Here is a 55,314-nt window from a genome sequence, read left to right on the forward strand (position 1 = left end):
GATATCCAAGGCGTGTTGCCCGGTGGAAGTCGTACGGCCCGCACGGGCTTCGTGCACCGACGATTTCCGGCCGATGTTGATGGCTCCCCGCGTGGGTCGAGCCGCCGGGGACGTCTCCGCTCAGGACTCAACTACGCCTGGACACAGGGGTGTTGGGTGCTGCCGACCACACGCCGGGACGACCGTCGAACTCGTTCCGAAAATCATGGATTCGAACGCATATGCATCGCGCAGAGGGGCACCCGCGCATCCGACGCACAAGACCACACATGACCGCAGGGTCGAATTCCGGACCCACGCCAGGGAAGGTTCCTATGCCTGCCGCTGACAGCAGGAGCAGCGACAGAAAAGAGGGCGAACGCGCCTCAGCCGCTGTCGCGATTCGGAAAGCAGGGCAGCAGCTCTCCGAACTCCTCGGAATGGTGCCCGACTCGATCTCGGCCCTGAAGCCCAACGACGACGGATGGGCCGTGGACGTCGAGGTCGTGGAAATCGAGCGCATCCCCGAGACCACGAGTGTGATGGCCACCTACCGCGTTCTGCTCGATCCCGGTGGCGAACTTCTGGGATATGAGCGCGTACGGCGATACGCGCGCGGTCAGACCGACAGCGAAAGGCGCCGCGGCTAGGCGGACACCGCCCGAGGATCGCTCCGAGCTGAAGCCCACAACGAAAGGAACAACCGTGACCGTCATGCAGCAATCCCGTCCCACCCCGGCCACGAGCGGGGGCGGGGGCGGCACATCCGGCCTGTACGACGTCCTGGAACTCATCCTCGACCGCGGCCTCGTCATCGACGCGTTCGTCCGGGTCTCCCTCGTCGGCATCGAGATCCTCAAGATCGACGTACGCGTCGTCGTCGCCAGCGTCGACACCTACCTCCGCTTCGCCGAGGCGTGCAACCGCCTCGACCTCGAAGCCGGCCGCAAGGCCCCGAGCCAGCTCACCGACCTGACCGGCCAGCTCACCGAGAGCGGCGCCAAGGGCAAGTCGAAAGGAGCGCTGACCGGCGCGGTCGAGGCGTTCACCGATTCGCTCCAGGGCGGCAAGGACTCCGAGGAAGAGGAGGAGCGTCCGGCGCGCCGCACCACCAAGTCGTCCAGCAGCCGCCGCACCACCCGTCGCAAGGAGGAGGACGCATAAGCCATGGCCGTCTACATCTACGCCATCACCGCGGCCGACCATCCGCTGCGCCTCGACGGGCTGCACGGCGTGGGGGAGTCCGGAGGCGCCGTCCGTGCGCTGGGCTCGGGCACGCACCGGGCCGTGGTGAGCGACGCTCCCGAGGAGCTGCGGGCCAAGCGGCGCGACCTCCTCGCCCACCAGGCCGTCCAGGAAAGGCTCCTGGAGGACGGAGCCGTGCTCCCCATGCGCTTCGGGCTCGTGGCTCCCGACGAAGAGGCCGTGACCGCGGCACTGGACGAGAACACCGAGGGCTACACCGAACGTCTCCAGCAGCTCGAAGGCTGCGTCGAGTACAACCTGAAGGCCGCGCGGGACGAGGACGACCTGCTGCGGGAGATCGTCGGCGAGTCCGAGGAGATCCAGGCGCTCAACGAGCGCACCCGGCAGCACCCGGACGCCCACGACGACAAGGTCGCCCTCGGCGAACTGATCTCGCAGGAGGTCGAACGGCGCAACAACGACGCCGCTCAGGAGGTCGTCGAGGCCGCGGCGCCGGCCGCCGTCACGTACACCCCCGGCGAGCCGACCCGGGAGCACTTCCTCAACGTGTCCTTCCTGGTGCAGCGCAAGCGGGCCGGTGAGTTCTCCCAGGCCGTGGCGGACGAGGCCCGCCGCCGGGGCGAGACCTACGACCTCACGCTGCACGGCCCTCTGCCGCCGTACAGCTTCGTCTGATCCGGGCCCGTGGACATGGGACTCATCACGCAGGTCCTCACGTTCCCGTTCGCGCCGGTACGCGGCGCCGGATGGGTGATGAACCAGGTGGTCCTCGCCGCGGAGCGCGAGTACTACGACCCGGCCCCTGTCCAGCGGGAACTCCGGGAGCTGGCGCAGGAGCTGGCGGAAGGCCGTATCGGCGAGGCCGAATTCGACCGGCGCGAGGACGAGTTGCTCGACCACCTGGAGTGGCTCGAGACACGGAACCGAGAACTGGACGCCCGTTCCTGACCAGCTCCGGTCCGGTCCCTCCGACCTGGAGGGGCGACGACCGAGACGACAGAGATTGAGACAAACACCATGATGACCAACGGAAAGATAGCCGTGGCGCTCGTGGGGGGTTACCTCCTCGGGCGGACGAAGAAGGCGAAAGTCGCCCTCGGCCTGGGCATGTTCCTGGCCGGGAAGAAGCTCAGCCTGGATCCGCAGCAGCTCGGCAAGCTGCTCGCCAACTCGCCCGCTCTCAGCGGCCTGAGCAACCAGGCGCGGAAGCAACTCGTCGACGCCACGAAGTCGGCCGCCACGACAGCGCTGACCAACCGCGCGAACAGCCTGGCCGAGTCGCTGCACGACCGGACGCTGAGCCTGCGCGACGGCGGCCCGGACCGCGACGCCGCGGACGAGGCTCCGGCGGACGACGACACGGAGTACGAGGACGAGGACGCCGGGCGCGAGGACGACCGCGGCAGCGCGCGCAAGAAGACGCAGCGCGCCGAACGCGACGAAGAGCCGCGCGGCGACCAGAGGTCCACGCCGCGGCGCAAGGCTGCGGCGGCCTCCCGGCCCCGTAAGAGCACCGCCTCCTCCACTGCCCGCAAGACCGCCTCCGGCGGAGCGCGCAAGACGGCGAGCGGTGCCCGCAAGACCGCCTCGGGCACACCCAAGAAGGCGGCCAAGTCCCGCGGGAGCCGCAATGAGTGACACGCTCGGCAAGATGCGCGACGAGATCGCGAAGAACCCCGCGACCGACCGGCTCAAGGAGGAGCTGCGCGGCTACCTGCAGGCCCGCGCCGAACACGCCGTGGCCGGACTCGGCCAGAAGCTCGGCGACACCATCCGCAAGGCGGGCGACCCCACACAGGGGCCGGGCACCCTCGTGGGCAGCCTTACCAAGTGCGGACAGGCACTCGCCGAAGGCAAGTCACCCGCCCAAGCGGCCATGAAGGTCGGGACCTCCCATGTGAAGTACACCCTGAAGGAGAAGGTCAAAGGGCTGTTCGGCAAGGGGCGCGGCAAGAGCGGCGGAGGCAAGTCCAAGAGCGTCGTGATCGTCGAGGACATCGACGTCGGCGTGCCGCTGCGTGAGGCGTACGACCAGTGGACCCAGTTCCAGGAGTTCTCCACCTTCGCCAAGGGCGTCGTCAGCGTCGAGACGTCCGACGACACCACCAGCAACTGGAAGGTGAAGGTCGCGAAGTCCACGCGGAGCTGGCAGGCCAACGTCACCGAGCAGGTCCCCGACGAGAAGATCGTGTGGACCACCGAGGGCGCCAAGGGCACGGTCAAGGGCGTCGTCACCTTCCACGCCCTCGGCGATTCCCTCACCCGGGTGCTGCTCGTGCTGGAGTACTTCCCGAAGGGACTCTTCGAGAAGACCGGCAACATCTGGCGCGCCCAGGGCCGTCGGGCCCGGCTGGACCTCAAGCTCTACCGCAAGTTCATCATGATGCGCGGTGAGGCCACCGACGGCTGGCGGGGCGAGATCCGCGACGGCGAGGTCGTTCTCGACCACGAGGAGGCCGTCGAGGAGGAGGAGCGCGCCGAGCAGGACGAGGACGCTCCTGACGGGCGCTCGGACGACGAGGACGCCCAAGACGGGGACGACGGCGAGGAGTCCGACGAGGACGGCGAACACGCCGACGACGACCCGGAAGCCTCCCACGAGGACGACGAGCAGGACGGCGAGGAGCCGTACGACGACGAGCCGTACGAGGCGGACGCGTACGAGGAGCCGCACGACGACGACGCGGACCCGGCGGACGAGCCCGAGGCCCACGCCGACGGTGACGAGGAGTTCGAGGACGAACCGGAGCCCGAGGACGCGTACGAGGACGACGCGTACGAGGACGACGGGGACGACGAAGCCGAAGCGGACGCGGACGACGAGGCGGACGTGGACGACGAGGCGGACGAGGAACCGGAAGACGCCGAGCCCGAGCCGCCCCGCCGTCGCCGACGCACCGCCGCGGCCCGCCGCTGACGCCGACCACCAGGAAACGAGGCTGATCTCATGGCGTCCGATTCTCTGGCCGGCCGGATGGGACCGTCCCCCGCCCGGGGTGCGGCTCCCTACGGCGGGGGAGGCTCGTCGGCCAACCTCGCCGACATCCTCGAGCGTGTCCTCGACAAGGGTGTCGTCATCGCCGGTGACATCCAGATCAATCTGCTCGACATCGAGCTGCTCACCATCAAGCTCCGGCTCCTCGTCGCCTCGGTCGACAAGGCGAAGGAGATGGGGATCGACTGGTGGGAGCACGACCCCTCCCTGTCCTCCCGCGCCCGCACCGGTCCGCGGGAAGTGGAGAACGGCGCGCCGCGCCAGGTGGACGGCGGAGCCGGGGACCGTCCCTCGCTCGCCGAGGAGAACGAGCGGCTGCGGGCGGAGATCGCGCGGCTGCAGGCCGCGGAACCGGGGCAGGGGAGCTGACGCGTGATGAGCAGTGACGTGACACCTGCGACGCCCGGCGTCCTGAGTTACGTGTACGCCGTCGGTCGTGCCGGCCCCGAACTGGAGGACGCCGCGTCCCGGCTGAGCGGCCACGGAGGCGCCGCGCTGCGCACGGTCGGTGCGGACGACCTGACCGCCGTGGTCTGCACTGTGCCGGCGGTCGACTTCGACGAGGCCGGTCTCAAGGCCCAGTTGGAGGACCTGACCCGGCTGGAGGCGATCGCGCGCTCGCATCACGGCGTCATCGGCGCGCTCGCGGAGCGTACGGCGGTGCTGCCGCTGCGGCTGGCCACCGTCTACCTCGACGACGCGCGCGTCACCGGAATGCTGGTGGAGTCCAGGGACGCTTTCGCCGCCACGCTGGAGCGGCTGGAAGGGCACGTCGAGTGGGGCGTGAAGGTGTACGCGGAACCGGCGGAGCCGCATCCGGCGCCAGAGGTGGCGGCCGATTCCGGAGTTGCGTCGGAGGAGGAGCCGCGGGTCAGCCCTGGTCGTGCCTATCTCCAGCGGCGCCGGGTGCAGCGCACCCGCCGGGACGACGCGTACCGGAGCGCGACCGAGGCGGCGAACCGCGTCGCCGCCGTCGCGGCGTCCTTCGCCGCCGACCGGGTGGTGCACCGGCCCCAGCAGGGGGCGCTCGCCGAGGGCGCGGGCCAGAACATCGCCAACGACGCCTACTTGGTGCCGCTGGAGCGCAGCGAGGAGTTCCGGGCCGCGGTCGCGGAGGAGGGCAGGACGCTGTCCGGGGCGCGCGTGGACGTGACCGGCCCCTGGGCCCCGTACTCCTTCGCCACTCCGGTGCAGGGCGGCGCGGGAGGGGACGCACATGTCGGCTGACCTGACGTTCCACGGTGACACCGCGCACGAGTCCGCCGTCCGGTCGGCGTACGAGTCCGCGTACGAGCCCCCGTCGGGATCGGCCGATACCGTCGGTCCGCAGGTGGCCCTCATCGATCTGCTCGACCGGCTGCTGAACGGCGGCGCCGTGCTGACGGGGGACCTGGTGCTGTCGGTGGCGGATGTGGACCTGGTGCACATCAATCTGCGGGCGGTGATCCGCTCGATCACGGAAGACGGTCCGGCTCCGTGGTGAGGGCGAGCGGCGCCGGCGCGAGGGCAGACCGGCCAACCACGCCCGGCGAGACAGGAGTTGGCGGACGGCGGCAGAACGAGGAAGGGACGGAGACGGTGACGGTGACGGGCAGCTCCGAGCGGACGAGTGCGTCCGAGGGCGCGGGCACGGCACGCCTCGACGAGGTCGCCACGGCCGCGGCCAGGGCGTTCGACCTTCTTCCCGCCGGTCCTGACGACCGTGGTGGGGGAGGAGTGGCGCAGCGGCTGAAGACCGACCCCGACACGGTCGAGCGCGATCTCCTCAAACTGGTGCTGACGATCGTCGAACTGCTCCGGCAGTTGATGGAGCGGACCGCTCTGCACCGGGTGGACCAGGGCGATCTGACGGAGGCGCAGGAAGAGCGGATCGGTATGACGCTGATGACGCTCCAGGACCGGATGGCCGTGCTGTGTGAGCGGTACGACCTGACGCTCGAGGACCTGAACCTGGACCTCGGCCCTCTCGGCTCCCTGCTGCCGCAGTCCTGACGGCCGAGGGGCCGAGGGGGCGAGCGGCGAGGGGCCGAAGGGCCGAAGGGCCGTGGGCGCGTACGGGAGGCGATGGTCCGCTGTCCGGCCAGGTGGCGGGTGGGGCTCGTCGATCGTCGACCTTCGTCCCGGGGCCGAGGCGCCCGGTGGTGGCGCCTGCCCGGTCCGAGATGACTGAGGGGGCTGCGGGAGGCAGGGGGTCTCGGGGGCCGATCCGCCTGGATGGGGCGAAGATCACAGCACAGCGCAGGCGCCGCCCGATGTGCGGCTGAGTACCGTGTGCGGGTGCCGAAGAACCGGAACACGTTCTCATCGCTCGTCGCCTGGCGCCGACGCCTGGTCACGCGCGCGGTGCACCGTGGCTGGCGCTGGATGCAGAGCGCGGGAGCGGTCACGGCCGAACGTCCGGGGCGCCACCGCTTCGGCCGCATAGGCGACGGGACCCGGCTCGCCTTCCCGCAGGGGACGGTTTTCGGCGAACCGTGGATCCACCTCGGCGATCACTGCATCATCGGCGAGCAGGTCACGCTGACCGCCGGGATGATGCCCGAGCTCGACCTCGGTCCCGATCCGGTGCTGCGGCTGGGCAACGGCGTCGTCCTCGGCCGCGGCAGCCACGTCGTGGCCTCCCGGCCCGTCGTGTTCGGCGACGACGTGTTCTGCGGTCCGTACGTCTACGTCACGAGCGACAACCACAGCTACGACGACCCCGACGAGCCGGTGGGCCGGCAATGGCCCCGCTCCGCCCCTGTGGAGATCGGCTCGGGCAGCTGGCTCGGCGCGGGCGCGGTGATACTCCCCGGTGCGCGCCTCGGCCGGAACGTGGTCGTGGCGGCCGGTGCGGTGGTCCGCGGAGAGGTCCCCGACCGGGCCGTGGTCGCGGGGGCGCCCGCGCGCATCGTCCGCCGCTGGGACCCCGAGTCGGGCTGGCAGCCCCCGCTGCGCACCCCGCCGCCCGTGCCGATCCCCGAAGGCATCACGCCGGAGCAACTCATCGCACTGACGGAGCTGGACGGACAGCCTGCGGACCCGGGCACACTGGACCTGTCGGCCGACCGCTGAGGACGCGGGGCCGGGCGAGGAGAGTGCGGGCGATGAGCAACCGGAACTTGCGCGTCCTGCTGGCGATCGCCGTGGTGATCCAGGGCATCGCCCTGGCGGTGTACGCCATACGGCAGTTGTGACCCCGTCTCCTGTCTTATGGGCCTCTGGCCGATGACCGCTACCGCGGTCGGCAACTCCGCGCCCGCGCCGCGATCAGCCCTTGCCCGCCGATGCCGGGCCGAACCCCTGCGGCCAGCGGGCCCGCGTCAGCCCGCCGCCAGGAGCAGTGTGCCGAACAACGCCAGCCCCGCACCCGCCGCCTGCACCATCCGCAACCGCTCGTTGAGGAAACCGCGCGCCGCCAGTGCCGTGATCACGGGGTAGAGGGAGGCGAGCACGGCGGCGACGGTCACCGGACCGTACTGAGCCGCCATCGCGTACGTGCCGTTGGCCGCCACGTCCGCGAGCCCCACGAAGCCGAGCGCCGGCAGCGAGGTGCGTATCGCCTGCCAGCCGCCGTCCGCCGGCAGGGCGTCGCCGCCGCGCAGTACGGACGCGAACAGTGCCGCGCCGCCGACCACCACATTCGTGATCCGCTGCACGAAGAGTGCGAGGAAGAGTCCCGTCACCGTGGTCGAGGACTCCGCGATCAGGGCCATGACCGAGCCGAACCCGAAGGCGGCCACCAGCGTCAGCAGGATCGCCTGGCGCTGCACCGGTGCGCCCCGGAGCTGCGGGCCGCCGGCCAGCACCACGCCGGCCACGGCCACCAGGATCCCCGCGATCTGCAGCAGCCCGGGCCGCTCGCCGATCATGAGGCCGACCCCCACGGGCACGGCCACACCCAGCGAGCCGAGGGGCGAGACCACGCCCATCGGGCCGAGCGCGAGCGCGCGGTAGAAGCAGAGCATCGCGACCGGTCCCACGACGCCCGCCGCGACGGCGAACCACAACTGGGGACCCGCCTCGTGCCAGCCTCCGGTCGCGACCACGATCGCGCCGAGCACGGCCGCCGCCAGGATCTGCGAGACCACGACCACGGTGAGGGCCGGGATGCGCTTGGTGAGCAGCCCGCCGCCGAAGTCGGCCAGCCCCCACAGGAGGCTGGTGGCCAGGGCGAAAACGGCTGTCATCGGAAACCTCGCAGTACAGTGGAGTGAACGCCGGGGTACAGCACACGGTAGTACAGCACAGTGAACCCTGTCATCCAGAATACTGAACGGAACGGCGGAAGCGGCCAGCGTGACCGACCTCGACCACCTCACCCAGTCCCTCGCGCGCAATCTCAAGCACTGGCGCACCGAGCGCGGCTTCACCCTCGAAGCCCTCGCCGCCCGCGCCGGGGTGAGCAGGGGCATGATCATCCAGATCGAGCAGGCGCGGACGAATCCGAGTGTCGGGACGACCGTGAAGCTCGCAGACGCCCTCGGCGTCAGCATCACCACCCTGCTCGACTACGACGAGGAGCCCAGGGTCCGGATCGTCCCCGCCGACCAGGCGGTGCGCATGTGGTCGACCGAGGCCGGGAGTTCGGTCTCGCTGCTCGCCGGCACCCAGGCCCCCGGTCCGCTCGAACTGTGGGTCTGGCGCCTCATGCCCGGTGACGGCAGCAGCTCGGATCCTCACCCCAGCGGCACGTTCGAGATGGTGCACGTGACGGCGGGCGAGCTGACCCTCGTCGTCGACACCGAGGAGTACCACGTGCCCACGGGCGCCTCGGCCAGTTTCGAGGCCAGCGGCTCGCACACCTATCGCAACGACGGCGAGGAACCGGTCGAGATGACCATGACCGTCTCCGTCCCGCCGGTGCGCTGAGCCGTCCCGCCGGTGGCTCGAGCCGTCCCGCCGGTGCGCTGAGCCGTATCCACTTCCGCTTCGACGCGTGCTCGCCGGTGCGCCGACGCGTACCGCTCGCCCGTGGTGCCGGACGCTTCGTTCGTCGCCCGGTCCTGTCATCGCTTCCTGTTAGCGTGGCGGCATGCGCGCTCCCATCGGCACTTTCGATTCCGTCCGGCCCGTCCCGGAGGCGCTCGACGACCTCCACCCGGCCGTCGCCGAAGGCATCCGCTCCTGGAGCGGCCCGGTCCCCGTGGAGCAGCTCCTGTACGTCGACACCGACCCGGAGAAGGCCGACACCGCCGTCTTCGCCGAGACCTACGGACCCGGTCTCGAGGATGCCTCGGCCAACTGCGTCGTCGTCGCGGGGAAGCGCGGCCAGACCGTCACGCTGGCCGCCTGCATGGTCCTGGCCACCACCCGCCTCGACGTCAACGGCACGGTGCGCCGTCATCTCGGCGTGCGCAAGGCCTCGTTCGCGCCGATGGACACCGCGGTCGGTGAGTCCGGCATGGAGTACGGCGGCATCACGCCCATCGGGCTGCCCCCGGGCTGGCCGGTGCTGGTCGACGCGGCGGTCGTCGACGTGCCGTACGTCGTCATCGGCAGCGGACGCCGCCGCGGCAAGCTGCTCGTCCCGGGCAAGGCGCTCTCATCGCTCCCCGGCGCCACCGTGCTGGACGGCCTGGCGGGCTGATCCGGCTCGGCGCGGTGTGTCCGCGCCCGGCGCTCGGTCCGGCAGCGGGATCAGTCCAGCAGCGGGATCTCGATCGCGGGGCAGCGGTCCATGACCATGTCGAGTCCCGCCGCGCGGGTGCGCCCGTACGCGTCCTCGTCCACGACTCCGAGCTGGTACCAGACGGCCTTCGCGCCGATCGTGACGGCCTCGTCCGCCACCGCCCCGGCCAGCTCGCTGTTCACGAACACGTCGACCACGTCCACCGGGAACGGGATGTCCGCCAGCGAGGCGTACCCCTGCTCCCCGTGCACCGTCTCCGCCTTGGGGTGCACCGGCACCACGCGCTTGCCGAAGCGCTGCAGCACGCGGGCCACCCCGTAGGCGGCGCGCCGTTCGTTCGTCGACAGGCCGACCACCGCCCAGGTGTCCCCCGCGGCGGTCAGAATCCTGCGGATCGTGGCGTCGTCTGCGTACATGCACCCGTCAACCACCGGCCCGGCGGCACCATTCCCGGCGCCCGGCATAGGGTGAGCCGAATGCAGGAGCAGTACCGTACGGTCGCGCGCGAAGGCGTGCACGAGATCGAGATCAACAAGTCGCGCTTCCTGTGCACCCTCGCCCCCGCCGCGACCGAGGGGGAGGCGCAGGAGCTCATCCGGCGCATCCGCAAGGAGCACCCGAGTGCGAGCCACAACTGCTGGGCGTACGTCATCGGGGCCGACGCCGGACTGCAGAAGGCGAGCGACGACGGGGAGCCCGGCGGCACCGCCGGGGTTCCCATGCTGCAGATGCTGCTGCGCCGCGAGATCCGGTACGCGGTCGCCGTCGTCACGCGGTACTACGGCGGGGTCAAGCTCGGCGCCGGCGGGCTGATCCGGGCCTACGGCGGCGCGGTCGGCGAGGCGCTCGACGCCCTTGGCACCCTCACCCGCAGACGCTTCCGGCTGGCCACCGTCACCGTGGACCACCAGCGGGCCGGGAAGCTGGAGAACGACCTGAGGGCGACCGGCCGCGATGTGCGGGACGTCCGGTACACGCACGAGGTCACCCTCGAGATCGGTCTGCCCGAGGCGGAGGTCGACGCTTTCCGCTCCTGGCTGGCCGACACCACCGCGGGCACAGCCGTCCTCGAACTCGGCGGCGAGGCCTACGGAACGGTCTGAGCCCCACAGAGCGGCCCGAGGCGGCGCCCCGCCCGGGAAGTGATGGCACCCGGGCCCGTACGGATCACGGACCCGCGCAGTCCCCGGACACGGCATCCAGGTCCGCGCCGTCCAGCGATTCCGTCAGCGCCCGCAGGCGCGCGCGGACCTCACGCATCTCCTCCAGCGAGAAGCCGGTCGCCGCCGCGATCCTGCGCGGTACGTCCAGTGCCTGCGCGCGCAGCTCGGTGCCCGCGGACGTGGGGCGGGCCGTGACCGAGCGCTCGTCGTCGGCGCTGCGCCGCCGCTCCACGTAGCCCGCCGACTCCAGACGCTTGAGAAGGGGCGACAACGTGCCGGAATCCAGGCGCAGATGCTCGCCGATCCGCTTGACCGGAAGCTCGCCGTGCTCCCAGAGCACCAGCATGACCAGGTACTGGGGGTAGGTGAGGCCGAGGTCCTTGAGCACGGTGCGGTAGACGCCGTTGAAGGCGCGCGAGGCGGCGTGCAGCGAGAAGCAGATCTGGTTGTCGAGGCGGAGGAACTCCTCCTCGGGTGCGGTCGTCGGCGTCTCCATGGCGTCCAGACTACCGCGCACCATTAAGTTGCGCACAATTTAATTGTGTGCTGTAGTCATCTCCGTCGGTTCCCACGGACTCATGACAAGTAGGGATGGAACTCATGGACGCGCTGTACACCGCTGTCGCCACCGCCAACGGCCGCGAAGGTCGTGCCGTCAGCTCCGACGGCCGGATCGACCTGCCGCTCGCCTTCCCGGTCCAGCTCGGCGGCAACGGGGAGGGCACCAACCCCGAGCAGCTCTTCGCCGCGGGCTACGCCGCCTGCTTCGCCAGCGCGATGGGGGCCGTCGGCCGCCAGGAGAAGATCGACGTCAAGGACGCGTCCGTGACCGCCGAGGTCGGCATAGGCAAGGACACCGACGGCGGCTTCGGTCTCGCCGTGGTCATGCGGGTCGAGCTGCCCGAGCACCTCCAGGGCGAGGCGGGTCGCGACCTCGTCGAGAAGACCCACGCCTACTGCCCCTACTCCAAGGCCACCCGCGGCAACATCGACGTCACGCTCGTCGTCGAGTGACCCGCGTCCCCGCGCGAGCGGGCGCCTGACGCCGCATCGCCCGCGCCGCACCCTCCGGAGCCCGGCCCCCTGTCCTGCCGACACGGGCCGGGTTCCGGTCGTGTTCCGCCGCGGTGCACCCTGGGTTCCGCCGCGGTGCGCCCAGGGTTGCGCCGCGGTGTGCCGCGGACCGGACGCGGATGAAAATCCGAGGTCGGTGATCGGGGAGGGGCACGGCGGGTTACGGTGGTCGGTGCCGGTCTCCGCGCCCGAACGGGCGGTGCCGGGCGCAGGGGTGGAGAAAGGAAGAACGTGCTGGTCGGTGTCCGCTGGTGAGAGTGCTGCACACATCCGACTGGCACCTCGGCCGGTCGTTCCACCGGGTCGGCCTCCTCTCCGCGCAAGAGGCCTTCCTCGACCACCTCGTCGAGACGGCGCGGGAGCGGCGCGTCGACGCGGTGCTCGTCTCGGGTGATGTGTACGACAGGGCCGTACCGCCGCTGTCCGCCGTCGAGTTGTACGACGACGCCCTCCACCGCCTCGCCGGACTCGGTGTGCCCACCCTCATGATCTCCGGCAACCACGACTCGGCGCGCCGGCTCGGCGTCGGTGCCGGGCTGATGGAGCGTGCGGGCATCCATCTGCGGACCGACCCGGCCCGGTGCGGCGAACCAGTCGTCCTCGCCGACGAGCACGGTGATGTCGCCGTGTACGGCCTGCCCTACCTCGAACCCGCCCTCGTCCGCGACGTGTTGGGCGCCGGGAAAGCCGGGCACACCGCCGTACTCCGTGCCGCCCTGGATCGCGTACGCGCCGATCTCGCCACCCGCCCGGCCGGCACCCGCTCGATCGTCCTCGCCCACGCCTTCGTCGCGGGCGGCGCGCCGAGCGACAGCGAACGTGACATCACCGTCGGCGGGGTGGCGGCCGTACCGGCCGAACTCTTCGACGGCATCGACTATGTGGCGCTCGGTCACCTGCACGGCTGCCAGACCATCGGCGAGCGCATCCGCTACTCCGGCTCGCCGCTCGCGTACTCCTTCTCGGAGAGCGACCAGCGCAAGAGCATGTGGCTCGTCGACCTCGGCGCGGGCCACGCATTCACCGCCGAGCGGATCGACTGCCCCGTACCCCGCACCCTCGCCCGGATCCGCGGTCGCATCGAGGAGCTTCTCGCAGGCCCGGAGTTCGCCCCGTACGAAGGGGCGTGGCTGGAGGCCACACTCACCGACCCCGTCCGCCCGCATGAGCCGATGGCGCGGCTCGCGGAGCGGTTCCCGCACGTGCTCAGTCTGGTCTTCGCGCCCGAGCGGTCCGACGAGGACGCGCACACGGGCTATGCGGAGCGGCTGAAGGGGCGTACGGACCGCGAGGTCGCCGAGGACTTCGTGGCCCACGTACGCGGCGGCACCGGTCCGGACGAGAGTGAACGGGCCGTGCTCCACGGCGCGTTGGACGATGTACGTACCGACGACACGCTGAACGAGGTGGCCCGTTGAGGCTGCACCGGCTCCGGATCACCGCCTTCGGCCCGTTCGCGGGCACGGCCGACGTCGACTTCGACGACCTGTCAGGGGCCGGTCTTTTCCTGCTCCACGGGGCCACGGGCGCCGGCAAGACCTCGGTGCTCGACGCTGTCTGCTTCGCGCTGTACGGCGGTGTGCCCGGAGCCCGGCAGGGCGGGCAGTCCCTGCGCAGCGACCACGCCGACCCCGGCACGCCGACCGAAGTGCTGCTCGAACTCACCGTCGGCGAGCGGCGGTTGGAGATCACCCGCCGCCCCGAGCAGCTGCGGCCCAAGAAGCGCGGCGAGGGTCTGACGCGCGACAAGGCACAGACCTGGCTGCGGGAGCGCACCGCCTCGGGGGCGGACGGGGCGGACGGGGCGGCGAGGCCCGACGGGCCGGGCGTCGGCTGGAAGGCCCTGAGCCGTTCCCACCAGGAAGTGGGAGAGGAGATCGGGCAGCTCCTCGGCATGAGCAGGGAGCAGTTCTGCCAGGTCGTCCTGCTGCCGCAGGGCGACTTCGCGCGTTTCCTCCGCGCCGACGCCGAGGCCCGCGCCCATCTGCTGGGCAGACTCTTCGACACGCGCCGGTTCGCCGCCGTCGAGGAGCGACTTGCGGACCTGCGACGCGCCGCGGAGAAGCGGGTGAGCAGCGGCGACGAGCGTCTGCTCGCTCTCGCCCACCGCATGGCACAGGCCGCGGGCGACAGCGCCGACCTCCGCGACCATCCGCTCCCCGAACAGGCCCCCGGGGAACCGGGGTTGGCGGATACGGTCCTGGAGTGGGCGGCCATCGCCCGTACGAGTGCGCGCGAGCGCCACGCCGTCGCCGCTGAGGCCGTGAGCGCGGCCGAGAGCGCCCATGAACGGGCCCAGCGACACGCCGAGGCAGTCCGGGAACTCGCCGCCCTTCAAGAACGACACGCCGAGGCCCGTCGTCGCGCCACGGTCCTCGAGTCGCGCCGCGACGAGGCCGACCGCCTCCGCGCCCGGATGGACCGTGCCCGCGCGGCGGAGAAGGTGGTCCCCGCACTCGAACTGCGCGACGCGGCCGAGCGCGAACACGGCACCGCGGCCGCGGTGTTGGGGGAGACCCGGTCGGCACTGGCCCGCGCGTCCGCTGTCCTGGGAGCCGGTCTCGCCGACGCGGGCGCCGACCGGCTCGCCGCCCTGGAGCGGGAACTCCGTGAGGAGCTGGGCGGACTGGCCGCAGCGCAGCGCGCCGAGGAACGGGGCGCCCGGCTGGCGGCCGAGCGCGCCGGACTCGACCGCGAGGCACGGTCGGACGACGACGTCCTGCGGGAGGCCGAAGGCTGGCTCGCCGCATGGGAGCCGGCGCGCGACCGGCTCCGGCAGCGCATCGAATCCGCGCAGGAGGCCGCCACCCGCGCCGAACAGCTCGCCGGTCAGGTCACGGAGACCGTCAGACAGCTCGAGTCCGCCGAGGAACGCGACCGCCTCTCGGCACGACGGGCCACCGCGGAGGAGGACGCGGCGCGCGCCCGGAGCCGTACGTCCGGCGCGCGCGAACACTGGCTCGACCTCAAGGAACGGCGACTGGCGGGGATCGCCGCCGAACTGGCCGCGGGACTCCGGCCCGGCGAACCCTGCAAGGTCTGCGGCGCGACCGAACACCCCGACCCGGCGCGCGCCGCCGACGACCACGTCGACCGTGCCGCCGAGGACGGCGCGCTCCAGATGTACCAGCGGGCCGACAAGGTCCGGGAGGATGCCGAGCACCGGGTGCTGGCACTGCGCGAATCCATGGCGACCGCGCACGCGGCCGCGGGCGACACGCCCGCATCCGCCCTGAGGGACGAGGTCGCATCCCTGCGCCGCTCCCACGCCGACGCGCGGACCGCCGCCGCCGACGCACATGACGCCCGCGAAGCCCTCACACACGCCGAGCGGGAGTACGAACTCCGGCGCGCCGCCCAGCAGGAGGCCGGGCGCCGCGCCTCCGCCCGTGCGTCACGCCGCGAGGTGCTGGACGGTCAACTCGCCGAGGCAGAGGCGGAGGTGGAGCGCGCACGGGGCGACGCGCCGAGCGTCGCCGACCGTGCCGCCCGGCTGGAGTCCCGTGCACTGCTGCTGTCCGAGGCGGCCACGGCCGTACGCACCGCCGAGGCGACGGCGCAGCGGCTGAAGGAGGCCGACGCGCGACTCGCCGACGTGGCCTACCGCGCCAAGTTCGACACGCCGGAGGCGGCGGCCGATGCGGTGCTCGACGCGGCACAGTGGCGGGAGGTGCAGCACCGCCTCGACCAGTGGCAGGCGGAGACCACCTCCGTCGCCGCCGAGCTGGCGGACCACCGCCTGGCCACGGCAGCGGACCGTCCGCCGGCCGACATCGCCGGGGCGCAGACCGCCGTCGACGCCGCCACGCGCCGGTTGCGCACGGCGTCCGCAGCAGAGGCGGCCGCCGCGACGCGCTGCGCCGAACTCGACGCCATCGGCGCCGACGCCGAGGCCGGGGCGCGCCGACTCGCCCCGCTGCGGCGCGAGTACGACCGGGTGGCGCGCCTCGCGGGGCTCGCCGCGGGAACCTCCGCCGAGAACGAGCGCAGGATGCGCCTGGAGTCCTACGTCCTCGCCGCCCGGCTCGAACAGGTCGCCGCGGCGGCCAGCGCCCGCCTGGAGCGCATGTCCTCGGGGCGCTACACCCTCGTCCACTCCGATGCCAGGGCGATCGGTCGCGGCCGGTCCGGTCTCGGTCTGCACGTGATCGACGCCTGGACAGGCAGCGAGCGCGACACCGCGAGCCTCTCCGGCGGCGAGACGTTCTTCGCCTCGCTCTCCCTGGCCCTGGGGCTGGCGGACGTGGTCACGGAGGAGGCGGGAGGCGCGCGGCTCGACACCCTCTTCATCGACGAGGGGTTCGGAAGCCTGGACGAGCAGACGCTCGACGACGTCCTCGACGTGCTGGACTCCCTGCGCGAGCGTGACCGGACCGTCGGCATCGTCAGCCACGTCGCCGATCTGCGCGGGCGCATCCCGGCGCAGCTCGAGGTCACCAAGACCCGTACGGGATCGGCCCTGCGCCACCGCAGGCACGGCTGACGGCTCCGCACGCAGGGCCGACGGCACCGTCGGCCGGGCCGCAACCAGCCCGCGCCGGAAGGGAGTCCGGGGCCCGGCGCCCGCAGCTGGGGTGTGGCCGAGGCGAGTCGGGGCACCCGGTGCGGACGCGTCCCCCCGGTGAGGGGTCGGCGGCGGTGTTCTCCCGGGGCCGTCCACGCTCCGCCCTCGGCAGCACGGAGCGGCCGGACGGGGTGCACACCCTGAGGTGCCACTGTCTGTTTTGTGTGTTTCTGTTGCGAAATGCCGTGCAGTGCCCGCTAGAGACCCTGCCTGACGAAAGGTGAAGCCATGAGCGCGCAGGACAAGGCGAAGGCCAAGGGCGAGCAGATGAAGGGCAAGGCCAAGGAGGTCGCCGGGCGCGGTACGGGCGATGAGGACATGGAAGCCGAGGGCCGCGGCGACCAGGCCAAGGGCGACGCCCGCGAGGCGATCGAGAAGGCCAAGGACGCCGCCAAGGACGTCTTCAAGGACTGACCGTCCGATTCCAGGACCGGCCCCTTCGTTCCCAGGACCCGCCCCTTCGTTCCCAGGCCCGACCCGGCCGTTCCGCGGACCGACGCGTCCGCTGCGCTCCGGACGCACGGCTGCGGCACGGCCACGGAGGACCGCGGCGGACGCGTCAGACGTGTGGCCCGGCGGACACCCGCCGGGCCACACGTCTCTCCGGCCTCAGAGCCGGGACAACTCCTCCACCAGGTCGTCCAGGCCGAGCGAACCCAGCGACAGCGCCGCCATGTGCCACGCCTTCAGGTCGAAGGAGTCGCCGTGCGCCGCACGCGCCGCCTCACGTCCCTTCAGCCACGCGCGCTCGCCGAGCTTGTAGCCGATGGCCTGCCCCGGCATGCCGAGGTAGCGGATCAGCTCGCTGTCGACGAAGTCGTCAGGACGGCCGCTGTGCATACCGAAGAACTCCCGTGCCAGCTCGGGCGTCCAGCGCTCGCCCGGGTGGTAGGGCGAGTCCGCTGGGATCTCCAGCTCCAGGTGCATGCCGATGTCGACGATCACCCGTGTCGAGCGCATCATCTGCGCGTCGAGGTAGCCGAGCCGCCGCTCCGCGTCGGTGAGGAAGCCCAGTTCGTCCATCAGGCGTTCCGCGTACAGGGCCCAGCCCTCGGCGTTCGCGCTGACCCCGCCGACCGTCGCCTGGTACCGCGAGAGGCGGTCGGCCACGTGCACCCACTGCGCGAGCTGCAGATGGTGCCCGGGAACGCCCTCGTGGTACCAGGTCGACACCAGGTCGTAGACGGGGAACCGGGTCTCGCCCATCGTCGGCAGCCACGTGATGCCCGGCCGGGAGAAGTCCACCGTCGGAGCCGTGTAGTAAGGGGCCGCGGCGCCGCCCGCCGGGGCGATCCGTGACTCCACCCTCCTGACGCGCTCGGCGAGTTCGAAGTGCGTGCCGTCCAGGCTCTCGATCGCCTCGTCCATCACACCCTGCAGCCAGACCCGCACCTCCTCGACGCCCTCGATGTGCTTGCCGTGCTCGTCCAGGTACTTGATGGCCTCCCAGGGCGTGGCCGCGCCGGGAAGGATCTTCTCGGCCTCGGTGCGCATCTCCGCCATCAGACGGTGGTACTCCGACCACCCGTACGCGTACGCCTCGTCCAGGTCGAGGTCCGTGCCGTTCCAGTAGCGGGACCAGCGGGCGTAGCGGTCGCGGCCCACCACGTCCGGGGAGCCCTGGACGGCGGGGGCGTACGTGTCGTGCAGCCAGTCGCGCAGATCCTCGAACGCGCCGGTCGCGACCGCGGCCGCCATGTCCAGTTCGGTGCGCAGCTCTTTCGGACCGGCGGACGTGAACTCCGCGAACCAGCTCCGGTCCTTGCCCACCCACTCGTCCAACTGTCCGACGAAGGTCTCGACTTGGCGCGGTCCGGCCGGCAGCTTGCGCTCCAGGCCCTCGGCCAGCGACGCGCGGTAGCCGTCCAGTGCGGCGGGGACGGCGCGCAGCCGCTCGGCGATGGCGGCCCAGTGTTCCGTCGTCTCGGCCGGGGTCACGGTGAGGACCGTACGGATCGAGTGCACGGGGGAGTGGATGTTGCTGACGGCTCGCAGGCCCTCGTGGGCCTCGTGCACGGCCAGTTCCGCGGTCAGCCGTTCGCGCAGCAGCCGGGCGCAGCGCCGCTCGGCGTCGCTGTCGCCGCCCGGCCGGGCCTCCGCCTCGGTCAGCCGGTCCAGTGTCGTACGGGCCAGGTCGGCGAGGGCCTCCTGGCCGGCTGGGGAGAAGTCCGGGAGCCGGGTCGAGCTCTCGGCATCGCCCAGGTAGGTGCCGGTGATCGGGTCGAGGCCGATGAGCGCGTCCACATAGGCGTCGGCGACCTGGCGGGGCAACGGGCTGCTGATGTTGTCGGACATGGGCTCATCCTCGTACGTGACCCGTGCTCACGTCACCACCACCTGGCGCGTCGCGATTCGGCCGTGCACGACCGGCCACCGTGTGGGGCATGGGCGGCCCGGACCTGCGGTGCTCGTCCGCGCCCGGACAGCCGGCGCGCGGGAGTGCGGACACCCGGCGCGCCCGGCCGCGGACGCCCGGTGAACCCGGCCCGCGGGACCCTCGGCGCCACCGGCCGGCGGGTTCTCGGCGACACCGGCCCGCGGGTGCTCGGAACGCGGGTGCTCCGAACGCGGGTGCTTCGTTACGCGTCCGGCCCCGGGGGCAGCAGCGGTCCGCACTCCCACTGCTGGAAGATCAGTCGCGTCTCGACCCGGGCGACCTCGCGACGTGACGTGAACTCGTCGAGCACCAAGCGCTGGAGGTCGGCGGTGTCGGTCACGGCGACATGGACGAGATAGTCGTCGGGCCCGGTCAGATGGAACAGCGCCCGCGACTCCGGGATGGCGCGGATCCGCTCCACGAACGGGCCGATCAGCTCACGGCGGTGCGGCCGTACCTGCACCAGCAGCAGGGCTTCCAGCCCGCGCCCCATCTTCGCCGGGTCCAGGCGCAGCTCATGGCCGAGGATCACCCCGGCGCGCCGCAGCCGGGCCACCCGGTCCAGACAGGTGGACGGCGCGACGCCGACTTCTGCCGCGAGGTCGCGGTACGTGGTCCGGGCGTCGTTCTGCAGAAGCCGCAGAATCTGCAGATCGACCGGATCCAGAGGTACGGAATCGGCCATCGGCCGAACATAGCACGGGCCGTCCCCGCCGAAGGCCGTCGAGTGTTCAGCATCGACCCATGGACACCGCAGCCACAGAGCTCACCCGCTCGCTCGCCACCCAGGCCGTGCACGCAGGACGCGAAGACCTCGCCGACCTGGGCCTGCACGCCCCGCCCCTGGACCTGTCCACCACCTACCCCTCGCGTGACAGCCGCGCGGAGGCGGCCCGCATCGACGCCTTCGCGGCGACCGGTGCTCAGCTCGACGGGCCGCCCGTCTACGCCCGCCTCGACAACCCGACGACGGCCCGCTTCGAGACGGCGCTCGCGCGGCTCGAGGGCACGGAGAGCGCGGTCGCGTTCGCCAGCGGGATGGCGGCCCTCACCGCCTGCCTGCTCGCCCGGTCGGCCGCCGGCCTGCGCCACGTGGTCGCGGTCCGCCCGCTCTACGGCTGCAGCGACCACCTGCTCACCGCCGGACTCCTCGGCACCGAGGTCACCTGGGTCGACCCGGACGGGGTGGCCGATGCGATCCGCCCCGACACCGGGCTCGTCATGGTGGAGTCCCCGGCCAACCCGACGCTCGCCGAGCTCGACCTGCGGGCGATCGCCGACGCGTGCGGCGAGGTGCCGCTGCTGGCCGACAACACCTTCGCCACGCCCGTACTCCAGCGCCCCGCCGAGCAGGGTGCACGCCTCGTGCTGCACAGCGCGACGAAGTACCTGGGCGGGCACGGTGACGTGCTCGGCGGCGTGGTCGCCTGCGACGAGGCGTTCGCCCGGCAGCTCCGGCAGGTGCGGTTCGCCACCGGCGGTGTCCTGCACCCGCTCGCGGGCTACATGCTGCTCCGCGGCCTGTCCACCCTGCCCGTCCGCGTACGGGCCCAGTCCGCGACCGCCGCGCAGCTCGCGCAGCGGCTGGCGGACGACCCCCGCATCGCCCGCGTGCACTACCCGAAGCTGGGCGGCGCGATGGTGGCCTTCGAGGTGAAGGGGGACCCGCACGAGGTGATCGCCGGAGTACGGCTCATCACCCCCGCGGTCAGCCTCGGCAGCGTCGACACTCTCATCCAGCACCCCGCCTCGATCAGCCACCGCATCGTGGAGGAGGGCGACCGTCACGCGTCCGGGGTGAGCGACCGGCTGCTGCGGATGTCGGTCGGGCTGGAGGACGTCGAGGATCTGTGGCGCGATCTCGACCACGCGCTCGGCGCCCCGCCCGCGCTGCGAGCAGCAGGGGAGGGCGCCGGAGCGGCGGTGGACGGCGGGCTGCCGACGGGCTCTACGCGGCCCCGTACGAACCCTGCTCCTGACGCTCCGGTTCCGGCGCGTCATGCGGCTGCTGCCGCGGGCCGTGCGGTCCATGGGTCACGACGGGCGTCGGCGCCGGCCGGGCGGTGATGACGAGAGTGCCCTCCTCGACCTGGTAGTCCAGGGGCAGGCCGAGGCCGCGCATGGCGGCGACCATCCCGGTGTTCGACGCCTGGGTGACGGCGTACACGCTGTCGCAGCCTGCCTCCACGGCCAGCGCGACGAGGCGGCGCAGCAGCTCGGCGCCGATGCCGCGGCGCTGCCAGTCGTCCTCGACGAGCAGCGCCACCTCGGTCTCGTCGCCGTCCCACAGCAGGTGGCCGAGGGCGACGAGCCGCCCGGAGGAGGTCTCGACGGCGAGCGTACGGCCGTAGCGGGGGCTGAGCAGATGGCCGAGGTAACGGTCGGCGTCGTGGACCGGGCCGTGGTAGCGCAGGTCGAGCGTGCGCGACGAGCAGCGCTCGTGCATCGCGAGGGCGGCGTCCAGATCGTCGGTGTCGGCCCGCCTCACGGTGATGTCGTTGCCCTCGGGGAGGGTGTGGACGTCACTGCTGCGGGGCACGCGCGGCCCCAGCTGCGCGTCGAGTTCGACCAGGGCGCGAGCCCGGGCGAACTCGGTGGGGGTGAACGGCAGATACGGCCGGTCGACCGTGATGACCCCGCCGGAGGGGTCGGGCAGCCGCATCACCGTGTCCTCCAGGACGCCTTCCTCGGGCACCTTCGACTCCATGGGCCGACCGCCGAGGGAGGTCGCGGGGAGCGAGTGGATGGTGCACCGGCCGAGCAACTGGCGCAGGGCGAGCGGGAGTTCGGCCGCGTCGAGGGCGGTCCGGGTGGCGAGGTGCAGCACCCGCGTCGGCGCGTCGACGAGGTCGTGCGTGTCGGCGCGCTCCACCCAGGTGTCGCGGCCGCCGGCGGCCGCGATGGTCCGGGTCAGCTCGGCGGCCGTCATCCCGGCCGGGGCCCGCAGCAGGAACTCGTCTACCGTTCCGGCGGAGAGCGGATGGGTCTGCAGGGTCAGGATGTCGATCCGGCCGCGGGCGAACGTCGTGCACAGCACGGCGAGACTCCCGGGCTCGTCGCGGACGGTGGTGCGCAGGCGCCACAGCGTCGTCCCGTTCGCGTCCCGGCCCGCGGATGCGGCCGGTGCCTGCGAGGGGGCGGCGCTGTGGCCGGTATCGCTGGGATCGGGGCTGGGGCCCGGCGGAGCGTCATGCCTGTGGCGCCGGGCCCACCATGTGCGGAAGCCCGCCGTGGCGATCATGACGGCGGCCGAGACGCCGAGCAGCACCGGCCTGCCGGAGCCGTGGACGAAGGTGGCGGCGGCCGTGCCGGCGACCGCCACGGCCGTGAAGAGAGCCGCGAGTTCAACGAGGTCCCGCCGCCGGTGGTGCGGTCGGCGGACGTGTTTCGACGATGTCATACGAGTCATGGGATTCACCCTCCCTGACAGGTGTTGCGTGATCACAAACGCTTTGTGACCGATGAGTTAAGGCGGTTATGGTCGCTATGGGCCTGTTATTGACTGTTTGACGGGTGGTTGTGCGGCGATGGTTCGTACCCGATGAGCTCGGCCCCGAGGGTTCCCACCCGAGGGGTTCTCACCTGATGGGGCCCGGACCGGAGCTTCGCGGGGGTCTCCCGCCGGCACCGTCCCGAACGGCGCTCAGGCGTGCGCCGCCGGTGACGCCGCGGCCGCCTCGGTGGAGCGGAGCCGCGGTCCCGGCTCGGCAGCCGGGACGATTCCGTACGGCCGTGACCGTCGCAAGACGGGGAAATCAGCCGCCTCCCCGGTGCCCGCCGATCCGGGCGTCACGCATCAACAGCCCAGCCCACGGGCCTGTTTCGGCCAGCCCGGGGGCAGCGCGGAGCGGCGGCCGGACCCCTTCTCGTACGGTCCGGCCGCCGCTGTCCGCCTCCCGCCGTACGCATCCCGTGGTACGGGCCCGGAGCCGTGGTCGCGGCGCTCGGGCCGTGGTCGCTCAGACGGCCGTCACCCCCTCCTCACTGTCCGACCCGTCCCGGCTGGAGCACCTTCGTGAACAGCACGGCGCCGCCCTCCTCGAGCAGACGCACCGTCAGTTCCCCGCTCTCCCCGTCGATGTCCACCTCGCCGTAGAACTGGTAGCCCTCGGCCGGGGAGACGTTCGCCCGCGTCGGGGCTTTCATGAAGACCCGATCGGGGCCGAACGTGGAGTCCAGCGCGGTCGCCGGGAACGCCCCCGCATTGAGAGGGCCCGACACGAACTCCCAGAACGGCTCGAAGTCACCGAACGCGGCGCGCGACGGGTCGTAGTGCTGCGCCGAGGTGTAGTGGACGTCGGCCGTGAGCCACACCGTGCCGGTGATCCGGCGGCGCTTGATGTGCCGCAGCAGCTCCGCGATCTGCAGCTCACGGCCCAGCGGCGCGCCCGGGTCCGCGTTCGCCACCGCCTCGAAGTCCGTCGCGCCGTCGGGCACCACGAGCCCCAGCGGCATGTCCGAGGCGATCACCTTCCACACCGCCCGCGACCGCTCCAGCTCGCGCTTCAGCCAGTCGAGTTGCTCCCGGCCGAGGATGCCCTGGGCGTCCTGCGGCTGCCGGTTCGGCGAGTTCCGGTTCCGGTACGTCCGCATGTCCAGCACGAAGACGTCCAGCAGCGGACCGTGCCGCACCACCCGGTGCACCCGGCCGTCCGTGCGGCCGGGCCGCAGCGTCGGCACCGGGAAGTACTCGGAGAACGCCCGCTTCGCCCGCGCCGCGAGGACGTCCACGGACTTCTCCGTGTAGCGGGTGTCGCCCAGGATCTCCCCGGGATACCAGTTGTTGAGGACCTCGTGGTCGTCCCACTGGACGATCGCGGGCACCTGGGCATTGAAGCGCCGGAAGGTGGCGTCCAGCAGGTTGTAGCGGAAATTGCCCCGGAACTCGGCGAGCGTCTCGGCGACCTTGGACTTCTCCTCGGTGGTCACGTTCCGCCACACGCGCCCGTCCGGCAGCGTCACGCTCGCGGTCAGCGGCCCGTCGGCGTAGACGGTGTCCCCGCTGAAGAGGAAGAAGTCCGGGTCGCGGCGGCGCATCTCCTCGAAGACGGGGTAGCCCCCGCGCTCGGGATTGATGCCCCAGCCCTGCCCGGCGAGGTCGCCGGACCACACGAACCGCACGCCCTGGCGCCGCCGCACCGGGGCCGTACGGAACGTGCCGTGGACCGGCTCGCTCGTGCGCCGCGGGTCGTCGGGGTCGGCGAGCACGACGCGATAGTGCACCTGCTCGCCGGGCGGCAGGCCGTGCAGCGCGGTCGTCCCGGTGAAGTCGGTGACGGGGCCGATCAGCGGGCCGAACGTCCGCCGTGCGGTGCGGAACGTGTCCGTGGCCGAGGTCTCGACGATCATCCGTGCCGGGCGGTCCGACCGCACCCACACCAGCGCCGACGAGCTGGTCACGTCCCCGGCCTGCACGCCCCACCGGGCCTCCGGCCGTCCCGACAGCGTCTGAGCGGCGGCCGGTCCGGCCCCCGACAGCGCCGCGGGGAGGGCGAGCCCGGCCGACGGGAGCGCGAGCCCCGCCGACGCCAACGCCCCGCCCCGCAGGACGGACCGCCGTCCGATGCTTCCCGACTCCTGCTCCATGGCCCAGCCTCCCGTTTCTCGTGCGCACGGTTGTCGCGCGAAGTGCCGCTCGGGCCGCCCCGGTCGCCGGTGACGGCCCCCCGTTGCTACCGGTGCCGGATGCCGCGCACCAAAACTCTCAGTGAACAGCGGTCCGTGGTTTCGCAGAAGACCCCGTACGGCACAGCGAGCACGCCGCAGGCGGTCCCGTGGTCAGGGGCGCGCACCCGCATCGAGGATTGACGCGGACAGGGGTGCGTAAGCGCCCGGTCACCCGATCGCCCCGTGCCCACCCGGCTCCGTACGGTCGGTCCGGTCCTGACGGTCGGTCAGTCACCGTCTCCGTGGGCCCGGAACACGCGGGAACGAGTGGGCACGCGCGCGGGGCCGCGGCGCACGCCGGTGCGGGGAACGCCCGGTTCCCCGCCGGCGCACCTCGCCTCAGACCTCCAGGGTCGCCTCTATCGCCTTCAACTGGTGGCGGGCCATGGCCAGGTTGGCCCGTGTCTTGTCGAGGGCCAGGTAGAGGAAGAGACCGGCTCCGCCACGCCCCTTGAGCAGCCGGATGAGGTGGTACTGGCCGCCCAGGGTGATGAGGATGTCCTCGATGGAGTCCTTGATGTTGAGGAGTTCCATGGCGCGCACCTTGGCGCGGACCACGTCGGTGTTGCCCGCGGCGGCCACCGTGAGGTCGAGTTCCTTGCTGCCGCCGACGGTGCCGAGCGCCATGCCGCTGCCGTAGTCGACGAGGGCGACGCCGATGGTGCCCTCGATGGCGGTCATCGCTTCCTTGAGGGCGGATTCGATATTGGCCATGATCGTGGTGCTTCCTTCCAGTGGGTGAACAGTCAGCGTGGTTCCGGGCATGTCGAGCCCGGCCCACGCCGTTTCGGAGGGGGCTTGATGCGTGCGGATTCAGGGGTGCGAGATACGGCTCAGGTCGTCTCCCGCCGCTCGAGTGCGTCCGCGACGACGTCGCCGATGCGGGCGCTGGACCGGCGGGCTTCCAGATGGAGCCGGCCCACGTTCGCGCGTGGCCCGGCCAGCACGGTGAGGACCGCTCCCGCCCCCGCGGCGTATGTGGCGACGTAGCCCTGCTCGCCGCGGATCACCAACTCGCGGAAGTCCCCGCGGCCGGTGGCGTCGGTGAGCCGCAGCGCGACGCCGAGGGCCGCCGCCGTGAGTGCGGCCGTCCCTTCCGCCTCCGCCTCGTCTCCGGTGCTCTCGGCCAGGACGAGACCGTCGACGCTGGCGGCGAGGGCTCCGGTGAGATGGGGAACGCGGGCGAGCAAACCCTTGAGCTCGTCGAGGACTTCGGGGCTCGAGGCCATCATCTGTCTTCTTCCGGCGCGTTGTTTCATCACGCGCCTCATGAGGGTGCGGCCGGGGCCTGATGGACGGGCGGGGGGATCACAGACGAGCCTCCAGAGCATCACGGATCCGGCGCAGCAGGGCGGTGTCGGGGTCGTCGGTGATGTCCGACACCCAGGCGGGGACGGGAGGTTGTGCGGGCGCCGTGCGCGAGCTGGGCGTCTCGATGTGCCCGGCGGCGGCCAGGCGCCGTACGTCGGTGAGGGTGTGGAAGGCGGGGCGGCCCAGCAGCCGGGCGATGTCGGCGGGCGTACGGACGCCGTCCGCGAGGTCGAGCAGGGCGCGCTGGCGGGGTACGAGGGACGGGTTGCGTGCGGCCGGACGCCGGACGACGGGCGCGGTGTCGACCTCGGGCCGGGGCCACAGGCTCTCCAGCAGGTCCCGGCGGCGCCGGGTCTCCCGTTCGAGCGTATCGGCCGGGACGGGGACGACGGGGCCGAGCCAGTGCGCGGCGCCGCTGCGGAAGCGGGTGGGTCCCGCACCGCCGGCGAGGGCGAAGAACGCGGCGTCGAAGAGCGCGCCCCGATGGCATATCTCCAGCTCGCCGCTGGAGACTTGACCGCTCTCCACGAGATAGCGACCGACCTGCCGGCGGGCGCCGGCCCGGTCGACGGCGTCCTGCCAGCCCGCGGCCGGGAGCCGCCCGCCCGTGGTGAGGAGGACGTCTATGCCGGGCGCCACGGGACTCTCCGCGTGCACGATCTCGCCGTCGATCAGATAGAGCGTGCCGGTGTCGCGCAGGAGGGCGCCGGTGGCGCGCTCGGAGGCGAGGCGGGCGAGGGTGGGGAAGGCGACGCTGTTCACCCGAGCACCAACCGTTCGGCGAGACCGGCGAGTCCGATGCGGGCGAGGGCGAGATTGCCCTCCTCGCGATCGAGCCACACATGGATGAAGACGCTGGAGTCGAAGGTGGTCTCCACGAAGCGCAGCAGGTGGTAGCCGGACCGGGTGGTGACGATGACGTCCTCGACCGGGTTGCTCCCGCCGCCCGCCGTGTCCCCGTCGTGCACCGGCGCGAAGGTCGGCTGATCGGTGGCGACGCGCGCGAGTTCCGCCGTCTCGGCGACGCTGGCCTCGTGGTCGCCGTTGGGTGAGTCCCCGATCGTGCCCAGTGCGAGCCCGCTCGTGCAGTCGGCCACGGCGGCGCCGCGTGCCCCGGGCAGCGTCATCGCCTTGAGCAGGCACTCTTCGATTCCGGGCACGACAAAGACTCCCCTCCCCAGGACATGTGGTGTGGCCCGCCGACGGGGCAGCGGGTGACGAGCACGTTACCGAACGTGGCGGGTCCGCAAAGGAGTTCGGGCAATTTTCCGTGGAACATGCCGATCGAGGTTGCCCGGTGGGGGCGCGCGGTGGGTAAATGGATAGTTTTCGAGCCGGGTTGGAGAGGGTCCGGGCGATGTGGAAAGGGTCCCCGCGGTGAAGCTCAGCGGTGTGGAGCGGCTCAGCGGCGCGGAGAGGCGTCGACGGGTCTCAAGAGGCGCCGACGCTGGTTGCAAGGGCCGCCGTGCCGACCGCTCCTGACGCCCGGTTAGGGTGACGTCATGGCCCGGCTGGTGGATCTTCCCGGTTACGTCCGGCTGTGGACCGCCGCCACGGTCTCGTCCTTCGGTACGCACGTGACGACGCTGGCGCTGCAGATCCTCGCCGCCGTCACGCTGCACGCCACCGCCTTCGAGCTGGGGCTGCTCAACGCGGCCCGTTGGCTGCCGTATCTGCTGTTCGGTCTCGTCGCGGGCGTCGTCGTCGACCGCTGCCGGCGCAAACCGGTGCTCGTCGCCACGGACCTGGGGCGCGCCGTGCTCCTGGCCGTGATCCCGCTGCTCGACTTCGTGGACCTGCTCGGCATCGCGGCCCTCGCCCTCTTCGTGTTCGCCTTCGGCGTGCTGTCGCTGCTGTTCGAGGCTGCGCACCAGTCGTATCTGCCGCGGCTGGTGCCCAGGGAGCTGCTGACGCCCGCCAACGCCCGCCTGGAGCAGGCGGGTTCGGTCGCGCAGACCACCGGGCCCCTGATCGGCGGCGCCCTGATCAAGGCGGTGGGCGCCCCGGTGGCCATGGTCGCCGACGCCGTCTCGTACCTCGTCTCCGGACTGCTGCTGGCCTCGGTCACCGCACCCGAGCCGGAGCGCCACGCGGTGCGCCGGAATCTGCGGGCCGAACTCCGCGAAGGGCTGGCCTGGGTCTACCGGCACCGCACGCTCGCCCCGATGGCGCTGACCTCGCACGCCCGCTTCCTCTTCGCGCACATGCTGACCACCGTCTATGTCCTCTACGCCCTGCGGGAGTTGAGGATCGGGGCGTTCGGGCTCGGCGTGAGCTACGCGTGCGCCGGTGTCGGGGCGGTGCTCGGCGGGGCGCTGTCCGGCTGGGCGGGCCGGAGGTTCGATGTGGGTCCGACGATGATCGCCACCCGCGCGGTCGTGCCGTTCGCCTGGCTTCTCGTCCCTCTGGCCTCACCCGGCTCCGGTGCCGTGTGGGCTGTCTCGGCCACTCAGTTCGCCATGTGGCTCGCCCTGGGCGCGGAGAGCCCCACCGAACTGGGCTACCGGCAGTCGGTGACCCCCGACCGCTTGCTGGGCCGGATGAACGCCACGATCCGCTCACTGAACTGGGGCATGATCGCCGTGGGCGCGCCGCTGGGCGGCCTGCTGGCCGACATCGCCGGATACCGCCCCGCGCTCTGGACGGGCATCGCCGGGCTCGCCGTCGCGGCGGTGGTGCTCGGGCTGTCGCGCTTCCGCGAGGCCCGGCTCGCCGACGGGGCGGACGCGGTGTCCGCCTCCTGAGAGGCGGCCACGTATCCGCACGCCCCTGGGTGATGCGCCCGCGTGTCCGCTCACCAGGTGCCCGTTCGCCCACGACTCACGCGCCCCGCCGCAGGTGCCCGCCCGCCCCCCGTAGGTGCCCGCGCCGACCGGAGCCCGGCTCGACGCGCGCGGCGTGCGGACCGCCGCGCCACGGCGCGCGGACCGGGCCGCGACCCGCCCGACGGTTCGTTCGGGCGTGACGGGGGCGTGCGGGGCCACTAGGGTCGCCGCGTACGCGCCGGTCCCCGCCCCCGGGGCCACCTGGGAAATTGCCTGGGAGGGCGCGCCACCATGGTGTATACGAGGCGGAATGAAGGCGCATTTCGGGGTCCTGGGCACCTTGGACGTCCAGCACGACGGTCAGCCGCTTCCCGTGCAGAGCCGCCGGCAGCGGGCGATCCTGGCACGTCTTCTGCTGAGCCCGGGCCAGATCGTTACGCCCGACGTGCTCATAGCCTGCGCCTGGGACGAGGAGATCATCCCGGATCATCCGCATTCGGCTCTGCAGAACCACATATCCCGCCTCCGTAAGACCCTCGGCCCGCTGCGCTGCTCCTTGGCCACGTCGAGCGCCGGTTACGCCCTGCGCGCCGACGGCGACGCCGTCGACTCCCTGATGTTCGAGCGGCTGGTCGCCGACGCGCGGCAGGCCCGGGACACCGACGTCCCGGCAGCGCTCGGCAGCTTCGCGGAGGCCCAGGCGCTGTGGCGGGGCCCCGCCTTCGCGGAGTTCGCGCAGAGCTTCGCCCGCCCGCAGGCGATCATGCTCGAACAGATGCGGGTCACGGCCGCCGAGGAACGCATCGACCTCCTGCTCGGCACGGGCGCGTACGGCCGGGCCACGGAGGAGGCCGAATCGGTCATCGCCGCCCATCCGCTGCGCGAGGGCGCCTACGCCCTGCGCATGCGCGCACTGGCCCTCGCCGGTCAGGTCAACGACGCGCTCGCCGCCTACCAGCACCTGCGCCGGCAGCTCGCGGAGGAGTTCGGGACCGAGCCGTCTGCCGGTGTCCGCGATCTCTACGTGCAGTTGCTGCGCGGCGAGATCGCACCGGTCCCCGAGCCGCCCACACGCCCTCCCACCGCGGCGGCCCCCGCGCACCCCGCACCGGCCGCCCTCCCTCCGCACGCAGCGGCGTGTCCGCAGCATTCGCCGCATCCTCCGGCCGGGGCCCACTCCGTCCCGTCCGTCCCCACGTCGCTCAGCAGCTTCGTGGGCCGGCGGGCGGAGATCCTGCGGGTCGTGGACGTCCTCTCCCGCCGGCGTGTGGTAACCCTCGTCGGCCCCGGCGGCGTCGGGAAGACCCGGCTGGCCATGGAGACCGCGCCGCGCCTGGCGGACGCCGACGCCCTTCGATGGGTGGAGCTGTCCGCGGTCCGGGACCCCGAACTCGTCCCGCACGCGTGCCTCGACGCGATGGGTGTGCCGGACCCGCCCACCGGCACGGCGCTCGACGCCCTGGCGATCGTCCTGCGCAAGCGTGAGCTGACCCTCATCCTCGACAACTGCGAGCACGTCGTGGACGGCGTCGCCGAGACGATCACGCGGATCGCGCCGTCCTGCCCCGGCGTCCGGTTCCTGGCGACGAGCCGCGAGCGCCTCGCCGTCGACGGCGAACAGGTCATCGCGATCCCGCCCCTCTCCCTCTCCTCCGACGAAGGCAGCTCGGAGGCCGTGCGCCTGCTGGCCGACCGTATGTCCGCGGCGGGGTTCGAGATCGACCTCGGCGACCCGGCCACCTGGGACCGCGCCCACCTCCTCGGCCGCCGGATGGACGGCCTGCCGCTCGCCATCGAACTGGCTGCCGCGACGGCCGCCTCGCTCGGACTCGAAGCCGTCGTCCACGGGGTCAACCCGCTCGGCATGACGGGAGCCAGCCGCACCGCCCACCCCCGCCACCAGGACCTGCGCGAGCTGCTGATGTGGTCCTACGACCTCCTCACCGGTGAGGAGAAGGCCCTGGTGCGCCGGCTGGCCGCCTTTCCCGGGTGGTTCTCGGTGGCGTGGGCCGAGGAGGTCTGCGCGGACGGTGAGCTCCCGAGGGACCGGGTGGCTCCCACCCTCGCCTCCCTCGTGGCCAAGTCCCTGGTGGTGCGGCGGCCGATCCCGCTGGAAGGCGGGCGCAGACACCGGCTCCTGGCGACTGTCGCCGGTTTCGCGGAGGAGCGCTGCGAGGCTGCCGGGGAGCTGGGCCGGTTCCGCCGCGCGCATGCCCGGCACACGGTGAACTGGGCCGACCGGGCCGCGGAGATGATCGCCGACGGTCGCGACGAGGGGCACGGCATCGCCCTGCTCAGCGCCGGCGCGAGCGACCTCCGGGCCACCCAGCACTGGGCGTCGCGTCACGACCGGCCGCTGGCGCTCGAGCTCTCGTCCGTGCTCATGCGGTACGGCTTCATCCGCGCCGACTACGAGATCCTCGGCTGGGCCGAGAAGGCACTGGAGCAAGCAGGCCCGGACGAACCCCCGCTGCACCCCCATGTCTACGGTTCGGCCGCCCTCGCCGCCCTGGGGCGCGGCGAGTTGGAACTCGCCGAACAGCGCGCCCACGAGGCCATCCGCGTCGCCGGCTCCGAGCGCGCCGCCCTGGCCGGTCTGACGATCCTCGCGCACTGTCTGCTCTTCACCGAGCGCCCGGCCAAGTCGGTCGAGATCTGCGAGAAGATGTGGCCCACGGTGCGGGCCGGCGGAGGAGGGGACGCGGTCAACGAGGTGGAGGTGGCCGGGCTCGCGGCCATCTGCCTCAGCTACGCCGGGGACCGGGCCGGTGCCGAGGAGTGGATCGAATGCTGCCGGAAGTGCCGCGACCGGAGTTCGTCGGCCCTGGTCGCGGCCTACGCGGCGTACTTCACCGGTGAGGCGGTGATGCCCCACGAGCCGGACCGGGCGCTCGCCGAACTGCGCAGGAGCTACGAGATCGCCTCGCGGATCGGTGCCACGTTCGTCGCGGGCGTCGCCAAGACGAGCTTCGCGACCCTCCGGGCCCGTCACGCCCCCACCGCCGCGAGCTTCATCCTCTACGGCGACACCCTGCGGCACTGGCACGACCACGGGAACCGGACCCAGTTGTGGGTCACGATCCGCAATCTCATCCCGCTGCTGTCCTGCCGGTCCGAGGACGAACGGGCGGTCGCCATCCACGCGGCCATGGCCTCCTCGCCCGCCGCACCCCGGGTCTACGGCCCCGAACTCGCCGCGATCGAACGGTCGGTGGAGGTGTCGCGGCACCGGCTGGGGACGTCGCGCGCCGAGGGCGTCCGCTCGCAGTGGCGGGGCGCGGACCTGACGGCCGTCTTCGACCTCGCCGTGGAGTCCACCCATGTGCTCGCCCGGTCGGCGGGAGAGGGACAGGACGCCGCCGTACGGAACTGAGGCCGGCGGCGGAGCCGCGGCACACCGCCTGTACGCTGCGGCGATCGCTCCGTAAGGACCCGGACGGGGCGGGAACCGAAACCGCATCCGCCGCCGTATGGGCGTGGAGGAGAGGCGTGTCCCCAGCGGGCCCCGCACCTCCCACCCGGAGCCACCCGGAGCCGCGTACCGAAGCCACGGTCCGCGGGTCACCGTTGTCCACCACCCCTCGAACCGAACCCGGAGGCCGGTCATGGAACGAGCCATGCACCTCGAGGAGATCACGCATGTGCGTGCCGATCCGGAGCGCGTCTTCCGACTCGTCTCCGATGTCCGGAACATGAAGCGTTGGAGTCCCGAGTGCGTGGGCGTGCTGCCCCTCGGCCCGCCGTCCCGTGTGGGCTCGGTCTTCCTGGGCTTCAACCGGAAGCGTTTCTTCGTCTGGTTCACCCGCTGCAAGGTCACGGAATGGACGCCGGGCCAGAGCTTCGCCTTCCGCGTCGACGCGTTCGGAGTCCCCATCGCGGAATGGGGCTACCGCGTCGCCGCCGATCAGGGCGGGACACGTCTGACGGAGTCGTGGACCGACGTCCGTACGGGGCGCTCGGCCCGCTTCGCCCATGCGCTCGGCGTGATCTTCACCGGCACCACCCCGGAGGCCAGAGTCGGCCTCAACCGGGCCGGTATGCGGGCCACTCTGGACGCCGTCCGCCGCCACGCCGAAGCGAGCGGCTGAGCCCGGGGCCTTCGCCCGGGCCAGGCCACCACGGACCGCGGATACGCACCACGGAGGCGGATACGCACCACGGAAGATCGCCGGGAACCGTTTCCGCCGGTCGCCCCGTACAGGTGGGTGCGACGGCCTCCCCGAGGGGCGCCGGTGACGGACAGTCCGCCGCCGGTCCTTGACAGGCCACCTCCGCCTGACGGGGCCGGCGCTTCCCGCAGCCCCGCGGGACCTTCGATCCGCTGTCCCCGGCCGCCGCCCCGGTCGGGGACGGCGGATCACCGGTCGCGGGGCCCCTTCCGGCGCGCACGGCCGCGCCTCATCGACAGCATCTGCGACGAGCGCCACTCCGGTGAGGCGTGGACTGCCGACGCGTCACGGCATAGGAAGAGCCCGAGCCTTCAACCGGAGCCCGTCGTCGGAGCCGCACACCGGCGTGCCCGGCCCGAGCCGACGACGCAACACCCCTGACACCACGGTCGAGAGGACAGACGTGACGACCACCCCGCATCCCGAGATCGACGAGTGCATCACCGTCCGAACGCAGGGATTCGACCTCGCCGCACGGGTGACCCGCCCCCGCGAGGCACCCGTCGCCGTGATCGTGCTCTGGTCGGCCATGGGCGTGAAGGCCTCGCACTACGACGCCTTCGGCGCCGAACTCGCCGCCTCCGGCTTCGGCGTCGTCACCGTGGACCTCAGGGGCCAGGGCGACAGCCTGCCCGTGCCGCGGCGCGGCCACGCCTACGGGTACGAGGACGTCGCCACCCAGGACTGGCCGCGGGTGATCGCCGCCGCCCGGGAGACCTTCGGGCCGGACCTTCCCCTCTACGTCCTCGGGCACAGCCTCGGCGGGCAGATGTCGCTGCTGCACCTGGCGCGCCACCCCGAGTCGGTGGACGGCATGGTGCTCGTGGCCTCAGGCTCCGTCCACTACCGCTGCTACTCCGGGCTCGCGCGGCTGAAGGTGCTCCTCGGCCCGATGCTCATCGCGCTCATCTCGGCCGTGCTGGGCTACTGGCCGGGGGACCGACTGGGCTTCGGCGGGCGGCAGTCGGCGCGTCTCGTCCGCGACTGGGCCCGTACCGCGCGGACGGGCAGGTGGCGCCCCGCGGGTGCCGGAGTGGACTACGAGAGCCTTCTCCCCGGCGTCCGGATCCCCGTCCTCGCGATATCCGTCGAGGGCGACGACCTGGCTCCGCCGTCGGCCGTGGACGGGCTGTGCCGCAAGCTGCCGTCCGCCCGGGTGGAGCGGTGGCACACGGCCCTTCCCGCGCGGGGTGGTTCACCCCACTTCCGGTGGGTTCGCGACGCGGAGGGCATCGCCCTCCGGATCCGAGAGTGGTTCGACGCGGGGCGCCCGGGAGCGGCCGTCGAGGAGGGGCGCGCCGAACTGGCCGGCGGCGACGCCGGAACGCCGCCCGACGAGGGGCGCGCCGGAACGGCCGACGGTGACGGGCGGGTCGCCGGCTGACGACGCGTGGCGGGCCGGGCGTGATCGCACCGGCCGGCACTTCTCGGTGCCGTGGCGCCCGGTCGCGATGAACCGGGCGCCACGGCACCGCCGTTCATGCGGACCGTACGCGCAGGCGCTCGAGCAGGTACGTGAAGGTGTCGGTGACCTCGGCCCGCTGCGCGGCAGGGTCGTCGGCGTGGGCGACCAGCAGGGCTCCTTCGTTGAGCGCGCCGAGGAGCATGTGCGCGAGCGGCCGGACGGGGCGCCGCTCCAGGTACCCGCGCTCCATGAGCGCATCGAGGGCGCCGATGACGATGCCGAGCCCGTACTGCGCGTCCAGCTCGCGCCATGCGGACCAGCCGAGCACCGAGGGCGCCTCCAGGAAGACGATCCGCTGCACGGTGTCGTCCCGGGCGCAGGCGTCGAGGAACGCCTCGACGCAGGCCGACAGATCGGCCCACAGATCGTCCCCTCCGCTGAGCGCCGCGCCGAACACCGTCACGAGTTCGAGCTCGACCTGCTCGAACACGGCCCGGAACACATCGCGTTTGTCCGTGAAGTGGTGGTACAGCGCGCCCCGGCTGACCCGGGCGCGGCGCACGATCTCCTCCGTCGGCACCGCGCTGTAGCCGCGCTCGGCGAACAACTCGCGTGCGGCCTCCACGAGGGCTTCGCGGGTGGCCTCGGTCGCCTCGGCCCGACGGCTCTTCGATTGAGGGCTCATCGTCGGCACCTTATCCGTCGCTGCTGGACCGCATCCCGGCCTTCCCGTTGACCTCACATACAGACTGTCGGTAACGTGCAGCCTGTCGGTCAATCGACGTCATGAGCATCGGACCAACCTGTGGAGGTACCCATGCCAACTCATGTCGAGCGTTTTCTGGAGAAGTTCACCGAAATCTGGGCAAAGCCGGTGGCTTCGCGATTCCCGGAGCTGTATCACGAGGACGCGACGCTGCTGCACCCGGGCATGCCGAAGCCGATCACCCGGAGCGGGGTCGAGGACTACATGACGACCGTCCTCGCCGGAGCCCCGGACATCCATCTCATCCCTGACGGCTGGGCGTCGCGCGGCGACCTGCTCTACATCGACTCCACGGTCCACGCGACCGTGGCCGGGCAGGCCAGGTCCTGGCCGGTCGTCGACAAGATCGTCCTGCGCGGCGACAAGGCCACCTACATCCAGGCGTACTTCGACTCCCACCCCCTGTGGGTGGCGATCGAGCCGACCATGGCGCGTACGACGGCGCTCGAGCACGTCGTCGCCGAGAAGGCCGCGCTCGCGGGCTGACCATCGGTCAGCGATCCGGCGTTCGCCGTGGGCGGCGGACGACCGGTTCCCCCGTAAATCCTCCGACGACCTTCGCGCGGGCGGGCGCGAGGTCCGGTGGGGAGCCCACCGGTCAATTCCCCTGACTTTCTTGACGCATCGATGTCTTCTTCGGAGAGGAACCGCCCATGTCCGCAGTGACCGAGCCCGACCCGACCGCCGCCGTCACCGATCTCGTCCGGCGCTACCAAGCGGCGTGGGCCACCCGCGACGTCGACCGGATCATGGAACTGCACGCCCCCGGCACCAGCTTCTGCATCCACAACGGGTCGCCCCGGAGCGAAGGCGCGGACGAGGTGCGGAAGACGTTCGAGGGGCTTCTCGCCATGGCCCCCGACCTCGAGTTCCATGAACTCCGGCTCTTCACCACCGCGAACAGCTTCACGTTCGAGTACCGCATGACGGCCACGCTGCCCGGCGCGGACGGGAAGGCGAGCCTGGACGGCGTCGACGTCGTCACCGTCTCCGGGGGCCGGGTCGAGCACAAGGACACGTACCTCGACTCCGCCGCCCTCGACGCAGTCCTCACGCAGGCCGCGGCGTAGGCGATCGACGTCCACCGACCGGCCCGAGCCGCCCGGCTCGGGCCGGTTCGCCGTGTCCGCGTCCGCGTCACCGCGGGCTCCGGCCCGTTGCCGCCCGCCCACGCCTTGGGTGTACGGCCCGTCGTCGGCGTACGGACCGTCCTCGGTGTACGGCGGATCCGGCGTACGGCGGATCCGGTGAACGGGGGCCGGGCGAACCGGCGTACGCAGCGCACCGGAACTGGTGAGCCGTACGGGGATATGGGAGAGGCGCCGCGGCGGCAGCCGGGCGTCGTCCCGGTGTCGCCGCGCCGGTACGAGCGTCAGTTCTCCTGTGCCGTGCCGCCGGCCGGGTCCTCGGTGAGATGCGCCAGAAGTCCCGCCAGCTTCCTGTGGGCGCGCGCGGACCGGCTCTTCACCGTGCCCAGGGGCACCTTCAGACAGCGGCTTATCTCGCTCTGCGTCAGGTCCTCGTAGTACGTGAGGCGGAGCACCTCGCGCTCTCCCGGGGCCAGTTGATCGAGACCCTTGCGCACCTGCCAGGCGTGCCAGGCCACTTCGAAGGACTGCGGTTCGACCGACATGGTCGCCTCGTGGACCAGGTCGAGCGGGATGTTGCCCATGGAGCGGCGCGTGCTGCGGTAGACGTCGATCGCCGTACGGCGTGTGATCGCGTACAGCCACGGCTTGAGGTCCCGCGTCGCGTCGAACCGCCCGGCCGCCCGCCATGCCTGTATGAAGGCCTGCTGCACGGCGTCGCCGGCCAGATCGCGATCACCGACCAGGCTGAACGCCGTGACGAACATCGAGTCGGCGAAGAGCCGGTGCATCTCGGTGATCGCTTGCTCGTCGCCCTGCTGGAAGCGCGCCGCGAGGCTCGGGGGACTGTCCGATTTCGTCAACATGGCACCTGACGCCGGGACACGGTCCCTCCTCGGCGTCCTCCTGGGAATGAGCTTCTGGGTGGGACGTGGAACATCCTTCGAGAAGCTGCTCCCAGACGACTCTCATCCCGCTGTCACGCAGCGGAAACGGCGCCGGCGCCCGGCCGCTCAGGGTGCCGTGAGGATCACCGGACCTTCCTCCGTGATCGCGACCGTGTGCTCGATGTGCGCGGCCCGGCTGCCGTCCACGGTGTGCAGGGTCCATCCGTCGGCATTCGTCCGGTAGTCGTCGCGCCCGCCGGCCATCAGCATCGGTTCGATGGCGAGCGTCAGGCCGTGGCGGAGAAGGAAGCCCCGCCCGGGGCGGCCCCGGTTGGGGACCTCGGGATCCTCGTGCATACGGCGGCCGATGCCGTGTCCTCCGAAGTCACGCGGCATGCCGCAGCCGGCCCGCCGCGCGACGTCACCGATCGCGTGCGAGATGTCGCCCATACGGTTGCCGACCGTGGCCGCGGCGATGCCCGCGTCGAGCGCCCGTTGCGTGGCGGCGATGAGGGCGAGATCGGCGGGACGGGGCGTGCCGACGACGAAGCTGATGGCGGCGTCGCCGGTCCAGCCGTCGAGTTCGGCGCCGCAGTCGATGCTGACCAGGTCCCCGTCCCGCAGGCGGTCGTCGGTGGGGATTCCGTGCACCACGGCGTCGTTGACCGACGTGCAGATCACGGCGGGGAAGGGGGTCGGGGCGAACGAGGGGTGGTATCCGAGGAAGGGGGAGCGCGCCCCCGCGCCGCGCAGGACGGCGCGTGCCGCCTCGTCCAGTTCGAGCAGGGACACCCCGACCTCGGCGGCCTTCCGGGCGGCCGCGAGTGCATGGGCGACGACCCGCCCGGCTTCCCTCATGGCCTCCAGCGCGGCATCGCTCTTGATCTCCACCATGTCTGTGCCCCCGTTGCGTGACGCCCGACTTCCCCAATAACTATACCGGTATTAGTATCACGGACATGGTGAGAACGCCTTTGACTCCGTCGGAACGCCGGCGTGGAGAGCGGTTCGGCGCACTGCTGCGCGAGGCACGCGGCGAACGCAGCATGGTGGAGGTCGCCGCGGCGGCCGGGCTGTCCGCGGAGACCCTGCGCAAGATCGAGACGGGCCGCGCGCCGACCCCCGCCTTCTTCACCGTCGCGGCCCTGGCCGGTGCGCTGGAGATCTCCCTGGACACACTGGCGTCCGCCTGCGCCGCGGAGGAAGCGGACGACGTGCAGGAGGCCGTACCCGCCTGACGGGGGTGACGAGCTGATGCCCAGGCGCCCGACTCACCCTCCCGAGGCGGGAGTTGTGTGCTCCACGGCGTAACGGCCGGACGCCTACGCGAAGACCCCCGACACCGACCCGCGCCCCAGGGCCGGACGGGAGAGCCGCCCGGGCCGTCCCGCTCAGGCGTCGTCGCCGGGACGGTCCCTGCCCGGCCCCTGCTCCGCGGGCGGGCCGGACGTGGACGCCGGGTCGGGGAACGCGAGATCGAGCCGCACCTCCTCCGCGTCCAGCAGCGCCTGGACCCGCTGCAGCACCGTGCCGTCGATCAGGCGCTCGTCCCGCAGCCGGATCAGCTCCGTCCGCTTGACCTGAAGGATCGCCCGCGACAGCGAGGCCGACACCAGATACGGATCGACGGCGCCGTCCCCATCCGCCTCGGATCCGCGCGCGGCCAGCCCCCGCAACTCCGTGGCGGTCCTGTCCGCGATCTCGTCCGGGACGTTGAGCCGCTCCACATGCGTGGGCAGCGCCTCAAGAGCCGCGGCCGACAGCCGACGGCGCGCCAGCCGCTCCTCGTCGTCCCCCGGATCCGCGGGCATCCGGGCCCACCGCACGATCGCGGGGAGCGTCTGCCCGAGCAGCACCAGCGTGATCAGGATGACCCCGACGGTGATGAAGACGATCGCGTCCCGGCCCACCAGGCGGCCCCCGTCCACGGTGACGGTGGGCACCGCGAGCGCCGCGGCCAGCGAGACCGCCCCCCGTACCCCCGCCCACGCCAGCGGCAGCCGCTGCCGTGCACCCACGCGCCGGAGGCGCTGCTGCGGTCGCCGGTCGAGGGCGCGGATCACATAGGGCATGGTGTACGACCATCCGAGACGGGTGAAGATCACCGCTCCGCTGACCGCCAGGGCCGCCCAGAGAGCGGCGGAGAGCGAGATCGACTCCAGTCCTCGTACGGCGGACGGGAGTTGCATGCCGACGAGGACGAAGAGCGCGCCGTTGAGGACGAAGCAGCTCACGTCCCAGAACGGGGTGGCCTGCACCCGGATCCTGGCGTCGATCAGCCGAGGGCTGGCCTGGCTCGTGATCAGGCCGCAGGTGACGACGGCCAGGACCCCGGAGGCGTGTGCCAGCTCGGCCGGCAGATAGGCGGCGAAGGGGACGAGCAACGACAGCCCGGCGCCCAGCATCGGTTCGTGCACCCGGCGCCGGACGGCGAGCAGGAGCAGCGCGATCACGGCGCCGATCGTCACGCCGCCCGCGTAGTTCCAGAGCAGCCGGAGCGCGGTGTCCGACCAGGAGAACGTGTGCTCGCGGGTGGCGATGCCGGCCGCGACCGCGAAGAGCGCCAGCGCCGTACCGTCGTTGACCAGGCTCTCGGCGCGCAGCATGGTCACGGCCCGACGCGGCATGCCGTGCGAGACCGCGGCCACCGCCACCGCGTCGGTCGGGGCGACCGCCGCGCCCAGCATGAAGGCCACCGGCCAGGACAGCCCGAAGGCGTGGGCGGTGGCGGCGACGGTCACCGTGGTGACGAGGACCAGGCTGGTGGCGAGCAGGATGATGGGGCGGAGATTGGCGCGGATCTCGCGCAGTGACGTCTTGATCGACTCCCAGTACAGCAGCGCCGGGAGGAACAGCAGCAGGACGACCTCGGGCGGCAGCGCGACCGAGTCGAATTCCGGGGTGAGGCCGATCAGGCAGCCGCCGACGAGGAGCAGCACGGGCTCGCTGAGACGGAGCCGCCGGGCGGCCCAGGTGAAGAAGAGGACCGCGGCCAGAACGACGACCGTGATCTCCAGGCCCATCACACGACCAGGGTGTCACCGGTCGACGGGCCTCACCAGCGCGGCCACCGGGCCTCCGGCCGCTCGCCCGCCCGTGCGGACCGGACAGTGATCCGGTCCGCACGGTCCCGCGAGCCGCGCCTCAGCCCGTGAGGTCCAGCGCCGCCGTCACGATGCCGTCCGCGTCGATCCCGTGGTAGCGGTGCACGTCCTCCAGCGTTCCGCACTGCCCGAAGCCCGACACCCCCAGCGCACGGCTGCGCACCTGGTTGATCCCCGCCAGGAACGCCAGCGTGTGCGGGTGCCCGTCGAGGACGGTGACGAGGGGGCGGGCGCGTTCGCGGGGGAACGCCTGGTCCAGGATCCAGTCCGCGCCCTCCTGAAGGCCCTGCCGTGCGCGGGTGGCACGGAAGAGCAGGTCGGGGCTGGTGACGCAGACGACGTCCGCGCCGAAGCCGAGGTCGTCGAGCCGGTCGGCCGCGGCCAGTGCCTCCGGAACCATCGCGCCCGCCGCGGCGATGGTCACCGCGGGGTCGCTGTGGCGGCGGAGCAGGTAGCCACCCGCGACGGCCTGCTTCCGGCGCCGCTCGCGCGCCGCCGGGTCGGCGGGCACGTCGGCCAGCGACTGATCCACCGGCCGGGTCGACAGCCGCAGATACGTGGAGCCGCCGCCCTGCTTGCCGAGCTGCGCCAGCGAGGCCAGCAGACACCACTCCACGTCGATCGCGAACGCGGGTTCGTAGGCGGTGCAGCCGGGCTGCTCCAGGCCGATGGACGGGGTGATGACCGACTGGTGGGCGCCGCCCTCAGGGGCGAGGCTGACCCCGGACGGCGTGCCGACGAGGATCGACTGCCCGCCCGCGTACATCCCGAACGCCCAGGGTTCCAGGGCCCGTCCGACGAACGGGTCGTAGACGACGCCGATCGGCATCAGCGGCCTGCCCCACCGGCTCCATGTCGCGCCCAACTCGCCCAGCAGACCGACCAGGTTGGTCTCGGCGATGCCCAACTCGATGTGCTGGCCGCTGGGTTGCTCGCGCCAGTGCAGGATGGTCTCGGCGTCGTCGGCGAACCAGTCCCGGCGCTCGGTCGGTGACCAGGTGCCGACCTTGTTGAGCCAGCCCCCGAGGTTCGTCGTCGAAGCGACGTCCGGGCTGACGGTGACCACATGGCGCGCCGCCTCCGGAGCCTCGCGCGTCAGGTCCAGCAGCGCCCGGCCGAGCGCCTGCTGGGTGGTGCCCTTGCCCGACGGGGTGCGCCCGATGTCCGTCGGCAGCGGCGGAGGAGTCTGCTCGGGTGTCGCCGGGCGGAGCAGCCGGGCCGCCGTACGGTCGCACAGCTCACCCTCGGCGCTGCCCTGCGGGAAACGGGCCCAGGGCCGCTCGGCGTCCATGCCGACACGGGCGGCGAGTTCGGTCATCTGCTCGCCGGTCAGCAGGGAGGAGTGATTCTGCGGATGCCCGGCCGTCGGCAGGCCGTGGCCCTTGACGGTGTAGGCGAAGATGACGGTCGGCCGGGTGTCGTCGATGGAGGCGTACGCGTCGAGCAGCGCGCCGAGGTCGTGGCCGCCGAGGTTGCGGATGACCGCGTCGACGGCGGTGTCGTCGAGGTCCGCGAGCAGCCGGGAGACCGCCTCGCGCCCGGGGCCGTCGCCGGGCAGCCGTTCGCGGAGCTGGTCGGGGGTGCAGCGCAGCAGCCGCTGGTACTCGGGGTTGGTCATCCCGTCGATCCGGGCGCGCAGCGCGTCACCGCCGGGCCGGGCGAACAGGTCCTCCAGGAGGCGCCCGTACTTGACCGTGACGACCTGCCAGCCGGCCGCGGCGAACATCCCCTGCAGGCGGGTCGCGGAGATGTTGGGCACCACGCGGTCCAGCGACTGGCGGTTGAAGTCCACGATCCAGACGACCTCGCCGAGTTCGGCGACGCCGGGGTCGAGGATCGCCTCCCAGCAGGCACCCTCGTCGAGTTCGGCGTCCCCGACCAGGGAGTACTGCCGCCCGGTGGTGCCGCCCTCGAAGCGCGCGTTGACGTAACGGCGGGCGACCGCCCCCCAGATGGGGGCAGTGGCGCCGATGCCGACCGAGCCGGTGGAGTAGTCGACCGGGTCGGGGTCCTTCTCGCGGCTCGGGTAGCTCTGCAGACCGCCGAAGCTGCGCAGCGTCGTCAGATACGACTCGTCCAGCTCGCCGAGCAGGTAGTTGATCGCGTGGAGCACCGGTGAGGCGTGCGGCTTGACCGAGACACGGTCGTCCCGGCCGAGCTCGTGGAACCACAGGGACGTCATGATCGACGTCATGGAGGCGCTGGACGCCTGGTGGCCGCCGACCTTCAGCCCGCTGGGGTTGGGGCGGACGCGGTTGGCGTGGTCGATGATCGCCGTCGACAGCCACAGCACGCGCTGTTCCACGGCCCGGAGCGCGTCGAGGCCGGTGCGGTCCGGCCGGGGCTCCGAGCCGGAGGGCGCGGCGATGCCCGCCAAGGGGTCCGTGGTCTTCATGCCAGTCCGTCCCGGTCGGTGGTGAAGTCAACAGATTGCATCCGCATGACAACAGAGCCATGATGATCGCACAAGCATGCCCTCCTGGATTGAGCAATCTGCTCGATGATGCGGCTCCCCGACCTAGCGAGGTTGAGCACTGTGACAGGCGAGGAGCCCCTCGACGCCGTCGACGCGAGGCTGCTGCTCGCTCTGGCCGAGGAGCCCCGGGCGCCGGTCCTGGCCCTGGCCCAGCGGCTCGGGCTCTCCCGGAACACCGTCCAGGCGCGGCTCGCGAAGCTGGACCGCCGCGGCGCGCTGCGGTCGTTCGAGCGGCGGATCGATCCGGCCGCGCTGGGCTATCCGCTGTCGGCGGTCATCACGACCCGGGTGACGCAGAACCGGCTGGAGGAGGTCGCCGAGGTGCTCGGCCGGATCCCGGAGGTCGTCGAGGTCGAGGGCTTGAGCGGAGAGGCGGACCTGCTGGTCCGGGTCGTCGCGGAGGACGCCGACGACCTTTACCGGATCGCGGGCCGGGTGCTGGCCAGTCCCGGGGTGGAGCGGACGAGTACCGCCCTGATCATGAGCAAACTCGTCGACTACCGGCTGTCGCCGCTGCTCCAGCGGTCGGGGGAGGGCACCGGGAACGACGGGCGCGGCGGAACCGCGACGACAGGCCGTACGTGAGCGCGACGACAGGCCGTACGTGAGCGCGACGACAGGCCGTACGTGAGAGCGGCCTGGCGCCCGGTGTGAGGGTCGGGCGCGCGGCCGGCCGTGTGGCGTTCGTCAGGTCTCGTACGCGTCGGGGATACGCAGTGCGGGGCCGCCGACGTGCAGACCCAGCGGGACCGCGCGTCCCTTCGGCTCCTCCCAGGCCTCCTGGCGGCCGAGCGCCGTGAGGTCCAGGTAGTTGTTGCTGTTGTGGAACTCCTCGATGCCCCGGCCGAACGTGGAGTAGGTGTGGAAGACCTCATCGCCCACGCGGAGGAAGGCGCTGATGCCCGGGTAGTCGCCGCGCATGCTCGCGTCCCACGGGGTTCCGGTGCCGGCGAGTTCCTCGGCCGTGCGGTAGTTGAGCAGCACCGGCGCGACGCGGTCGTCGAGGGTGGCGTGGAAGTCCTGGTTGAAGGTGCTGCCCGCCGAGGAGTACCACGGGAACGTCCAGCCCATCCGGTCGCGGAACGCGGCGATCTTCTCGTACGGCGCGCGGGACACCGCGGCCAGCGTGGTGTTCCGGACCCGGAGTTGGCGCAGCCGGGCGGGGATCTGGTCGGCCGCGGAGGAACAGCTCGTGCACCCGTCGTCACGGGGGTGTTCCGTGCCGTCGGCATCGATGTCGTAGGTCCACATGAAGTGGTGCACGACGAGCTGGGGCCGCCCCTCGAACAGGTCGGTAAGGCCGACCGTCCCGTCAGGACCCTCGAACGCGTACGCCGTGTCGACGCGGACCATCGGCAGCCGCCGCCGGTGGGCGTTGACCCGGTCACGCGCGCGGGTGAGCTCCTTCTCCTCGGCCAGCAGCTCCTTGCGGGCGGCCAGCCACTCCTCGCGCGACACCACCTCGGGAAGGTCTCCGGTCGTCGTCATCACGGCTCTCCCCACTGCGTCTCGGAGACGGTCTCGCTCACCATGGTTCTCCTTCCCGGGGCCGCTCGCCATCGGCCGGGGGATGAGGGGCCGCCACCCGAGGCGGGCGGCGCATTCCGGGCGGTGCTTCCGCATCCGCCGGCCGCCCGCTCACACCTCCCGGCCGAACTCCTCGTGAATCCTGGGAAGGAAGGCCGCGAGATGCGCCATCTCCTGGGCGCAGTGCACGAGCAGGTCGGCGGCGTCCTGGGCGGTTCTCGCGGCCATCCGCCCGACGAAGGAGGGCAGAGGGCGGTTCAGCGCTCCGATACGGGTACGGGGCGCCGCGTACCGCCCGCCGATCCAGAAGCGCGAGCGCATCTCGGAACCGCCGGCGGTCCGGCGCACATGGTGCAGCAGATGACCGGCGTCGAGCGGGTGGCCGGAGAGCCCGATGCGCGCGCAGATCGCCGTGGCCCGCGCAGGGTCGGCCAGGAGCGATTCCCCGAGCCCGAGCCGGGCCGGTGGCACGAAGGAGATGGCGGCCCGGGTGAGCGTGGACCCGATGTACTCGTCGACGAACGAGGTGCGGCCGATGTAGGACCGCGGGCCGCTGTGCGTCCCGTCGTCCGCCCACTGGGCGAAGACATGGGCACGCGGGTGCCAGAGCTTGTACTTGCGTGTGTCGTCGCCGTGCCAGGAGAACCACCAGTCCCACATCGCGGGGGTGACCTCGGGCATCGGGGTGTGCACGGCGACGCACATGGAGCCGTCGGTGCCGAGTGCGTAGCCCGTCTCGACCGGCTCCTGGTCGCCGACGAGCAGGGAACCGGCCTCCTCCAGCGGGGTGAAGAGCGGTGCGGGCTGCGGCCCGGTGTGCAGTGCCTCGACCACATGCGGCGCGAGGGGGGCCATCTCCGCGTCGAAGTAGGAGCCGAACGGGGAGCCGGCGTCGCCGAACCGGTAGCCGAGATACGGGGTGCTCGTGCGCGACGGGCGCCGTCGCGCGCTCATACCCGGCCCATCCAGGAGTGGAAGCGGCCGTCGGGGTCGTAGGCGGCCCGCGCCCGGTCCAGGCGCTCCATGGCGGCGTCGGTGGCGAACCGGGCCGGCCGTCGGCCGAGATTCTCGTCGGCGAGCTGGATTCCGGTCGCGTACGGGGCCATGGCCTCCATGTTCGACCGGGCCCAGTCGCCGTACGCTGCGTCCTCGGCCGCGTCGGACCAGACGGTGTAGAGCGCGATGTAGACCTGGTCCTCCATCGAGTACGCCATGTCCTGACGGGCCGGTGAGGGGCCCCAGTTGAGCCAGAGGCAGTGCGACGGCGCAGGGGGCAGACTCTCGGCGATGCGCCGCAGGCCGGGAAGGAGATCGTCGAACGGGGCCGACGTCCACATGTTGTCGGTCGCGTACCGCCGGTCCTCCGGATACGCCTGCATCACCGCCGCGTACCAGTCGGGCAGTTGAGCCGGTGCGAACGGCACCGCCATCAGCGCCCGGTCGCGGACCGGGCAGGTCTCCAGGACGGCCAGGGCCTCCTGCGCCTCGGACTCGGAGTCCGCGAACACCGGTGAGGCGATCACGATCGCGGGGCGGTCGACGCCGAGCTCCTCGAACCCGCGGGACATGAGGATCTGCATCTCGACGCGGCGGTCGACGTCCGGGCCGATGGCGTGCGCCCAGCGGTAGACCTCCTCCAAGAGCTCCAGGGGATAGACGTAGAGGCTGAAGCCGCAGACGGCGGGCTTCGCGTGGACGCGCACATGGAAGCGGGTGACCACGCCGAAGAAGCCGGGGCCCGCGCCGCGCGCGGACCAGTACAGGTCGGCGTTGTCGTCGGGGCCGGCGTGGACGAGGTCGCCGTCGGCCGTGACGACGTCGAGGCCGATCACGCTCTCGCAGGCCGGGCCGAGCACGCGGCTGTTCCAGCCGTAGCCGCCCTGCAGCAGATAGCCGCCGACGGCGACGCCCCTGCAGTGCCCGGCAGGGAAGAACAGATCGTGCACCGCGAGGTCCTCGCACATCTCGTGGCCCTTCTTGCCGGGGCCCACGGTCGCGGTCATCGCCTCCCGGTCCACCTCGACGTCGTCGAGCCGCGAGACGTCGATGAGCATGCCGCCGTCGCGCACATGGTTGGCGGCCCAGCTGTGGCCGCCGGAGCGGACCCCGACGCGCAGGCCGTGGGCCTTGGCGTAGCGGACGGCCGCCTGGACGTCGCTCACCGACGCCGCCTGCACGATCAGGTCCGGGAACCGGTCCGGGATCCGGGCGTTCCAGACAGTGGCGCGGCGCGCCTGCTCATAACCCGCCGCGTCCCGCTCGAATACCGCGCCCGTGAGTTTCATCCGACTCGCCGTCCCTCGATCTGTCATCTGATCTGCATTGTGGATCCTGAGATCTGCTATGTGGACTATACTCGGACCATGTCTTCATCACCAGAGGCCGGAAGGTCGGGCATCCAGGTCATCCGCAGGGCGGCGGCCGTCCTCGCCGCGGTCGGCGCGCGCAACGGCGCCCTGCGTCTCGCCGAACTCGACGACGTGGTCGGGCTCGCCAAGACCACGACGCACCGCATCGTCAACGCCCTCGCCGAGGAGCGAATGCTGCGGATCGACGCCGACGGGCGCATCTGGCTGGGCAGCGCGCTGAGCGCTCTCGCGGGCGCCGCGGCCACCGGGCTCGTCGACGAACTCCGGCCCACGATCAAGGAGTTGCAGCAGGAGGTGGACGAAACCGTGGATCTGTCGGTGCTGGAGGGCAATGCGGCCCGCTTCGTGGACCAGGTGCAGAGCACCCAGCCGCTCCGGGCCGTGTCGGCCGTGGGGACGGCTTTCCCCCTGCACTGCACGGCCAACGGCAAGGCGTTCCTGGCGGCCATGCCGGACGAGGCCGCCGAGCGGCTGCTGCCCTCCCGGTTGGAGGGGCTCACGCCGGCCACGATCACGTCCAAGGAGCGCCTGCTCGCGGAGTTGGTGACGGTGCGCGAAGAGGGCCTGGCGTTCGACCGCGAGGAGCACACCACCGGTATCGCCGCCATCGGCGCGGTGGTGACCCGTGACGGCGTGCCGGTCGCGGCCATCTCGATGCCGGTTCCGGCGGAGCGCTTCGCCGAGCGCGAGACCCACCTCGCCGAGCGGCTTCGAGCGGCGTGCGAGGCCGCCTCGACCTGAGCGGTCCGTGTGTACGCGTACGAGGTGCTGCGGGGCTGTCCAGGCGTACGAGGTGGAGCGGGGGTTTGCACGCGTACGAAGGTGGAGCGGGGCCGTGCGCGCGTACGAAGGTGGAGCGGGGCCGTGTGCGCGTACGAAGGTGGAGCGCGGCTGCGGGCATGGCGCGGGCGCCCGCCGAGCCCGCCGCTCCGGGCGGGTGTCTGCGAACGGCCGTCCTGGGCGGGTGCGTGCGGAACGTCGTCCTCCCGCCACGCCCCGGAGCTGAGTAGGAACACCCGTTCCATCGGTCGTGGACCCGGTGCTTGACTCCGCGCCGTGACCGCGAACAGAACCGGAGCCGGAGGGGGCTCGCAACGGCTCAGCCACCGCGAGATGCGCCTGGTCTCGGGCACCGCGCTGGCGCTGCTGCCTGCCGTGTTCTTCGTGGCGCTGCTCTTCGTCGTGGACCAGACGCTCGACGGGACCGGGCACGGTGTGTCGGCGCTCGGCACGACGGGCGGGTGGCTCCTCGGTCTTTCCGGCGTGGTCGGTCTCGCCGCGCTGATGCTGCCCACGCGCGGAGTGGGACACGCTGGACGCTCGGCGCTGCTCTCCGGCCAGATGGTCCTGATGTTCGTCGGGCTGGTCCTCTTCATCGCCACCGCGTAGTCCCGGCGTCCTTGCCCGCCTTGCCGTGCGCGGACGTCGTGCGCGCCCCAGTCCGAACAACTCCATGTTCATTTCGAACATCCTGTGTTAGAAATACGTCCATGGGTGTCGCCAACCGTTTGGACCTGACCCTGCGGCTGGTGCAGGGCTCCGACCGGGTCTCCGTGTCGGAGCTCTCCCGGCGCCTCGGGGTCTCGGAGATGACCGTGCGCCGGGACCTCGACGCACTCGAACGTCAGGGCCTGCTCCGCCGCGTGCACGGCGGCGCGGTCGCCACGCGCTCCCGCGAGGAGGGAGCCGGGTTCGCCGCGCGCGAGCCCTGGCAGTCCGCGACGAAGGACCGGCTCGGCGCGGCCCTCGCCGCGCAGGTGGAGCCGGGATCGCGCGTGCTGCTGGACGCTGGGACCACCACCGTCCACGTCGCGGATCACCTCGCCGCCCGTGCGCCCCTGACCATCGCAGTGCTCAGCATCCAGGCCGCCGTACGCCTCGCCGACCGGCCGGGGATCGAACTCCTCGTCGTCGGCGGCCGTTCACGTCCCGGCGAGCGATCCCTCGTCGGCCCCCTCGCCCTGCGCACGCTGGAAGCCCTCGTCTTCGACTGCTTCGTGATGTCCATCGGCGGTGTGCACGCGGAACACGGCTGGTCGGAGTTCTCCCTGGACGACGCCGCCGTCAAGCAGGCCGGACTCGCCCAGGCCGCGCGCACGATCGCGGTCGCGGACGCCACCAAGCTCGGTGTCCGCGCGTTCCGTCAGGTGGCGCCGCTCGGCGCGGTCGACGCCTTCGTCACCGACACCGCCGCCGAGGACGCCGGAACCCATCCGGGCGGTCCCCAGACACTCCAGGCCCTACGAGAGGCGGGCGTCGACACCCACCTTGCCTGAGCCTTTCCTTCGAGCCGCAGCCGGGACCGGCGCCTCCCGTCCGGCCTGAACCGCCCCTGGCCGCAACTCCGTCGGCCCGCCCCATCCCCACGAGGAGTCACCCATGAGTGCACCGCCACCGTCGCAGATGATTCTCGTCGCCGGCCCGTACCGCTCGGGCACGGGCGACGACCCCGCCGCACTCGGCGCCAACGTACGGGCCATGAACGAGGCAGCCCTCGCGCTCTTCCGCGACGGTCATCTCCCCGTCACCGGCGAGGCCCTTGCGCTGCCCCTGCTGGAGACAGCGGGAAGCACCGGTCCCGGAGACCGGCTCTTCGACGAGATCTTCCACCCCATCGCCGAGCAACTGCTCGCGCGCTGCGACGCCGTCCTGCGGATCGGAGGGCCCTCCGACGGCGCGGACCGGATGGTCGTCCTCGCGCGCGCCGCGGGCAAGCGCGTCTACACGGATCTCGTGGACGTCCCCGCTGTCCGATGACCGCCGGCATCGACACCCCTGACCGCCGCGGACGTACGGGCCTGGACCGGCACGGACGCGATCTGACCGGCAACCCGCGGGTGCGGATCACCGATGTGGAGGTGCTGTCCTGCGACTGGTACGTCCTGCGCAGGACCACCTTCGACTACCGTCACGGCGAGGGCCGTTGGAGCCGTGAGCAACGCGAGACCTACGACCGGGGCGACGGTGCCACGATCCTGCTCCACGACACCGACCGCCGGACCGTCCTGCTCACCCGCCAGTTCCGCCTGCCCGCGTACGTCAACGGCCACCCGGACGGGATGCTCGTCGAGGCCGCGGCCGGACTGCTCGACGGTGACGGCCCCGAGGAGGCCATCCGCCGGGAGGCGGCCGAGGAGACGGGGCACACGGTCGGTGCGGCCGAGCACGTCTTCGACGTCTACATGAGTCCCGGCTCGGTCACCGAACGCCTTCACTTCTTCGCCGCCCCCTACGATCCGTCGGCCGCCACGGGGGAGGGCGGCGGGGTCGCATCCGAGGGCGAGGACATCACCGTCGTGGAACTGCCCTTCGACGAGGCGCTGGCGATGGTGCGCCGCGGGGACATCGCGGACGCCAAGACGATCATGCTGCTCCAATGGGCGGCGCTGGACGGCCCGTTCAGCCCGGACGCCGACCCCGTAGGCGGTGCCGACCCCGTCCGCGGTGTCCCTCGCAGTACGGAGGACGCGGGCGAGGTCGAGGGCGAGGGCGAGGTCGAGGACGAGGGCGCCGCGCCCGGGGCGTGACGAGATCCGGCTTTCCGGGGGTCCGTGTCCCGCGAGGGCTACGGTTCGGGGGACCGCCGCCGCAACCCCGTCCCCGGACCGGGCCTCTACCAGAGCGGCCACGTACGTACGCGCCGGCGTGCTCGCCCACCCGGGGCACGTACGACCGACGCACTCCGACCCGAGAAGGACCCTCGCCATGACACCCGACGACCACTTCGACCGCGTCGCCGACGACCTCGCCCAGCGTGGCGCGGTCGCCGGCGCGATGTTCGGCAAGCGCGCGCTCAAAGCTGAGGGAAAGGCGTTCGCCTGCCTCAAGGGCGACCTGCTCGCCGTCAAACTCGGCGACGGCACACCCGCCCACCGTGCCACGCTCGACCTGACAGGAGCCGAACTCTTCGACCCCTCGGGCAAAGGCCGCCCCTTCAAGGACTGGGTCGCCGTGCCCGTCACCCACGCCGAACGCTGGCAGGACCTCGCCGAAACCGCCCTCGACGCCGTCGCCTCGAGGAGCTGACCGGGTACGGGGGATGCCGTTCACGGGTGAGGCGCGGGGCGAGAGCCGCGACATTTCACAGAAGATTCACGGCGTGAGAGCGCGGCGGAATTCGTCACAGCCGTGTCACAGGAGGGGGCCGCACGCGGGGTCGGCGGAACGAGGATCCCGCTCAGCGCATTCCTTATCGCGACATGGAACGGACACGGTGGCGGAGCGACGTGTCCGCGTCCTGAGTAAGACGTGCTCATCGACCATCGCCCGCACGGCCCGTTACCTTCATCGGGCAATTCACGGTCCGTTCAAGGGGATTCTGCTCACCATGCGTCTGCGAAACCGCAAACTCACGTGTGCGCTTGTCGTGTCGGCGGTCCTGACCCTGTCGCTTTCCGCATGTGGGCCCGATGAGGCGGACGGCTCCGGCGGCAAGCCGGACGGTGCCGCGTCCGCCTCCCAGGACCATGGCTCCTCGGGGCAAGGAGGAGCTGACGGTTCGTCCGGCAGGGGCGGACAGGGGAAGTCCGTGGCGCTGCCCCTGCCGAAGGGGGCCGAGGTGAGCCGCGCCGTGACCGAGGGCGCGACCCTCGAACTCGGCTTCTCACCCGGCGACGGGTCGGCACGGGACGCGCTCACCGCGTACGACCGACAGCTCGCGAAAGGCGGATACGAGCGTCACGACGGCACATGGACCCGCGGAAAGCAGACCCTGGACACGGCCGCCGAAGGCGACGCCCTCCAGGTGACGCTCACCTACCCCGGCCAGGCGCCCCCGCTCCCCGAGGCGCCCCTGCTGGAGGTCGGCAGCCGTGCGGACGACACCCTGAGGCTCACGTACGGCGTGGACCGGAACTCCTCCGACTCCGTGTCGATGGCCAAGTCCTACTACGCCGACCTGATCGGTCAGGGGTGGGAGGTGCCCACGGACGGCGGAATGTCGGCGACCAAGGGCACGTCGACGATCGAGTTCGACAGTACGGACCCCGAACGGGCCGCGCTGACGATCGACGTCCCGGCCTCCTCCGCCCGCTAGGAATCGGCGCATCGCCGTGTCACCGCACCGGCACCAGCATCTCGACCACCGAGCGGGGCCGCTGTCTCTCAGGGTTCGGCGCCCCGCCACATCCATGGGCGGGCGGTCCCCTCGGGCCGCGCGCCGCATGACGCTCGCATCCACCCCGGCCGCGCGGGCGCACGCAGGAACCGCGGGGACCGCAACGGCGGTCACCCGTCCTCGTGCGGGCGCACACCGGGGTACACGACCGACTTGGGGCAGACGTGCCTGAACTTGTACTGCATGCCAACGGACGCACCTGGAACCTGGACGCGTCCCGGAGCTACACCGTCGGGCGCGACCTCGACGCCGACATCTCCTGCGTCGACCGCAGGGTCTCCCGGCAACACGTCACGATCCGGTACGACGGCGGGACGTGGGTCATCGAGGATCTCGGCAGCGCGAACGGCACGTTCGCCGAGGGACGCCGGATACAGCGGGTCGAGGTCGGCCACGGTTCGATCATCCGGCTGGGGAACGTCTCCACCGGCACACGACTGGACTTCACCGAGCAGGTGTCGGCGGACAGCGGCGACCAGGCGCGGGCCGCCGCCCAGGCCCGCGCGGCGGCCCACCTCGCCGATGGCCCCCCGGAGCCCCGGCAGGCAGCGGCGTCCCGGCAACCCGCAGCATCCCGGGGAGCCGCGGCCTCCCAACGTCCCGCGGATCCCGGTCCGTCGGCCCCGCGTCCCGCGGATCCCGGTCCGTCGGCCCTGCGTCCCGCGGATCCCGGCACGTCGGCCGCGCGGCCCGCGGATCCCGGACGGCAGCAGCCCCGGACCGCCCCTGCTCCCGCGACCGGACCCGCAACGCCCTCGCCCGCAGCACGGCGCCCCGCGGAGCCGTCCGCCCCGGCAGCGTCCGCGGGCGGATCGGCGGCCGGACGCGCAACGCCTCACGCAGCCGGACCTGCAACGCCTCCCGCGGCCGGACGCGCAACGTCTCCCGCGGCCGCACCCGTAACGCCTCCAGCCGCCGCACCGGCCTCCGCTCCGCGAACGCGTCCGGAGCCGCACGCCCAGCACGCCGAGTACCACCACGCCGCGCCCCACCACGCCGCGCCCCACCACACCGCGCGGCCCGCGGCCCAGGCCCCCGCCGCCACCGGGTTCGCGTCCCACGGCCCTGGAGCGCCCGGATCCGCAGCTCCCGGCCCGCGTGCCGGAGGCCCCGGTGCTCCCGCCGGTCATGACGACGACCGGGACGCCGCCCGGCCTCGCGGTGCCGCCGCGGCCCTCTCCATCGACCACAGCCCTTCGGGCGTCCACAAGCTCGTCGTCGGGCGGCGGTTGTGCATCGGCCGTGGGGCGGACAACGAACTCGTGGTGGAGGGCCCGTACGTCTCCCGCCGCCACGCGGAGTTCCGGCCCACGCCCGACGGCCGCTTCGAGATCGTCGACCTCGGCAGCCACAACGGCACCTACGTCAACGGGCAGCCGGTGCACCGCCGGATCATCGGCCCGAACGACATCGTCGGCGTCGGCCACTCCACGTTCCGGCTGGTCGGGGACCGGCTGGAGGAGTTCGTCGACACCGGTGAGGTCTCCTTCGCCGCCCGGAACCTGACGGTGACCGTCGGCCGGGGGAAGACCATCCTCGACGACGTCTCCTTCGGCGTCCCGGAGAAGTCGCTCGTCGCGGTGGTCGGACCGTCCGGTTCCGGGAAGTCCACCCTCTTGCGCGCCCTCACCGGCTACCGCCCCGCCGACCGCGGCCAGGTCCTCTACGACCACCGCGATCTCTACACGCAGTTCGCCGAGTTGCGCCGCCGTATCGGTCTGGTCCCGCAGGACGACATCCTGCACAAGGAACTGACCGTCGACACCGCCCTCAAGTACGCCGCGAAGCTCCGCTTCCCCGGCGACACCAAGACCGCCGAGCGCAAGGCCAGGATCGACGAGGTGCTCCAGGAGCTGCGGCTCGACGCGCACCGCGACAAGAAGGTCGCCTCGCTCTCCGGCGGTCAGCGCAAGCGCGTGTCCGTCGCCCTCGAACTCCTCACCAAGCCGTCGCTGATCTTCCTGGACGAGCCCACCTCCGGCCTGGACCCGGGCATGGACCGCGACGTCATGCAGCTGCTGCGGGGTCTCGCCGACGACGGCCGCACCGTGCTGGTCGTCACCCACTCCGTCGCCGAACTCTCCCTGTGCGACCGGCTGTTGGTGATGGCGCCGGGCGGCTCCGTCGCGTACTTCGGTCCGCCGGACGAGGCGCTGGACTTCTTCGGCCACAACAGCTGGGCCGATGTCTTCTCCGCCTTCGAGAACCACCGTGACGACGACTGGGGCGGACGCTGGCGGACCTCCCGGGAGTACGAGTTCTGCGCCGCGGAGATCGACTCGGCCGCCCCGCCGCAGGCCCCGGGCAGCAGCCCGGTGCAGCCGGGGTCACGTGCCCGGCCCCCCAAACCGCAGCGCTGGATCGGCCAGTTGTGGACCCTGGTCCGCCGCTACGTCTCGGTCATCGCCTCCGACAAGGGCTTCATGGCGTTGATGCTCATGCTGCCCGCCGTGCTGGGCGGGGTGAGCTGTCTGGTCCCGGCCAAGTACGGACTCGTCCCGCCACCCCCGGACAGCGGGTTCCGCTACAACCAGGAGTCCGGAACGATCCTGCTGGTCCTCGTCGTCGGCATGTGCTTCTCGGGCGCCGCCAACTCCGTACGTGAATTGATCAAAGAACGGGTCATCTACGAGCGGGAGAGAGCCACCGGGCTGTCACGGTCGGCCTATTTGATGTCCAAGGTGATCGTCCTCGGCATGATCACCGCGGTCCAGGGCACCGTCATCTGCGCCATCGGCTTCTCCGTCCGCGAACTTCCGGCCCAGGGCCTCGTCATGCCCACGGCCGTCGAGGTCGGCGTAATGATCAGCGCGCTGGGCTTCACCTCGATGATGGTCGGTCTGGTCATCTCCTCGCTGGTGAAGACCCCCGAGAAGACCATGCCGCTGCTGGTGATGTTCGCCGTCGTGCAGGTCGTCTTCACCGGCGTCCTGTTCAAGCTGTTCGACGCGCCGGGCATCGAGCAGGTCGGCTGGCTGATGCCCGCCCGCTGGGCCGTCGCCGGTGCGGGGACCACGCTCGACCTCTCGCACACCATGCCGCCGTGGGAGATGGACCGGCCGGACTACCTCGACCCGCTGTGGGCCCATACCGTCACCCAGTGGGGCATCGACCTCGGCGTGCTCCTGGGGCTGGGGATGCTCTGCGGATTCGCCGTCGCCCGGCTCCTGCGCCGGCACGAACCGGAGGTCATGCGCGGATAGGCGCGGGCCGACCGTGCCCGCCCACCCCGCTCGAGGGCCCTGGGCGGGGTCGGGCCGCCTTCAGGCCGCGGCGGCCAGTGCCAGCGAGACGGGGATCAGCGCGCACTGGCCGATGAGGAGAGCCTTGCGCGTCGGGCGGTCCATCGTCCGTGCGGGCAGGAGCAGTACGGCGAGGCCGAGCAGCGCGGAGCCGACCTGCACCCAGAAGCTGATGTCATAGAGGACCGTGGGGCCCATGGGGCCGAGAGCTTCATCGATGATCATGAGGACGCTCGCGAAGAACGCGACGGGCAGGAGAGCGAGGGCAATCCCGGAGGCGATGCGCAGGCTGCGCAGGCTGGGTGTGTGCGGGCCGTCCTCGGGGCCCGGGGTATCGGTCGTCATAGCGGGGAGTCAAACACCGCCACCGGCGGACGAGACATCCGTACTCCTACTCACCGCGTACTCATAGGCGGCGCCTCGTACCCAGGATCGCCAGGGAGGCGGACGCCG

General features: G+C 72.1%; 54 protein-coding genes and 1 pseudogene. 35 read left to right on the forward strand and 20 right to left on the reverse strand.

The annotated features are described in order from the left end of the window. Positions 1-314: 314 nt before the first annotated feature. The 11 genes from ABZ822_RS22665 to ABZ822_RS22715 all read left to right on the forward strand — a co-directional run bounded on the left by ABZ822_RS22665 (position 315) and on the right by ABZ822_RS22715 (position 7,234). Entirely contained in the window at positions 315-629 is a 315-nt protein-coding gene (locus tag ABZ822_RS22665; protein ID WP_360857023.1) for a gas vesicle protein, read from the forward strand. A gap of 64 nt (positions 630-693) precedes the next feature. Beyond that, positions 694-1,143, forward strand: a complete 450-nt coding sequence (locus tag ABZ822_RS22670; protein ID WP_360857026.1) for a gas vesicle structural protein GvpA — start codon at positions 694-696, stop codon at positions 1,141-1,143. Positions 1,144-1,146: 3 nt separating this feature from the next. Then, positions 1,147-1,860 (forward strand): GvpL/GvpF family gas vesicle protein, encoded by a 714-nt coding sequence (locus tag ABZ822_RS22675; RefSeq protein WP_360857029.1) that lies wholly within the window; start codon positions 1,147-1,149, stop codon positions 1,858-1,860. Between the two features lie 15 nt (positions 1,861-1,875). After that, positions 1,876-2,133 carry a gas vesicle protein GvpG gene (locus tag ABZ822_RS22680; RefSeq protein ID WP_360857217.1) on the forward strand — a complete coding sequence of 86 codons (258 nt, stop codon included), beginning with the start codon at positions 1,876-1,878 and terminating at the stop codon, positions 2,131-2,133. 69 nt (positions 2,134-2,202) lie between these two features. Further along, the gene (locus ABZ822_RS22685; protein WP_360857033.1) at positions 2,203-2,823 is read left to right on the forward strand and encodes a hypothetical protein; all 621 of its coding nucleotides are present in this window, start codon (positions 2,203-2,205) and stop codon (positions 2,821-2,823) included. Continuing rightward, complete coding sequence (locus tag ABZ822_RS22690) at positions 2,816-4,102, forward strand: SRPBCC family protein (protein WP_360857036.1); 1,287 nt, start codon at positions 2,816-2,818, stop codon at positions 4,100-4,102. The genes ABZ822_RS22685 and ABZ822_RS22690 overlap by 8 nt, the downstream gene beginning before the upstream one ends. 57 nt (positions 4,103-4,159) lie before the next feature. Further along, positions 4,160-4,549 (forward strand): gas vesicle protein, encoded by a 390-nt coding sequence (locus ABZ822_RS22695; protein ID WP_360857220.1) that lies wholly within the window; start codon positions 4,160-4,162, stop codon positions 4,547-4,549. A gap of 6 nt (positions 4,550-4,555) precedes the next feature. After that, entirely contained in the window at positions 4,556-5,407 is an 852-nt protein-coding gene (locus ABZ822_RS22700) for a GvpL/GvpF family gas vesicle protein (protein WP_360857039.1), read from the forward strand. A 103-nt stretch (positions 5,408-5,510) separates the two neighbouring features. Continuing rightward, positions 5,511-5,663 (forward strand): gas vesicle protein, encoded by a 153-nt coding sequence (locus ABZ822_RS22705; protein ID WP_360857223.1) that lies wholly within the window; start codon positions 5,511-5,513, stop codon positions 5,661-5,663. A gap of 101 nt (positions 5,664-5,764) precedes the next feature. After that, on the forward strand, positions 5,765-6,172 hold the full coding sequence (locus tag ABZ822_RS22710; RefSeq protein ID WP_360857042.1) for a gas vesicle protein K: 408 nt from the start codon (positions 5,765-5,767) through the stop codon (positions 6,170-6,172). Positions 6,173-6,457: 285 nt separating this feature from the next. Next, positions 6,458-7,234 carry an acyltransferase gene (locus ABZ822_RS22715; RefSeq protein ID WP_360857045.1) on the forward strand — a complete coding sequence of 259 codons (777 nt, stop codon included), beginning with the start codon at positions 6,458-6,460 and terminating at the stop codon, positions 7,232-7,234. A 248-nt stretch (positions 7,235-7,482) separates the two neighbouring features. Here the strand turns inward: ABZ822_RS22715 and ABZ822_RS22720 are convergent, their stop codons facing one another. Further along, positions 7,483-8,349 carry a DMT family transporter gene (locus ABZ822_RS22720; RefSeq protein WP_360857048.1) on the reverse strand — a complete coding sequence of 289 codons (867 nt, stop codon included), beginning with the start codon at positions 8,347-8,349 and terminating at the stop codon, positions 7,483-7,485. 109 nt (positions 8,350-8,458) lie between these two features. Between ABZ822_RS22720 and ABZ822_RS22725 the strand changes: the two genes are divergently transcribed. Both ABZ822_RS22725 and ABZ822_RS22730 read left to right on the forward strand, forming a co-directional pair. Continuing rightward, entirely contained in the window at positions 8,459-9,031 is a 573-nt protein-coding gene (locus ABZ822_RS22725; RefSeq protein WP_360857051.1) for an XRE family transcriptional regulator, read from the forward strand. A 163-nt stretch (positions 9,032-9,194) separates the two neighbouring features. Then, positions 9,195-9,749, forward strand: coding sequence for a YbaK/EbsC family protein (locus ABZ822_RS22730; RefSeq protein ID WP_360857054.1), 555 nt, complete (start codon positions 9,195-9,197; stop codon positions 9,747-9,749). Positions 9,750-9,799: 50 nt separating this feature from the next. Here the strand turns inward: ABZ822_RS22730 and ABZ822_RS22735 are convergent, their stop codons facing one another. Next, on the reverse strand, positions 9,800-10,207 hold the full coding sequence (locus ABZ822_RS22735) for a CoA-binding protein (protein ID WP_360857057.1): 408 nt from the start codon (positions 10,205-10,207) through the stop codon (positions 9,800-9,802). Between the two features lie 60 nt (positions 10,208-10,267). Between ABZ822_RS22735 and ABZ822_RS22740 the strand changes: the two genes are divergently transcribed. Continuing rightward, positions 10,268-10,894, forward strand: coding sequence for a YigZ family protein (locus ABZ822_RS22740; protein ID WP_360857060.1), 627 nt, complete (start codon positions 10,268-10,270; stop codon positions 10,892-10,894). A 64-nt stretch (positions 10,895-10,958) separates the two neighbouring features. On the opposite strand, the gene ABZ822_RS22745 is transcribed toward ABZ822_RS22740, so the two are convergent. After that, a complete protein-coding gene (locus tag ABZ822_RS22745; protein ID WP_360857063.1) occupies positions 10,959-11,450 on the reverse strand; it encodes a MarR family transcriptional regulator in 492 nt (163 codons plus the stop codon). A gap of 104 nt (positions 11,451-11,554) precedes the next feature. Here ABZ822_RS22745 and ABZ822_RS22750 point away from each other — a divergent pair, with 104 nt between their 5' ends. The 4 genes from ABZ822_RS22750 (at position 11,555) to ABZ822_RS22765 (ending at position 17,006) form a co-directional block, all read left to right on the forward strand. Further along, on the forward strand, positions 11,555-11,968 hold the full coding sequence (locus ABZ822_RS22750; protein WP_360857067.1) for an organic hydroperoxide resistance protein: 414 nt from the start codon (positions 11,555-11,557) through the stop codon (positions 11,966-11,968). A 311-nt stretch (positions 11,969-12,279) separates the two neighbouring features. Further along, positions 12,280-13,446 carry an exonuclease SbcCD subunit D gene (locus ABZ822_RS22755; protein WP_360857070.1) on the forward strand — a complete coding sequence of 389 codons (1,167 nt, stop codon included), beginning with the start codon at positions 12,280-12,282 and terminating at the stop codon, positions 13,444-13,446. Then, positions 13,443-16,511 (forward strand): SMC family ATPase, encoded by a 3,069-nt coding sequence (locus ABZ822_RS22760; RefSeq protein WP_360857072.1) that lies wholly within the window; start codon positions 13,443-13,445, stop codon positions 16,509-16,511. Before ABZ822_RS22755 ends, ABZ822_RS22760 begins: the two co-directional genes overlap by 4 nt. A gap of 309 nt (positions 16,512-16,820) precedes the next feature. Then, positions 16,821-17,006 (forward strand): CsbD family protein, encoded by a 186-nt coding sequence (locus ABZ822_RS22765; RefSeq protein WP_360857075.1) that lies wholly within the window; start codon positions 16,821-16,823, stop codon positions 17,004-17,006. 195 nt (positions 17,007-17,201) lie between these two features. Here ABZ822_RS22765 and ABZ822_RS22770 read toward each other — a convergent pair whose 3' ends face one another. Both ABZ822_RS22770 and ABZ822_RS22775 read right to left on the reverse strand, forming a co-directional pair. Beyond that, entirely contained in the window at positions 17,202-18,887 is a 1,686-nt protein-coding gene (locus tag ABZ822_RS22770) for a DUF885 domain-containing protein (RefSeq protein WP_360857078.1), read from the reverse strand. Between the two features lie 284 nt (positions 18,888-19,171). After that, positions 19,172-19,654, reverse strand: coding sequence for an Lrp/AsnC family transcriptional regulator (locus tag ABZ822_RS22775; protein WP_360857081.1), 483 nt, complete (start codon positions 19,652-19,654; stop codon positions 19,172-19,174). Between the two features lie 59 nt (positions 19,655-19,713). On the opposite strand from ABZ822_RS22775, the gene ABZ822_RS22780 reads away from it, so the two are divergent. After that, on the forward strand, positions 19,714-21,036 hold the full coding sequence (locus ABZ822_RS22780) for an aminotransferase class I/II-fold pyridoxal phosphate-dependent enzyme (RefSeq protein ID WP_360857084.1): 1,323 nt from the start codon (positions 19,714-19,716) through the stop codon (positions 21,034-21,036). Here ABZ822_RS22780 and ABZ822_RS22785 read toward each other — a convergent pair. The 6 genes from ABZ822_RS22785 to ABZ822_RS22810 form a co-directional block, all read right to left on the reverse strand. Continuing rightward, positions 20,918-22,369, reverse strand: a complete 1,452-nt coding sequence (locus ABZ822_RS22785) for a GNAT family N-acetyltransferase (protein ID WP_360857226.1) — start codon at positions 22,367-22,369, stop codon at positions 20,918-20,920. The two genes, ABZ822_RS22780 and ABZ822_RS22785, sit on opposite strands and share 119 nt — an antisense overlap. Positions 22,370-22,950: 581 nt before the next feature. Beyond that, complete coding sequence (locus ABZ822_RS22790) at positions 22,951-24,555, reverse strand: alkaline phosphatase D family protein (RefSeq protein WP_360857086.1); 1,605 nt, start codon at positions 24,553-24,555, stop codon at positions 22,951-22,953. Positions 24,556-24,975: 420 nt separating this feature from the next. Beyond that, positions 24,976-25,350, reverse strand: coding sequence for a hypothetical protein (locus tag ABZ822_RS22795; protein WP_360857089.1), 375 nt, complete (start codon positions 25,348-25,350; stop codon positions 24,976-24,978). A gap of 119 nt (positions 25,351-25,469) precedes the next feature. Continuing rightward, positions 25,470-25,907: a roadblock/LC7 domain-containing protein gene (locus ABZ822_RS22800; RefSeq protein ID WP_360857092.1), complete on the reverse strand. Its 438-nt coding sequence runs from the start codon at positions 25,905-25,907 to the stop codon at positions 25,470-25,472. Positions 25,908-25,944: 37 nt separating this feature from the next. Continuing rightward, on the reverse strand, positions 25,945-26,709 hold the full coding sequence (locus tag ABZ822_RS22805) for a transcriptional regulator (protein WP_360857094.1): 765 nt from the start codon (positions 26,707-26,709) through the stop codon (positions 25,945-25,947). Continuing rightward, positions 26,706-27,107, reverse strand: coding sequence for a hypothetical protein (locus tag ABZ822_RS22810; protein WP_360857097.1), 402 nt, complete (start codon positions 27,105-27,107; stop codon positions 26,706-26,708). Before ABZ822_RS22810 ends, ABZ822_RS22805 begins: the two co-directional genes overlap by 4 nt. A gap of 342 nt (positions 27,108-27,449) precedes the next feature. On the opposite strand from ABZ822_RS22810, the gene ABZ822_RS22815 reads away from it, so the two are divergent. From ABZ822_RS22815 to ABZ822_RS22830, 4 genes are all read left to right on the forward strand, one after another. Then, entirely contained in the window at positions 27,450-28,691 is a 1,242-nt protein-coding gene (locus ABZ822_RS22815; RefSeq protein WP_360857100.1) for an MFS transporter, read from the forward strand. A gap of 331 nt (positions 28,692-29,022) precedes the next feature. Next, positions 29,023-32,085: a BTAD domain-containing putative transcriptional regulator gene (locus ABZ822_RS22820; RefSeq protein WP_360857103.1), complete on the forward strand. Its 3,063-nt coding sequence runs from the start codon at positions 29,023-29,025 to the stop codon at positions 32,083-32,085. A gap of 232 nt (positions 32,086-32,317) precedes the next feature. Beyond that, positions 32,318-32,800: an SRPBCC family protein gene (locus tag ABZ822_RS22825; protein ID WP_360857106.1), complete on the forward strand. Its 483-nt coding sequence runs from the start codon at positions 32,318-32,320 to the stop codon at positions 32,798-32,800. Positions 32,801-33,284: 484 nt separating this feature from the next. Beyond that, positions 33,285-34,265 carry an alpha/beta fold hydrolase gene (locus ABZ822_RS22830; RefSeq protein WP_360857109.1) on the forward strand — a complete coding sequence of 327 codons (981 nt, stop codon included), beginning with the start codon at positions 33,285-33,287 and terminating at the stop codon, positions 34,263-34,265. Positions 34,266-34,359: 94 nt separating this feature from the next. On the opposite strand, the gene ABZ822_RS22835 is transcribed toward ABZ822_RS22830, so the two are convergent. Next, positions 34,360-34,971: a helix-turn-helix domain-containing protein gene (locus tag ABZ822_RS22835; protein ID WP_360857112.1), complete on the reverse strand. Its 612-nt coding sequence runs from the start codon at positions 34,969-34,971 to the stop codon at positions 34,360-34,362. A 132-nt stretch (positions 34,972-35,103) separates the two neighbouring features. Between ABZ822_RS22835 and ABZ822_RS22840 the strand changes: the two genes are divergently transcribed. Then, complete coding sequence (locus tag ABZ822_RS22840) at positions 35,104-35,538, forward strand: nuclear transport factor 2 family protein (protein ID WP_360857115.1); 435 nt, start codon at positions 35,104-35,106, stop codon at positions 35,536-35,538. Between the two features lie 167 nt (positions 35,539-35,705). After that, entirely contained in the window at positions 35,706-36,122 is a 417-nt protein-coding gene (locus ABZ822_RS22845; RefSeq protein ID WP_360857117.1) for a nuclear transport factor 2 family protein, read from the forward strand. Between the two features lie 302 nt (positions 36,123-36,424). Here ABZ822_RS22845 and ABZ822_RS22850 read toward each other — a convergent pair whose 3' ends face one another. Together ABZ822_RS22850 and map are read right to left on the reverse strand one after the other, a co-directional pair. Next, positions 36,425-37,006 carry a sigma-70 family RNA polymerase sigma factor gene (locus ABZ822_RS22850; protein ID WP_360857120.1) on the reverse strand — a complete coding sequence of 194 codons (582 nt, stop codon included), beginning with the start codon at positions 37,004-37,006 and terminating at the stop codon, positions 36,425-36,427. 147 nt (positions 37,007-37,153) lie between these two features. Beyond that, positions 37,154-37,921, reverse strand: a complete 768-nt coding sequence (gene map / locus ABZ822_RS22855) for a type I methionyl aminopeptidase (protein WP_360857123.1) — start codon at positions 37,919-37,921, stop codon at positions 37,154-37,156. Positions 37,922-37,986: 65 nt separating this feature from the next. Here map and ABZ822_RS22860 point away from each other — a divergent pair, with 65 nt between their 5' ends. After that, positions 37,987-38,265 carry a helix-turn-helix transcriptional regulator gene (locus ABZ822_RS22860; protein ID WP_360857127.1) on the forward strand — a complete coding sequence of 93 codons (279 nt, stop codon included), beginning with the start codon at positions 37,987-37,989 and terminating at the stop codon, positions 38,263-38,265. A 153-nt stretch (positions 38,266-38,418) separates the two neighbouring features. Here ABZ822_RS22860 and ABZ822_RS22865 read toward each other — a convergent pair whose 3' ends face one another. After that, positions 38,419-40,050 (reverse strand): Na+/H+ antiporter, encoded by a 1,632-nt coding sequence (locus ABZ822_RS22865; protein WP_360857229.1) that lies wholly within the window; start codon positions 40,048-40,050, stop codon positions 38,419-38,421. 121 nt (positions 40,051-40,171) lie between these two features. Then, positions 40,172-42,526: a pyruvate dehydrogenase gene (locus ABZ822_RS22870; protein WP_360857130.1), complete on the reverse strand. Its 2,355-nt coding sequence runs from the start codon at positions 42,524-42,526 to the stop codon at positions 40,172-40,174. 108 nt (positions 42,527-42,634) lie between these two features. Here ABZ822_RS22870 and ABZ822_RS22875 point away from each other — a divergent pair, with 108 nt between their 5' ends. Beyond that, positions 42,635-43,192, forward strand: a complete 558-nt coding sequence (locus ABZ822_RS22875; protein WP_360857232.1) for an Lrp/AsnC family transcriptional regulator — start codon at positions 42,635-42,637, stop codon at positions 43,190-43,192. A gap of 102 nt (positions 43,193-43,294) precedes the next feature. On the opposite strand, the gene ABZ822_RS22880 is transcribed toward ABZ822_RS22875, so the two are convergent. From ABZ822_RS22880 to ABZ822_RS22890, 3 genes are all read right to left on the reverse strand, one after another. Continuing rightward, positions 43,295-44,095: a DUF899 domain-containing protein gene (locus ABZ822_RS22880; RefSeq protein ID WP_360857133.1), complete on the reverse strand. Its 801-nt coding sequence runs from the start codon at positions 44,093-44,095 to the stop codon at positions 43,295-43,297. Positions 44,096-44,245: 150 nt separating this feature from the next. Further along, positions 44,246-45,088, reverse strand: coding sequence for a hypothetical protein (locus ABZ822_RS22885; RefSeq protein ID WP_360857136.1), 843 nt, complete (start codon positions 45,086-45,088; stop codon positions 44,246-44,248). Then, positions 45,085-46,419, reverse strand: coding sequence for an FAD-binding oxidoreductase (locus ABZ822_RS22890; protein WP_360857139.1), 1,335 nt, complete (start codon positions 46,417-46,419; stop codon positions 45,085-45,087). The genes ABZ822_RS22885 and ABZ822_RS22890 overlap by 4 nt, the downstream gene beginning before the upstream one ends. 78 nt (positions 46,420-46,497) lie before the next feature. On the opposite strand from ABZ822_RS22890, the gene ABZ822_RS22895 reads away from it, so the two are divergent. The 8 genes and pseudogenes from ABZ822_RS22895 (at position 46,498) to ABZ822_RS22930 (ending at position 54,822) form a co-directional block, all read left to right on the forward strand. After that, positions 46,498-47,244, forward strand: coding sequence for an IclR family transcriptional regulator (locus ABZ822_RS22895; RefSeq protein ID WP_360857142.1), 747 nt, complete (start codon positions 46,498-46,500; stop codon positions 47,242-47,244). A gap of 315 nt (positions 47,245-47,559) precedes the next feature. Beyond that, positions 47,560-47,892: a hypothetical protein gene (locus ABZ822_RS22900; protein ID WP_360857145.1), complete on the forward strand. Its 333-nt coding sequence runs from the start codon at positions 47,560-47,562 to the stop codon at positions 47,890-47,892. Between the two features lie 101 nt (positions 47,893-47,993). Further along, positions 47,994-48,779, forward strand: a complete 786-nt coding sequence (locus tag ABZ822_RS22905) for a DeoR/GlpR family DNA-binding transcription regulator (RefSeq protein ID WP_360857148.1) — start codon at positions 47,994-47,996, stop codon at positions 48,777-48,779. A gap of 103 nt (positions 48,780-48,882) precedes the next feature. Further along, positions 48,883-49,260 carry a DUF4406 domain-containing protein gene (locus ABZ822_RS22910; protein WP_360857151.1) on the forward strand — a complete coding sequence of 126 codons (378 nt, stop codon included), beginning with the start codon at positions 48,883-48,885 and terminating at the stop codon, positions 49,258-49,260. Continuing rightward, positions 49,257-49,907: pseudogene (locus tag ABZ822_RS22915) on the forward strand (NUDIX domain-containing protein); the annotation flags it as partial. The gene ABZ822_RS22910 and the pseudogene ABZ822_RS22915, both read left to right, overlap by 4 nt. A 301-nt stretch (positions 49,908-50,208) precedes the next feature. After that, positions 50,209-50,529: a hypothetical protein gene (locus ABZ822_RS22920; RefSeq protein WP_360857153.1), complete on the forward strand. Its 321-nt coding sequence runs from the start codon at positions 50,209-50,211 to the stop codon at positions 50,527-50,529. A gap of 502 nt (positions 50,530-51,031) precedes the next feature. Then, complete coding sequence (locus ABZ822_RS22925; protein ID WP_360857156.1) at positions 51,032-51,538, forward strand: hypothetical protein; 507 nt, start codon at positions 51,032-51,034, stop codon at positions 51,536-51,538. A 245-nt stretch (positions 51,539-51,783) separates the two neighbouring features. Beyond that, complete coding sequence (locus ABZ822_RS22930; RefSeq protein WP_360857159.1) at positions 51,784-54,822, forward strand: FHA domain-containing protein; 3,039 nt, start codon at positions 51,784-51,786, stop codon at positions 54,820-54,822. A gap of 60 nt (positions 54,823-54,882) precedes the next feature. On the opposite strand, the gene ABZ822_RS22935 is transcribed toward ABZ822_RS22930, so the two are convergent. Next, positions 54,883-55,206 carry a hypothetical protein gene (locus ABZ822_RS22935; RefSeq protein WP_360857162.1) on the reverse strand — a complete coding sequence of 108 codons (324 nt, stop codon included), beginning with the start codon at positions 55,204-55,206 and terminating at the stop codon, positions 54,883-54,885. Between the last annotated feature and the right edge of the window lie 108 nt (positions 55,207-55,314).

It is taken from the genome of Streptomyces sp. NPDC047108, assembly GCF_040643575.1.
In the GTDB taxonomy this organism is placed as follows: domain Bacteria; phylum Actinomycetota; class Actinomycetes; order Streptomycetales; family Streptomycetaceae; genus Streptomyces.

What these genes read in the sequence shown, in the direction of transcription:
- ABZ822_RS22665 (WP_360857023.1), top strand. Translation starts at nt 315, where the DNA reads ATGCCTGCCGCTGACAGCAGGAGCAGCGACAGAAAAGAGGGCGAACGC.
- ABZ822_RS22670 (WP_360857026.1), top strand. Translation starts at nt 694, where the DNA reads ATGCAGCAATCCCGTCCCACCCCGGCCACGAGCGGGGGCGGGGGCGGC.
- ABZ822_RS22675 (WP_360857029.1), top strand. Translation starts at nt 1,147, where the DNA reads ATGGCCGTCTACATCTACGCCATCACCGCGGCCGACCATCCGCTGCGC.
- ABZ822_RS22680 (WP_360857217.1), top strand. Translation starts at nt 1,876, where the DNA reads ATGGGACTCATCACGCAGGTCCTCACGTTCCCGTTCGCGCCGGTACGC.
- ABZ822_RS22685 (WP_360857033.1), top strand. Translation starts at nt 2,203, where the DNA reads ATGATGACCAACGGAAAGATAGCCGTGGCGCTCGTGGGGGGTTACCTC.
- ABZ822_RS22690 (WP_360857036.1), top strand. Translation starts at nt 2,816, where the DNA reads ATGAGTGACACGCTCGGCAAGATGCGCGACGAGATCGCGAAGAACCCC.
- ABZ822_RS22695 (WP_360857220.1), top strand. Translation starts at nt 4,160, where the DNA reads ATGGGACCGTCCCCCGCCCGGGGTGCGGCTCCCTACGGCGGGGGAGGC.
- ABZ822_RS22700 (WP_360857039.1), top strand. Translation starts at nt 4,556, where the DNA reads ATGAGCAGTGACGTGACACCTGCGACGCCCGGCGTCCTGAGTTACGTG.
- ABZ822_RS22720 (WP_360857048.1), bottom strand. Translation starts at nt 8,349, where the DNA reads ATGACAGCCGTTTTCGCCCTGGCCACCAGCCTCCTGTGGGGGCTGGCC.
- ABZ822_RS22730 (WP_360857054.1), top strand. Translation starts at nt 9,195, where the DNA reads ATGCGCGCTCCCATCGGCACTTTCGATTCCGTCCGGCCCGTCCCGGAG.
- ABZ822_RS22735 (WP_360857057.1), bottom strand. Translation starts at nt 10,207, where the DNA reads ATGTACGCAGACGACGCCACGATCCGCAGGATTCTGACCGCCGCGGGG.
- ABZ822_RS22740 (WP_360857060.1), top strand. Translation starts at nt 10,268, where the DNA reads ATGCAGGAGCAGTACCGTACGGTCGCGCGCGAAGGCGTGCACGAGATC.
- ABZ822_RS22745 (WP_360857063.1), bottom strand. Translation starts at nt 11,450, where the DNA reads ATGGAGACGCCGACGACCGCACCCGAGGAGGAGTTCCTCCGCCTCGAC.
- ABZ822_RS22750 (WP_360857067.1), top strand. Translation starts at nt 11,555, where the DNA reads ATGGACGCGCTGTACACCGCTGTCGCCACCGCCAACGGCCGCGAAGGT.
- ABZ822_RS22765 (WP_360857075.1), top strand. Translation starts at nt 16,821, where the DNA reads ATGAGCGCGCAGGACAAGGCGAAGGCCAAGGGCGAGCAGATGAAGGGC.
- ABZ822_RS22770 (WP_360857078.1), bottom strand. Translation starts at nt 18,887, where the DNA reads ATGTCCGACAACATCAGCAGCCCGTTGCCCCGCCAGGTCGCCGACGCC.
- ABZ822_RS22775 (WP_360857081.1), bottom strand. Translation starts at nt 19,654, where the DNA reads ATGGCCGATTCCGTACCTCTGGATCCGGTCGATCTGCAGATTCTGCGG.
- ABZ822_RS22780 (WP_360857084.1), top strand. Translation starts at nt 19,714, where the DNA reads ATGGACACCGCAGCCACAGAGCTCACCCGCTCGCTCGCCACCCAGGCC.
- ABZ822_RS22785 (WP_360857226.1), bottom strand. Translation starts at nt 22,369, where the DNA reads ATGACATCGTCGAAACACGTCCGCCGACCGCACCACCGGCGGCGGGAC.
- ABZ822_RS22790 (WP_360857086.1), bottom strand. Translation starts at nt 24,555, where the DNA reads ATGGAGCAGGAGTCGGGAAGCATCGGACGGCGGTCCGTCCTGCGGGGC.
- ABZ822_RS22795 (WP_360857089.1), bottom strand. Translation starts at nt 25,350, where the DNA reads ATGGCCAATATCGAATCCGCCCTCAAGGAAGCGATGACCGCCATCGAG.
- ABZ822_RS22800 (WP_360857092.1), bottom strand. Translation starts at nt 25,907, where the DNA reads ATGAGGCGCGTGATGAAACAACGCGCCGGAAGAAGACAGATGATGGCC.
- ABZ822_RS22815 (WP_360857100.1), top strand. Translation starts at nt 27,450, where the DNA reads ATGGCCCGGCTGGTGGATCTTCCCGGTTACGTCCGGCTGTGGACCGCC.
- ABZ822_RS22820 (WP_360857103.1), top strand. Translation starts at nt 29,023, where the DNA reads ATGAAGGCGCATTTCGGGGTCCTGGGCACCTTGGACGTCCAGCACGAC.
- ABZ822_RS22825 (WP_360857106.1), top strand. Translation starts at nt 32,318, where the DNA reads ATGGAACGAGCCATGCACCTCGAGGAGATCACGCATGTGCGTGCCGAT.
- ABZ822_RS22835 (WP_360857112.1), bottom strand. Translation starts at nt 34,971, where the DNA reads ATGAGCCCTCAATCGAAGAGCCGTCGGGCCGAGGCGACCGAGGCCACC.
- ABZ822_RS22840 (WP_360857115.1), top strand. Translation starts at nt 35,104, where the DNA reads ATGCCAACTCATGTCGAGCGTTTTCTGGAGAAGTTCACCGAAATCTGG.
- ABZ822_RS22845 (WP_360857117.1), top strand. Translation starts at nt 35,706, where the DNA reads ATGTCCGCAGTGACCGAGCCCGACCCGACCGCCGCCGTCACCGATCTC.
- ABZ822_RS22850 (WP_360857120.1), bottom strand. Translation starts at nt 37,006, where the DNA reads ATGTTGACGAAATCGGACAGTCCCCCGAGCCTCGCGGCGCGCTTCCAG.
- map (WP_360857123.1), bottom strand. Translation starts at nt 37,921, where the DNA reads ATGGTGGAGATCAAGAGCGATGCCGCGCTGGAGGCCATGAGGGAAGCC.
- ABZ822_RS22860 (WP_360857127.1), top strand. Translation starts at nt 37,987, where the DNA reads ATGGTGAGAACGCCTTTGACTCCGTCGGAACGCCGGCGTGGAGAGCGG.
- ABZ822_RS22865 (WP_360857229.1), bottom strand. Translation starts at nt 40,050, where the DNA reads ATGGGCCTGGAGATCACGGTCGTCGTTCTGGCCGCGGTCCTCTTCTTC.
- ABZ822_RS22870 (WP_360857130.1), bottom strand. Translation starts at nt 42,526, where the DNA reads ATGAAGACCACGGACCCCTTGGCGGGCATCGCCGCGCCCTCCGGCTCG.
- ABZ822_RS22875 (WP_360857232.1), top strand. Translation starts at nt 42,635, where the DNA reads ATGCGGCTCCCCGACCTAGCGAGGTTGAGCACTGTGACAGGCGAGGAG.
- ABZ822_RS22880 (WP_360857133.1), bottom strand. Translation starts at nt 44,095, where the DNA reads ATGACGACGACCGGAGACCTTCCCGAGGTGGTGTCGCGCGAGGAGTGG.
- ABZ822_RS22885 (WP_360857136.1), bottom strand. Translation starts at nt 45,088, where the DNA reads ATGAGCGCGCGACGGCGCCCGTCGCGCACGAGCACCCCGTATCTCGGC.
- ABZ822_RS22890 (WP_360857139.1), bottom strand. Translation starts at nt 46,419, where the DNA reads ATGAAACTCACGGGCGCGGTATTCGAGCGGGACGCGGCGGGTTATGAG.
- ABZ822_RS22895 (WP_360857142.1), top strand. Translation starts at nt 46,498, where the DNA reads ATGTCTTCATCACCAGAGGCCGGAAGGTCGGGCATCCAGGTCATCCGC.
- ABZ822_RS22905 (WP_360857148.1), top strand. Translation starts at nt 47,994, where the DNA reads ATGGGTGTCGCCAACCGTTTGGACCTGACCCTGCGGCTGGTGCAGGGC.
- ABZ822_RS22910 (WP_360857151.1), top strand. Translation starts at nt 48,883, where the DNA reads ATGAGTGCACCGCCACCGTCGCAGATGATTCTCGTCGCCGGCCCGTAC.
- ABZ822_RS22920 (WP_360857153.1), top strand. Translation starts at nt 50,209, where the DNA reads ATGACACCCGACGACCACTTCGACCGCGTCGCCGACGACCTCGCCCAG.
- ABZ822_RS22935 (WP_360857162.1), bottom strand. Translation starts at nt 55,206, where the DNA reads ATGACGACCGATACCCCGGGCCCCGAGGACGGCCCGCACACACCCAGC.